The organism is Streptomyces sp. NPDC005393 (genome assembly GCF_040606675.1).
Lineage (GTDB): Bacteria > Actinomycetota > Actinomycetes > Streptomycetales > Streptomycetaceae > Streptomyces.
Genome location: NZ_JBEXFG010000005.1, coordinates 57,672 through 113,972 on the forward strand (window position 1 = coordinate 57,672; position 56,301 = coordinate 113,972).

The following is a 56,301-nucleotide window of genomic DNA, read 5'->3' on the forward strand; positions in this document are numbered from 1 at the left end:
TCGGCCCGGCGCCGCACCGAGGCCAGCGCCTGCGGGGTCATGGTGCGCGGCGTCTGGCCGCTGTAGTGCCGGAAGACGCCCTCGACCACCATCGTGCGGGCGTCGACCATGTGCCGGAAGTCCGCGATGGTGAACTCGTGGACCCGGAAGCCGCGGTGCTCCTCGACGTCCAGGAGCCCCTGGGAGCACAGGTCGAGCAGGGCCTCGCGGACGGGGGTCGCGGAGACGCCGTACTGCTCGGCCATCTCCTTGACGGTGAACTGCCGCCCAGCGGGGAGTCGGCCGGCGAGCACCTCGTCGCAGAGCGCGTCGGCGATCTGCTGCCGCAGGGTGTTCCGCTTGACCGGGCTGGTGCCGGGCACGGGCATCGGGGACCGTCTCCTTCCGCGGCCGTCGTGATCATACGGAAGCGGACGGCCCTCGCATCACGATATGCGAGGGCCGTTGCGCACAGTGCGCAGAGTACGGCGGTGGTCCACACCGGAATGAACGGGGGGTTACCCGGCGTATGCGTCGGCGGCGCCGAGCGCCTCGTCGAGGATCGCCAGACCCTCCTTGGCCTCGGCCTCGGTGACCGTGCACGGCGGTACGACATGAGTGCGGTTCATGTTCACGAAGGGCCACAGACCACCGCGCTTGCAGGCGGCGGCGAAGTCGGCCATCGCCTGGTTGGCCGGGCCGCTCGCGTTGTACGGGACGAGCGGTTCGCGCGTCTCCTTGTCCTTGACGAGATCGAGCGCCCAGAAGACGCCCAGACCGCGCACCTCGCCGACCGAGGGATGGCGCTCGGCGATCTCCCGCAGACCCGGCCCGATCACGTTCTCCCCGATCGCGGCGGCGTTCTCCACGATCCCCTCCTCAGCCATCGCGTTGATCGTCGCGACGGCGGAGGCGCAGGCCAGCGGGTGGCCGGAGTAGGTGAGTCCGCCGGGGTAGGGCCGCTGGTCGAAGGTCGCGGCGATCTCGGCGGAGATCGCGACGCCGCCCAGCGGCACATAGCCGGAGTTGACGCCCTTGGCGAAGGTCAGCAGGTCGGGGGTGACGCCGAAGTGGTCGGCCGCGAACCAGTGGCCGGTGCGCCCGAAGCCCGCCATCACCTCGTCGAGGATGAAGACGATGCCGTAGCGGTCGCAGATCTCGCGGACCCCGGCCGGATAGCCGGGCGGCGGGACCATGATCCCGGCGGTGCCGGGGATGGTCTCCAGGATGATCGCGGCGATGGTCTGCGGGCCCTCGAAGGCGATGGTGTCCTCAAGGTGGCGCAGTGCGCGCTCGCACTCCTCGGCCTCGTTCTCCGCGTGGAAGGGCGAGCGGTAGAGGAACGGCGCCCAGAAGTGCACCACGCCGGCCGAGGCGGTGTCGGAGGGCCAACGGCGCGGATCGCCGGTCAGATTGATCGCGGCGGCGGTGGCGCCGTGGTACGAGCGGTAGGCGGAGAGCACCTTGGGACGGCCGGTGTGCAGCCGGGCCATGCGGACCGCGTTCTCGACCGCCTCGGCGCCGCCGTTGGTGAAGAAGATCTTGTCGAGGTCGCCGGGGGTGCGCTCGGCGACCAGCCGTGCCGCCTCGGACCGTACGTCCACGGCGAAGCCCGGCGCGATGGTGCACAGCTTCGCGGCCTGCTCCTGGACGGCGGCGACGACCTTGGGGTGCTGATGGCCGATGTTGGTGTTCACCAGCTGGCAGGAGAAGTCGAGGTAGCGGTTGCCGTCGTAGTCCCAGAAGTACGAGCCTTCGGCGCCCGCGACGGCGAGGGGGTCGATCAGGCCCTGCGCGGACCAGGAGTGGAAGACATGCGCGCGGTCGGCGGCCTTGACGGCGGCGCCGACCGCGGGATCGGGGCTGGGGTGCGCGGGCTGCACGGACACGTTCGCTACCTCTGATCGCTCGCGGGTCGGGGGTCGTGCCCAGCGTACGGACCGGATTCCCGGGTCGGGCACCGACAGGCTGTCTGGCATTCGGCGCGCCCGTGGACACTCTGCCGGGCCGCCGTCGCCACCGGCTACCGGGGCGGCCACCGCTACCGAGAGGCGGATGCCGTCACTGACCCGGCGAGCGGGCTGATCACGGCCGGCCCGACCGCGCCGGTCGCCTTCGCCCGGGAGATCCTGGCCCGGCTGGACGTGTGCGAACCCGAGGTGCTGGACGCCTGGTTCCGGCTCTTCTCGTCATCGGACGCAGCCGCGTACGGCGGCGGCCGGCCGATGACGGACCGCGCCGTCCAGGGGGCCGGGGGACCGCCCGAGGGCCCCGACGACCCCAACCCCGCGCTGCTCAGCGGGACGGCGCTGGCCGTCTTCCGGCTCAACGGCCAGTTCCTGGCCGTTTCGAGCGAAACCGCTGCCGGTCGCCGGGATCGCCCGCGCGATGGGCATCACCCGGCAGAGCGTGCAGCGCGTCGCCGATGTTCTCGTCGAAGCGGGACTCGCCGAATACCGCCCCAACCCCGCCCACCGCCGCGCCAAACTCCTCGCTCCGACCGAGGACGGCCTCGCCGCCGTACGCGGCATCGTGCCGGGCCACCGGAAGTTTCCTCGGCCCTTGACGCCCTGGAGACCTGACGCAGGCGGGGTGCCGTGGGCCGATGTGAAACCGCCCTAACCCCGGCGCGGTCCGGACTGGTCGGCCGACGGGGGCCGACGATGGGCCTGGAGGTGCGTCGGCGGCTGGTGGCGCCGTCCCATCTCCCGGACCGCCGAGGAGCGCTCGGCGCGCAGCGAGTGCACTTCGGCGGGGTTGACCACGGAACGGAGTCTCGCGGTCGCCCCCAGGGGCATACGGGGCGAGCGGGCCACATCGCCCTGCAACTGCGAACGCAGGGCCCCGACACGTGCGAGGTGACTGCTCAGCTCACCTGGGGTCATGTCGTGCACCGGCGCCTGGGCTGCGGCGCGCACCGCGTGCGGGTTCACCGGAATCGGGGCGGCGCCGGTCCGACCGCGGGCGGGATCGACACCGACGGACCGGAGAGCCGCCGCTTCGGCATGCCGTTGCGCCGCTACGGAACGCGTTGGCGCGTATGGGCTCTGGACGGCCGCCCTCGCGGCGGCTGAACGGCGTTCCATCGGTGTCATCCGAACGCGCCAACTCACCGTCCCGGTAGATTCATTGACATACACCTCGGCCCGGGTCCGCGGTGAACGCCGACGCGCGGCGCGAGCCCGATCCCGATCGCGCCGTGCGACCTCACTGCCACGGACGATGTTCCGATTCTGTTGCAGTCGTTGGTTCTCACGACCGAACGTGTCGGCTTGGCGTCCTCCGCGTTCCATTCCAAAACCTCCGTGGAGCACTGACCTCCGTGGGGCGGCCAGACGGTCATGAGCAGACCCCAAGGGTCACCCGGCCCCATGCACGGTCGCCCCTGGGGTCTCCGGGCCCGGACCCTGATGCGACGGACCCGCCCCCTGCTCACTCGCACGCTGGGCGAGGCGCACCATTCTCCGCTTCGCTGCGTCGAGCCTGCCGATGTCCGCGGCGGCCTGCCCGCCTTCCCGGGCCAGCGCCGACCACACGGCCACCAGTGCCCGCCCGCACTCAAGCCCCTCCCGCGGATCACCGATAGCGGGCCAGACCGCAGCCGCCCGCATCAGGGTCGCGTAGGCACTGGGATCACCCAGGCGCTGCCGGGAGCGCGCTACTTCCAGGGCCATTGTCATGGACCGGCTCGCATCCCCCGCGACATAAGCGATGTGCGCGCACAATTCCTGAAGTTCCAGCACGTGGGGATGGTCGGAGCCGAATTCCTGCGCGGCCGACGTGAGGCTGTGCTGTCCCGTCATCGCGGCGAACTCGATGTGCCCCCGCTGAAGCGCCTGATTGATGCGGGTGACGGCATCGGCGATAGCGGGTGGAACATCTCCCGGCGCGGGCTCACCGACGGACCCGGGATGCTCGCACCGCTGCTCCTGTGGCCCCTCGCCTCCCTCCGGACGAGACGGCTCCAGACCCTCGCTCACAAAAGCGACCCTCGTATGCGGCAGCGGAGGAGGAAGGTCCACCGAGTCCTGCTGACCCTGGTCGTTCCCCATCCCCGGCTTGCCCTTCGACAGCCAATCCCCCTGCGCCGCCGGGCCCGTGGAGTGCACCTCGGGACGAGGCAGAGGCTCACGCGGCGGATCCCCGGCCATCGGGCGCGAGGGTGCCGACGCGGCAGAGAACGCTTCGCGCTGAGGCATGCGCTCAGGCTCCCCGGCGAACTGGCTGGAGCCATCCGTCCGAACCTCAATGGGCGTGACGAAGCCGCTGCGGGCGTCGTGGACGGTGGCCCTGACGGGGTGACCGGTCGCCATGGCGAGCCGGTGCAGATAGTTCAGCACGGAGTCATGGAGCGCCTCGTTTTGACTCGGCGCCACCGGCAGGCCGCCGATCGTGCAGTCTCCGCTTTCGGTGATCTGCACTTCAAAGGGCGTCAAGGCAGGCTGATGCTCCTCGGCAGGGGAATTCCGCTTGCGGCGAAGTGGCTTGGGCATCAGAGACTCACTAGGGTCGCTCCGGACGAGATCAGACGCTTGGGGGGTACCTCACAGCGTAATGCGCAGTGAAGCGTAGCGATTGACCGTAGGAACCGCGGTAGAGGTGAGGCTGTTGGGAAGACGCGCTCTGAGGTCATCGGCGTTCCGCCCAGTGAGGCCAGACTGTCGAGACACCGATATGCCGCAATCGCCCATTTTGCCCCTCCTCCTCCCGAAGGCGTCGCCACTGAACGTTTCCCACAGCGCGGGTACTTCCCGCTCAGTTTCGAACACATGGGATGACGACTGACGGGAACGCTAGGCTTGCCGAGCCCACTTCACGCGAGACCTTCGGCATGCGCTACTGCCAAGAGAGGATCACTCGAACATGCACGCAATGGGCCGCAAGTTGACCTTGGGATGTGCAGCTCTCCTGTGCGCCGCCTCCACGACGGCGTGCGGCGGAGACAGTGGCGGCAACGACTCTGCCGGGAAAGCCTCTCCGGTCAAGTCCTCTTCCGCTGCCAAGCCCCGGCCGCCCAAGCCCCATGGACCGATCTTGCGGGTGGACAGCTCAGCCTCGAACTACACGGCACAGACAGTCTCGGCCAAACTCAGCTACGAGAGTCCGGATGGAAACGCAGCCAGCTCGGATTCAATTTATCTTGAGGTTGTGATGGTGGTGAAGTCCGCATTGGACCACCGACCTACCACCGCACCCGGCTCAATTCAGTTTGAAGTGAAGAAGCCGGAATGGGGCGACGACACCCCGACCTTGGAGCCGGCGACAGACTACTACACGGCCGACCAAGTGAACGCCAAGGGGGAAGGGCAGGGCGCGGGTGTACGGGCGACTCTCGGCACGCTAGCGGCCGATACACCGTACTACGTCACGTTTGTGGCCGACACCAATGCGGACAGGGACTTCAACGGGAGCAAGCTATGCGGCTACCCGGATCCGTCCCCCAAGTGCATTCCGCTGGAAAAGCCGCAGCCGGCCGCATCCTGATACCGAGCAACGAGGGGGTACATCTTGGATGCACCCCCTCGGAGTGAACGTGATGTGCGATGTCAGTCAGGGCTTTCCGACGGCGGTGCGCTCGGCACCGCGGCCTCCGAAATCGCGTTCACTTCACTGATGCGCCATGGCTCGCCTTCTCCGCTTCGGACAAGCTTGACGAATGCCTGCAGCCTCGGCCCCTTGCTCTTCCAGCCGTCGCGGCCGTGTGCAATGCCGACGATGGTCAGTTGACGGTGAGCCTCTTTCGGCTTGTCCGGCGGTGAGTCACCGTCCACTTCGAGTGTCGCCTTGGCCTTCGTCCATGCATTGTGTTTGGCCCATGTGTTCCACTGCTCACCGCTGCCGGCGGCAGGGTGGTACTCACGCTCTTGCGCGGCTTTGTTCTTTGTGTAGTACGGAGCAGCCCGCAGCACGGCGTCGTGCGGGCTCGAGTCGTACTTGGTGTCGTAGCCGTAAGCCACCACCGCCCATGCCTGGGCCACCTCGCTGGGGTTGTTCCAGTCAACCTTCGGCCGGTCCGGTACACGGGCATCGGGGCCGAGCGGCTTCGCCGAGGGAACCGGAGCCTTCTCCACGAACGACGGCGACGGCGAAGACGTCTTGGGCGCCGAGTCACTATCCAGACCGGGCAGACCACAGCCCGCAAGGGTGACGATCGCTGCGGCGACGCCGATGACTGAGGCGATCGCCTGCTTGGTGCTGACAGATGCGCTCACAACTGCCCCTTACTACTTGAGTCCGAGCCACGGGGCCGGGTTGACGTACTTGCCGTTTACCTGGACTTCGAAGTGGCAGTGAGCACCCGTTGAATAGCCGGTGGACCCTACCGCTCCGACCTGGGTGCCGGTCCTCACTTCCTGGCCCACATGGACGCTGATCGCCGACATGTGGTTGTAGGTCGTCGAGACCTGCTTTCCATCCATGGTGCCGTGCGAGATCACGACGCGATTGCCGTAACCCGTCGACCATCCCGCGAAGGTGACCTTGCCGTTGAGTGCCGCGAGCATAGGGGCGTTCATTTTCGCGCCGAAGTCGATGCCTGTGTGAAGTTTGTACACCTTCGTCACCGGGTGTACCCGCATGCCGTAAGGCGAGGTGACCGGCGGGTTTCCTGAAACCGGCATTGCCATCTTCTGGCCCGCCGGGACCTTGCCGTCGCTACCCGCAGCCTGCTCGTACTTGGCGATGAGGGACTTGATCCGCGCGACATAGGCCGTGGTCTCGTCGTACGGGGGAACGCCGCCGTACTTCTGCACCGCTCCCGGCCCGGCGTTGTAGGCCGCGAGGGCCAGATCAACAATGTTGCCCCCATCGACATAGCGCCTGACCTGCCTGCTCAGGGCACAGTCGTAGCGACCCTGCGCCATGATGGCATCGCCCGGGTCATACGGGGATATACGGCCGTTGTTGTCGTCGTCGCGACCCCAGGTCTTCCACGTGCCGGGCATGAATTGGGACAGGCCCTCGGCACCGACCGGGGACTTGGCATTTGGGTTCCAGCCGGATTCGGCCTCGATCTGAGCGGCGATCACGGCCGGGCCGATCTCTTTACACTGTTTGCCGGACTTGAGCACCCATGGGGCGTACTGGGCCGGTACCTGCTTGGTGTTGAGAGCACCGCCGCCACCGGGCGCTTCAGGCTCCGGCTTGCCTTCCGCCGCGATGCCCACGAAAAGGAAAACTGGCACAAACGCCGCGGCCGCGGCAGCACCGACTATCCACGCTGCTGCGCTCTTTGACATCCATCCCCCGAGTTGGTCACGTGTCTGCAGCAGATACGTCACGCCGCTTGGGTACCCTCTGCAGCTCTGACAACATGAGGGTATGGCACATCCTATAAAGTGCCGCGACAGGAGCATGGCCCCAAGCAGCAAGTGGGGGCTGCTCGCAAAGCGTTGGGGGACAAGCATCCGTGCGGGGGGAGTACGACGGTGCCAGGCTATGGCCCGGAGATCTGGGTGCGCGGGCCCGTCATCATCGGCAGCGCGTCCGATGCAGAGAGACACTCAGCTGAGGCAGCGGAGCCTGCCTTCCAAGAGCAATACGCGTGGATGAGCGTCCACGGTGGCGCTGGAGCATCCACTCTGGCGAGGCTGCTGGGCGGCGTGGACGTCGGTCACCGGTGGCCCGACCTCACTCAAGGTGAGCCGCATACGGTTCTGTTGGTGGCACGTACCCACTCGGCAGGCCTGCAAGCCGTGTCACAGACGCTCGATATCCTCCGCCGAGGAGACCAGCCCCCGGGCGTGCAGGTCGCGGCCGTAGTCCTGGTGGCCGACGCACCAGGTCGGCTACCGAGGCAACTGAACCAGCGTATCAAGATCATTGGGTCCGCCGTAGCCGTTCATCGAGTGCCATGGGTTTCCGCTTGGCGCACAGGCGAGCTGAAGGGCCCGATACCGCGCGAGGTCACCGCTCTCGCGCGTCTCGTTGCGCCCCCCACGCAGTAAGCACGGAGAGTTATTGATGGAAACGTTCCTGCTGTTGGCTGGACCTCCCGCCAAGGTCACACAACCACTCGACCAAATCCTGGGATACATGGCCTGGCTGGCCTCTGCCGCGGGCGTGATGGGTCTCCTGATCGTCGGCATGCGGATGGCGGTTTCCTTGCGTCAGGGAGAGGGGCAAGAACACTTGGTCCAGTTTGCAACGGTGATGGGCGCTTGCGTCATCGCCGCGACGGCCGGACCCGTCGTCAATTTTCTACTCTTCTAATCGGCCACTCAATGCTTCGGCACTACGCACGTAACAAGCCCCAAATAGGTCACAACGTGCGCCGCAAGTTTGGCGACTGCATGTGAACCAGCAAGGAGATGAAGATGATGAAGGCCCACCTCTACAGGTACCTGGCGGATGGCGATGTTCCCCAGCCCAAGTCCAATGCCCCTAGTGAGCTGACGGGAAAGGTGGACACCGTCCTCGGCATCGTCGCGTGGGCGGGAACCGCGGCCGGTGTCGCCGGCGTGCTGATCACGGGCGCCATGATGGCGATGTCGATGCGGCGCGGTGAAGGTTCCGAGCACATGGGTCGGTTGGGAATGGTGCTGGGCGGCTGCGTCCTGGTATCCACGGCGGGGCCGCTCGTCAACTTCATCTTCTGACCGCTGCGAATAGGGGGACGACGCGATGGCTCTCCGGCGCGACAAGGACGACAGTGGAGAGTGGGAGAAGCCGTTCTTCCACCAGCGGGGCTGGCTCATCTCCGCCGGCTTTCTCCTCGCGATGCTGGGCCTCGCCGGTGTGGCGGCACTGTCCGACGTAGGGGACTCCGGCAAGAGTTCGGACACTCAGCACTCCGCATCGCCCAGCGCCATACCGTCGAAGTCGAGCGAGTCGCGTTCCGGGAGCAAGCGTCCCGCAGGCTGCCGAACCGACGACAGTGATCAGGACAAGCCGACGAAGCCGCCGGCGGACATGCGCTGGAAGAACATCGGCAGCGAGACTGTCCCTACATCTCCTACTGCCGGGCCACTCAAGTACAACGAGCCCATATGGTCTTGCTTCGCGCACACCTCCATGGGCGCCGTCATGGCCGTCCACTCCATCATCCAGCACATCCCCTACGCCGGGTGGCGTGAGCTCGCGGAGGAGCAGATGGCAGCGGGGGAAGGCAGGGACGCCTTCCTGCGGAAGCGGGCAAAGGAAGAGGACAGGCCCCTGTCGGCTCCATCGCAGGGGAGCCAATACGCGGGTTTCTCCGTCCTGGCCTATTCGAAGAAGCAGGCCTCCATCGTGATCCTCATGAAATTCTCCGAGGTCTACTTCACCCTACCCGTAGATGCAAAATGGCAGGATGGAGACTGGCAGCTGGTGTTGCGAAAGGATGGCTCCTACAGCCCGGACCCGACCATGGTGAACGGCACCAATGGCTTCGTGATGTGGGGGAACTGAAATGGGTTGCGGAGTCACTGACCCCGGGGCCTGCCTCAGGGCCATCCCTAATGCGGTCAAGGACGCAGTGTCATCGGCCGCGGATACGGTGATTGGAAATGTTGTGGAAGCATTTGCCGAAGCCCTGGGGAGCGCCGCCAACTCGTTCATGAAGTGGCTGAATGGACTCTGGCTCGGCATCGATGCTGACGGCAGCGGCGGATCTATCAATAAGATCCAAGACGAGGTGAACTGGCTGGTTGGCTACGTGGCGGTAGCCTCACTGCTCTTCGCAGCCGTACGCATGGCTCTGGACCGAAAGGGACAGACTATGCAGCAGGCATTCCAAGGGATGTGGCGCGTCATTCTGGTGAGCGCCATGGCCACAGGGGTGATGATGGCGCTCGCCAGGGCATCGGATGCCTATGCCGAGTACATATACAACAAGCCGTCACAGAGTAAAGCGGGAAATCGAGTCGTTGGTGATGCACTGATGGCCCTGGTGCCAACCAGCCCTGGGCTAGTCATCATTTTCGGGCTACTGGCCATCCTTGCGGCCTTTGTCCAAGCCATTCTCATGATCCTTCGGATCGGTGTCCTGGTCATGCTGGTGGGCACGCTGCCGCTGGCCGCTGCTTCGTCCATGACGGGTTGGGGGAGCGGATGGTGGAAAAAGCACATTGGATGGCTTGTGGCGTGGCTTCTCTTCAAGCCGGCCGCCGCGCTGGTCTTCTTCTCCGGACAGATCATGATGCAGGAAGGCGGCGACGGCAAAGACGGGAAGAACATCACTCAGGTCGTCGCCGGTCTTGGGACGCTGATTCTGGCGACCTTCGCCCTCCCCGCGCTGCTGAAGCTGGTGGCTCCCGCCACCGCAGCGCTCGGTGACACTTCCGGTGGCGGTGTCGCGATGGGCGCGGCGAACACCATCGCCAGTGGCGCTGTCAGCATCGCCGGTGGTTCCGCAGGAGGCGGCGGCGGGTCCATCAGCGGTGGTGGCGGGTCCAAGGAAGGCCCCAAGGGTTCGCCCTCCAGCGGTGCCGGCGCGCCCGCGGGCGGTGGAGCCACCCCCGGTGGTGCTGCCGGTGGCGGCGGCGCGGGTGGCGGTGCGGGTGGCGGCGCCGCCGCGGGCGGTGGAGCCGCGGCCGGCGCCGCGACGGGAGGTGCCGCGGCCGCGGCCCAAGCCGCGGCCGTCACGGCACAGGCCGCGACCGGTGCCGCCACCGAAGTAGTCAATTCCTTCGGGGACAACGACGGAAACAAGGGCCACAACGAGTAAGCGTCCGCCGCGTCGGCACCTGCGTCACTTCGGTACCGACGCGGCGATGCGTCCGCTCATCTCTCCCCCGAGGGCCAGGGCTTCACCGAAAGGAACACCATGGCATCCGAAGCCGCACGTCCGACATACGGAAACTGGCGGCGGCCCAGACGACCCGGCCTGGGACCGCTGGGGCTACTCGGCACCGTCGTCACCTTCGGCGGTCTGGTGGTGGTGCTGCTCGCTTCACTGATATCGCTGCTCATGGCGATCGCCGTGTTGATACCGCTCTTCTTCTTCGTTGCTCCCATTGCCGTCCGCACCGTGGACGGCCGAAACGTCTATCAGATGGTCGCTGTGCGTATCGGCTGGATGAACCGAAAGTCCAAGGGCTCGCACGTCTATGTGTCCGGCCCGCTGTCCAAGCGTCCCGGCGGTCGTTTCTCGCCGCCTGGCCTTCTCGCCCGGGTGAAGATGCACGAGGGAAGGGACGCCTACGACCGTCCCTTCGGCGTACTGCACCACCCGGGCCGCAACCTCTACACGGTGGTCCTCGTCTGCGAGCCCGACGGCGGTTCCCTCATCGACGCCGAGCAGGTCGACATCTGGGTGGCGTCTTGGGGCGACTGGCTTGCCCGACTCTCGCACGAGCCCGGTCTGCGCGGCGCCTCCGTCGTCGTGGAGACCGCGCCGGACACCGGCACCCGGCTGGCGGCGGAGGTGCTGCCCCGGCTCTCCCCCGACGCGCCGCCCGCCGCCCGCGCCGTGATGGAAGAGGTCGTGGAGAAGTACCCCTCCGCCTCCTCGGAGATGCACACGTACATCACCCTGACCTACGGCACCGTTGGCACGCGCCGTAAGCCGGACGAGGTGATCACCGATCTCGCCATGCGGCTTCCGGGCCTGTTGTCCGGTCTCGTCGTGGCGGGCGGAGGCTCAGCCCAGCCGCTTTCCGCCGAGCAGATCGCCGAAACCGTGCGTGTGGCCTACGACCCAGCCGTCGGACCCGATGTGCTGAGGGCCCGCGCCGAGCACACCTCGACGGGGCTGGAATGGGAGGACGCGGGCCCCGCCAGCGCCATCGAGGCTGTCGGAAGCTACCGGCACGACTCCGGCGTTTCCCGGAGCTGGCTGCTCACCCTGGCCCCGCGCGGCACGGTCCGCTCCAATGTGCTCCGCGGACTGCTCGAGCCCGCCCCCGGAACCCGTCGCAAGCGGGTCTGCCTGGTGTACCGCCCGATCGACCCCGCGACCTCCGCCCGGATCGTCGAAGCCGACCGTCGGAACGCGCACTTCACGGCCTCGTCAGGGCGCGGCCTCGTCCAGGCTCGCGCCTCCACGGAGATGCGGGCCGCCGAGCAGACCGCGGCAGAAGAGGCCTCAGGCGCCGGACTCGTGGAGTTCTCGCTGATGCTGACGATCACGGTCGACAGTGAGGCGCAGCTGGCCGACGCCGCGACCACGGTCAGGAATCTCCAGGCATCCTCGCGTGTGCAGATGCGCTCCGCCGACCGCATGCAGGCCTCCGCGTTCACCTGCACGCTGCCGGTCGGGATTCTTCCATGGGAGCACACCCTTATGCCGCGCGAGATCCGGGAGGCCCTGTGAGCAGCAAGAAGCCGCCCAAGCGCACCAAGCAGCTCCGGGAGCCGATGCCGACTTCCCGCGGCTGGCTGGGGCCAGGCGGTGGCCAGGTGGCGCATATGGACCCGCCGTCCATGTGGCGCGCGACCACCGTGCAGGCCTGCGGGCTGTGGCCGTTCGCCGCCGGGTCCGGGGCGCCAATGACGGGCGTACCGCTGGGTCAGCACCTGCACACCGGTGCGACGGTGTGCGGCGACCCGATCTCGTGGTTCACCCGCGCTCGCTACATCTCCAATCCTTCCCTGTTCATGCTGGGCATGCCGGGTCTGGGCAAGTCGACGCTCGTCAACCGCATGCTCATCGGGCTCTCGGCGACGGGCGTGGTGCCCCTGGTGCTGGGCGACCTGAAACCCGACTACGCCGACACGGTGCGGGCGTTGGGCGGGCAGGTGATCCGCATCGGCCGCGGGGTCGGTGGCATCAACGTGCTCGACCCCGGCGCGATGGGTCAGGCGGCCGTGCGGCTCGGCGGGGAGGCGGGCCGTACACTCATGGCCGAGGCCCATGGGCGGGTACTCAACATGGTGGCCGCCCTGATCACCATCGTGCGCGGACATCCGATGCACGACCACGAACTGTCAGTACTCTCCGCCTGCCTGCACCACCTCAACGAACGGCCCCGGGGCGGTCGCGCCCCGCTGCTGCCGGACCTGCTGCGCGTGCTCGACGAAGGTCCGGACCGGGTGCGTTCCGTCACGCTGGACCGCGGCGACATGACCCGCTACCGGGAGGCCGTGGACCCGCTGCACCGGTCACTGCTCGGGGTGCTGGACGGGCCGCTCGGGGACACCTTCGCATCCGAGACCTCGACCCGTATCAACCCCAACGCGCCGGCCGTGTGCATCGACATCTCGCGCATCGGCGAGGCCGACACTCAGCTGACGGCGGCGGCGATGCTCGCCGCGTGGTCGGACGGGCTGGGCACGGTGGCCGCCGCGCACGCGCTCTCGGACGCGGGCCTCGCCCCACAGCGGTGGTTCTTCACCGTTCTCGACGAGCTGTGGCGGCCGCTGCGCGCCGCCCCCGGCATCGTCGAGCGCATCGACGCGCTCACTCGGCTCAACCGCTCGCTGGGCATGGGCGATGCGAAGATCACCCACACCCTGAAGGATGCTGAGTCGCTGGGCAGCGAGGCGGACAAGGCCAAGGCACGCGGCTTCGTCGAGCGGGCCGGCATGGTGGTCTGCGCTGGTCTACCGCGGGCCGAGATGCAGGATCTCAGCAATGTCGTCGGGCTTTCGGAACGCGAGATCGACCTGGTCTCCTCCTGGTCTTCGCCTCCTGGCTGGGCCGGTACGGGCGGGAACGAGGAGCCGCCCGGACGAGGCCGTTTCCTGATCAAGGTCGGTGGCCGACCCGGCATCCCGATCCGGGTCGCGATCACGGACACCGAGCGCGATCTGCACAACACCAATACGCGCTGGGCCGATGCCGGAAAGCCCGCGGCGGGGATTACGGGGGCACCACGATGAGCACACCACGTGCGGGAGGACGGAGGGGCGGAGGCGGCGCTGACGAATTCCTGCCATGGATCATCGTCGGCGTCTTCGCCTTTTGCTTCGTCGCGTTCTTCGGAGCCTGGTTGGGCGGCACGGCGGGCGCGGCCGTCGCCGGAGAGGGCTGGAACCCTCCGGAGTTCTCTCTCCAGTCGATGGGTGACCTGGCACAGAAAGGACCGTCGGCCCTATGGCCCGACGCTCCCGTTGGCACGGTCGTCACCGGCATCGTGCTGTTCTTCGTGCTGGGTGCCGCGCTCATCACCTGGGTGATCGTGACCATCCGGAAGCGGGTTTCCAAGCCCAAGGGACTGGCGGGCCGCCGTGAGCTGGGTCCGCTGCTTCCAAAGGCCGCCGCGGCCAAGGCGCGCTCGCTGCGCCCTTCCCTCGCCAAGCTGCGTAAGCTCGAACCGGACGACACCGGCAACCTGCTGGGCAACCTGGAACCCAACGGGCCGGAACTGCGCTCCTCGTACGAGGATGTGGAGTTGCATCTGATGGCACCGCGCTCCGGCAAGTCCACCGGGATCGCCGCCCCTCGGGCCCTACGCGCGCGGGGGCCCGTACTGCTCACCTCCAACAAGGCGGACGTCTACACCGTTACCAAGGCCGAGCGGGAGCGGGTCGGCACGGTGTGGACCTTCGACCCGCAGGGTATCGCCCACACACCGCGCGCCATGTGGTGGGACATGCTCGCCGAAGCGTCCACCATCGAAGGCGCCATGCGGCTGGCCGGTCATTTCGTGGGCGCCGTCAACGACGACGCCTCGAAGAAGGACTTCTGGACCTCCGCCGCGCAGAACACTCTTACCGCGCTGTTCCACGCCGCCAACCGGGGGCAGCGCCAGGTCACCGACCTGCTGGGCTGGCTGGCCGACCCGGCCGACCGTACGCCCATCGATCTGCTCAACGACGCCGGGATGGAGGCGCTCGCCGCGCAGCTGCGAGGCACCATCCAGGGCGCCGTCGAAACGCGGGACGGCATCTTCGAAACCGCCCGGCAGTGCGTCGCCTGTCTGCTGGACCCGAAAATCGCGGCATGGGTGACATCGGATCCGAAGGTGGCTCAGTTCTCCCCCCAGCGGCATGCGCTCAGCCGGGACACCCTCTACCTGCTCTCCAAGGACGGGGGTGGGTCGGCCGCGGGCGTCATCGCGGCCATGACCGACTCGGTCATGCGGGCGGGTGCCGTCGCAGCGGAGCGGCAGGGCGGACGGCTGGATCCTCCGATGACGGCCGTGCTGGATGAGGCGGCGAACGTCTGCCGTATCTCGGACCTCCCCGACCTCTACTCCCACTTCGGCTCCCGCGGCATCAATGTCGTCACCCTGCTCCAGAGCTACCGGCAGGGCAGCCGGGTCTGGGGCGAGGCCGGGATGGACGCCCTGTGGAGCGCGGCCACGATCAAGCTGCTGGGCGCGGGGCTGGACGACGCTGACTTCGTGGAGAAGGTTTCCAAGCTGGTGGGCGAGCACGACGTGAGTACGGTCAGCATCTCGCGCAGCAGGGACGGCCGCTCTCGCTCCACCTCCTACCGGCAGGAGCGGGTCATGCCGGTCGATCGGATCAGGGCCCTCCCCAAGGGCACGGCCCTGCTGCTGGCCACAGGAATCCGGCCGGCCCTGATACGGCTGCGTCCCTGGTTCCTGGAGCCGGGAGCGGAGCGCATCCAGGCGGCGGCCAAGGCGGAAACGGACGCCATGACGGCGCGCGCAGCGCGGGGAGCGATGGGAATACGGTGACCGAACAGGCATTCGGCGGCATGGACGGCGGCGAGCCGCAGGCTCCTCCTTTCATCCTCTACTTGGAGGGTGAGGAGTACGCCGAGGAGATGCGGGGCCTGTCGATGTGGGTGAACGGGCTACTCATCCCAGTCTACGGCCGCGAAACCCGCTCCCAGGCCCCCTGGTGCCCGAGGTGGTGGGAGCACCTTGAGGCGGTGGCCCGTCTGCACGCCCTGTGGCTGACCTGGCAAGAGCTGACAGACCCGGCGGCCGGTGCGAGCGGCCCCGCCGTGTGGCATCGCGATCATCTGGGTCCGGCGATGGTGGAATTGCGTGACCCGGCGGGTCCCTTCAGCGGCTGCAAGGCCGGGTCCCACCGGGCCAAGGAAGCGCCGGTGGTGGACGAGTACGACGGGTAAATGCCGGGTAATACCCGTCCAGCGAAAGCGAATATGAGCATGGCATACGAATACTTCCTGGAGCCCTTTGAGGTACGCGAAGGAAATCGCACAGGAGAAACCTTCTGGAGACGACGGCCGGGCACAGAGGCATGGCAGTTCCTGTCGTTCTGGGACTGGGAGTGGCACGACCTGGCGGCGACCGCGCCTCAGCATGGTTCGCCGCATGCGGAGTCGCTTCGACCGGTGAGTCCTGAACATGCCGCCGAGTTGGAGAACGACCGATCGCGTTGGTCCCTGTACTGGGCTGTCTACCGAGGCGAACCGAAGCCAGGAGACCAGCCTGTGAACGTGGTGCGCCGGAAGGTGAGTCCGGACAAGAGTCAGGATCAGATCTTCGGCCGGGACAATCAGGGTCAGGACGACGGATATCTTCGACTTCTACTCCCCTGGCCGACCGACCCACCGCACCTTGAACCAGTGGATGCCCATGAGTCAGAACGGATCATCAAGGAACGGCGCAGCATCTCGGGAGCCACGTCTTGGTGAGCGGGGACCACGGATGGCGGGGCCGGGCCGAAGACAATGAAGACCAGCTGACCCTGAGTTCCGCCGAGGACGCGGTCGTGCGCGGAGCCTGGGAGCGAGCTTCCGCCATGCGCCACGGCTACGTCGTAGGCGACGCAAGGCCCGAGCGCGGGTAAGCCGACTGGCCAACAGACCCGACATCAAAGCCAGACGAATAGCCAGAACGGAGGCCGCAACCGGTAGCGCCCTGGTCTTCGCACAGTCGCCGAGCAGCAGGCTCACACAATGGGAGAGACGGATGTCTACTACACCCAGAAATACGGGCCCCTGGTGCCCGAGGTGGTGGGAGCACCTCACGGCGGTGGCCCGTCTGCACGCCCTGTGACCCTGGCAAGAGCTGACAGACCCGGCGGCCGGTGCAAGCGGGCCCGCCGTGTGGCACCGAGACCACTTGAGCCCCGCGATGATGGAATCGCGGGACCCGGCGGGGCCTTTCAGCGGCTGCAAGGCGGGAGCGCACCGGGCCAAGGAGCACCAGCGGTGGCACAATGGTGACGGGTTTCTGTTGGCTGTCACGAAAGGAGCGTGATGAGCGTCGAATATGAGTACTTCATGAACCGGTTTCATGTCCAGGCGGGGGACCGATTCGCAGAGAACTTGTGGCGTCTGCATGCTGGTACGGGGAATTGGCAGTTCCTGTCATTCTGGGACTGGGAGTGGCACGAACCGACGGAGTCCATGCGCGAGCATGGAGCACCGCACACAGAGTCCTTTCACCCTGTCAGCGCGGACCGCGCGGCAGAGTTGGAAAAGGACCGGTCACGCTGGTTCCTGTACTGGGCCGTGTACCGGGAGGAACCGAAGCCGGGCGACAAACCGGTGAACGTCGCACGCAAGCGGCCAAGCCCGGAGAGCGGTCGGGATGAAATCTTCGGGAGGGGAGACGAATGGGTGAAGACAACCAAAATCTTCGACTTCTACTCCCCGTGGCCGACCGATCCGCCGCACCTTGAACCGGTGGATGCCGCCGATGCTGAACGGATCCTGCAGGAACGGCGCGGAGTCACGGGGACTACGTCCTGGTGACCGCGGAATATGCGTGGCGAGGGCGGGCCGAGGACGGCGAAGACCATCTGACGCTCACTGCTGCCGAGGACGCGATTGTGCGAGGAGCCTGGGAACGGGCTGCTGCCAAGCGCGCGGACTTCGACGACATGATGCGTGACATCCAGGGGAAGACCGCAGAACACGGTGGCCAGCTACCCGGCGACCGGATGGAATCCGAGGGGGTGCATGAGATTGACTACTCCCTCACGCACAGTCGCCGAGCAGCGGGATCACACAAACGGGAGGGACAGATGTCTACTACACCCCAAAATATTACCTACACCGAAGACGGTGCCCCTCGATTTACGGGCATTGTCCATTGGCGGCATGCTGCCGGCCCCGCACACTGTCTGGTGCGTGCTGCCTACATCCCGGAGACCCATCAGGCAACCGTTCTGGTTTCCGAGATTGCCAGCAATCCCGACAATCGCGGCATTACCGCGGACTTCGGAAAGGTGGCTGATGCGATCCTGCCGCTGTTGCAGGAGGCATTCCGGAGTCAGCTTCAACGGGCGGTCTGGATCGCGCATTTCGGCGAGTTCAGTTATCACGATCCGGCAGGTCCCGACACCTTCACTCAGGTTCCGCTGGTGTGGCAGGGCGACACATTCGTGGACGATCGCAAGGGCGACGTCAGGATCAGCCGGGCTGATACGGAGCGGTTTCTGGGGGGTTGGCAGCTGCGGCCGGTTCCGGAGGTACTGTCCGAGCTCGGCCATGAGGGGTGACGCTCACCATGGCAAGCCAGGAGGTATCCGGACGTGCTCTGTTGCGGCAGGCCAGGGAGCTGTACGCGGGTTACCACGAACAGGTTGAGCCCACCGGCAAGCGTGTAGCCATCATTCGATTCGAGCCCGCGCCTGACGATCCCCCGGAGTGGGCCGCGAGGCTGGAGGCGTCGAAGGTCTCGGCGGAGCAGAAGGTCAAGAGCTTCGAACATCTCGGCTTCATCGCGGACCACGTCGTCATGCCGCATGATGCGACGCGTCAAGACTTCGCCGAAGCTCTGAACCGCTTCAACACTGATGCGAAGACCGCAGCAATCATCGTCCAGTTTCCGCCCCCGGCTCATATGCGGCCGGTAGTCGACGACATGGATCCCGCGAAGGACATCGACGGTCTCCTGAAAGAGTGTTCTCCATACCGGGCCTGCGCCACGGCCGAAGGCATTTATCGCGTAGTCGAACCCTATGCGCAGGACAACCCGTCTATCGCCGTCGTCGGGAGCCGAGGCTTCGTCGGTCAGGGCGTGGTGACGATGTTGAAGGAGAACGGCATCCAGCCCATCGAACTGGATGCGGGGGACGACCTGACGCGAGTCCGCGACGCCGACATCGTCGTCTCGGTCACGGGTAACCCCGGGATCATAGGCAGGGAGCACCTTCAAGAACACCACCGGCTAGTGGTCGATTCCGGCTTTGTTCCCCAACCTGATGGCTCCGTCATGGGAGATATTCGACGTGATGCGTATGACATACCGCAGAACATCACGCCGGTCCCCGGAGGAATCGGGCCGGTGGAAATGGCAACGCTGATGGAGCGAGTGACCCGTCAGGAGGTCGATCCGCACGTGACGCCGTGGCGGGCTCAGGCACAGCACTACCAGACGAGGGAGCAGCTGGGACAAGCGCAGACTGCCTCCGCCGTACCGGAACAAGCACGAGGACATGGGCCCCAGGGTCAATACCGAGGCGAGGGGCAGGGAGCAGCAGCCCAGCAGGGTGTCTCTCCGCAGAACCAGCCCATCAAGGCGGCGGCGAGCATGAAGTCCGCGAAGGGAAACGCCGCAGGGCAGGGGTCCGCGCAGCAGGCGAACACGGCGGGCCAGCGCTCGGCCGGCACAGCACAGCGCGTCACGCCGCCTCGCCCGCCTCAGCAGCCGGGCGGCGGCCCTTCCCGATAGCAGGCGCGGGCACGTACGCACGGAGAGCTGATCCGGAGGAGCGGCCCGTATGAAGGACACCGCGCAGATCGAGGAAGCCGTCGACCGGTTGGTAGGCGGTGCGGTGGAGCGGCGGGTGGACGAGGGGCCGTCGGCCGAAGGAGGCCCGGCTGGTGGAGGAGTACGACGGTGAGTCCGGGGTGCGAAATCACGGCCAGCGAAACGCACAAGACGAGGAGTGAGACATATGACGACCGGGTCGTCTGACGCGCTGGATCGGTTTGAGCGGGTGTACTCGGCCGCGTCGCGCATGTTGTGGGCACAGGGAGCGCCGGCCTGGCGCGTGCATCCCCAGTGGCCCCAGGAGCGGAAGGCCGCTCTCACGGAGTTGGAGGACGTGCTGCTGAGCGTGGGCCGGAGCGTCCCGCGCCCTGGTGAACCCTCCGATCCGGCGCGCCATCTGATCTCGCGCAGGGCCGCTGCTGGTGACGAGGACAAGCCCCTCACCTTCGGCCAGGCGGCGGAGGAATGGGACCAGCGCTGGAAGGCCGACCCCGGGCATTTGGTGGAGCGCTGGGAGCCCTTCCACGAGTTCTACATGGAGCCCGGCTCCTGTGTTCTCGTCACCTCGGGATGGCGCCTGCTGATGTCCGGACTCATGCGGGAGATGAATACGCGTCTGTCCCCGGGGCGGTGGGCGATGACCATGGGGCAGGATGGTGCCGAGCTGAGCCAGGTGGCGCACCGGGCCGCCGACGCGCTCCGGGCGCCGCTGGGCATCCAGACACCCACCTCGCAGCCGGGGCGGGCCCCCTGGATCGCCACCACCGCCCGCTGGACAGCCGAACTGCCCGATCTGGAAGGGCAGCTGGAACACCTGGGCCACGTGGCATGGCGGGCCTCAGAAAGCATCCCCCTGCCCGAAGAGATCAAGGCAAAAAGAGACTTCTCGGTTGACATGAGTACGGCCAAAGCCGCCATCGTCCTCCGTGAGGTGCTCATCGGCAGCGACACTCCGGCCTGGCGTGAACAGGGCGAGGGAATCGATCCGACGGCACACAGCACGCTAGGTCCGGGCACGCAGGGCCCGCGTCCTTTGGCACAAGTAGCGGCCAGTTGGCAGGACATTTTCGCGAAGGACCGAGAGCCATGGACACCGATCACCTACCAACTCCCCCCGGAGTCCGAGCTGGGCGATACACACACGGTGCTGTCCTCTGCTGTCGCCCTGATCCTCGCAGAAATCCTGGATGAGTTCTCGGCGCGACTGCACCCGGACCAGCATTCCGAGTTGCTTCACTTCGACGCGTTCGAACTGGGGCAATTTTGCGTCAAAAAATTTGAATCCGCGCTCTGACGGCACATCGAATTGCCTACGAACCTAGGGATGGGAAGTGACAGAACGACGGCAGCGCATTCTCGCCGTGTGTACGCGGAGCGGCCTGGGCAAGGGAGGACTTCCGGTCTTCAATTGGCAACTGTGTGAAGCACTCGCCAATAATCACAGCGTTACCCTTCTCACCACTCAGCCGGACACTCCCCCGCACGAAGGCGTGACGGTGCTCCACACACCCGCGCCTCCCCCGATGGCCGGTGAAGGGAGTGAGCCTTGGGAGGAGCGCGTCTGGCTTGAGTGGTGCGCGCAACACGATCCGCGCGGCTTCGGACTACCTGGCTCCCATGAACGCCCCTTCGACCTCATCATCGGCCACAGCCGCTTCTCGGGACCAGCGGCGGCTCAGCTTCGCGAGAGATGGTATCCGGATGCCAAATTGGCGCACTTCCTGCACACCAGCCCCGAAAAACTTCCTTACGCTAAATACCCTGACGCCCCACAGCACGCCGCTTTCAAGGCTCAACGTGATCTGAGCCTTGAATTGGAGTTCATGGGCCGGTCTGACATCGTCATCGGGGTTGGGCCACTGCTGACCAACGAGGCGGACAGGGTTACCTCATCCGTCCAGCTGAAACCCTCTGTACACGAACTCATACCCGGTACACAGATTGATCAACCAGTCACTCACGGCGCGTCACAAGGACGCCTCAATCTCCTGGTCATGGGCCGCGTAGATGATCCACTCAAGGGCGTCAAGGATGCTGCCATCGCCGTGAACAAGCTCAATGAGGCGGGAGTCAGCACCCATCTCACTATCCTGGGAGCCGACGCGCAGACGCTCGCCCAGGCAAAAGAAGAGTTTGCCGCACTGGCCGGCGCGGAGAACGTGGAAGTAAAAGCATTCATAAGGGATCCCAACGAGCTGCGCGCGGAAGTACGCCGAGCCGACGCTGTCATGATGCCCTCCAAGCATGAGGGGTTCGGATTGGTGGCCACAGAGGCACTGGGCCACGGTATTCCTGTTCTGGTGAACCAGGAGAGCGGAGCCGCCCAGTTCCTCGGGGACCAGAACCGTATCCCCGCAAGCCTCGGATCACCCTGCATCGTTCAGGAACCTCCACCAGGCGTCGAACGGGCGGAGATGTGGGTTTCGGCCATTGCCGACCTCAAGGAAGATCTTCCGCAGCGTCGTGAGGCGGCACTGCAACTGCGCCAGGAGCTGCAGCAGTACTCCTGGGAAAACGCAAGTGAATCATTCATCCAAGTGACCCGTGAAGCGGTTCATATCCAGGAACGCAGGACGTCACAAACGCGTCAGACGTCCCTGACGACCGTTCAAGGTCCTGCTGGGACGGTGCTCCCCTCCGACGCCCCGAAGGCTCAGACAGCCGACCGGCAGTCTTCCACCCAGGCGCCGGTTCAGGAAACGGCCCACAACAAGGGGCCTCAGGCCCGGACACAGAGCCAACAATCGCCCCAGCCTGCTGGTCCCATGACCGTCGAACAGATCGCGGCCCTCCGTTCGGCCAAAATGCCGAACCCCGCGAAGCGGACAGCGCAGCAGGGCACACACGGTACGCAAGGCACCACGGTCCCCCGGCAGTCCCCCATGCCGCACACCAGACAAGGTCCGGGCCCCACGCCGGGTGCCGGTGGCGCCCCTGGGCGCTGACACCGCCGCCAGGAAAGGAAGAGACGAGGTGACCGAGTCGCCGACGGCACGGCAGATCGCCACGCACTGAGTCGCCGCGGAAATTCTGCATAACGCACCTGGACCGCACTCTTCCTCTCCGGTCCCAGTTCCCTGGCATTGCGCGCATGGGGCACGTGTCGGCGTCGCCGTGCAGGTTCCTTGGGGGCAGACGGTGCCGACCCAGGCCGGCACACAGATCCAGGGCGCTCCTCAGCAAGGAGCCGCCGCCCAGCAGGCCACCTCCCCTAAGAACCAGGCCATCACGGCGGCGGCCGCATGACGTCCGGTAAGGGGAGCGCCGGAGGGCAGCAGCCGACGGTTCAGGAAAACGCGGCGGGGCAGGGACAGCCGAGTGCGGCACTGCGCGTCACGCCGCATCGCCCGCCGAACCAGTCGGGCCGCCCGTCGCGCTGAGCCGAGCGGACGGGACGAGAAGAACGGGAAGCTGACTCGGGAGTGGACACCACATGAGGGACACCGCGCAGATCGAGGAAGCCGTCGACCGAGTGGTGGGCGGCGCGGTGCAGCGGGAGCTCGCCGAAGGGGCTTCGGGGGAGGTGACCGTCGAACTCCGGCGCGGCGCACGCCGGGTTGAGGTTCGGGAGGCGGGTGGCGGATGGCTGGTTACGTGGCACGGCTGTACCCCAGAGCCGAGCGCGGCGGACGGGAAGCTGGTGTCCGGCCTCGACGAAGCCCTCCGCCTCGCCGCCCGGTTGCTCGATCCGGAACGGGAGCCGGAGGAGGGGAGGAAACGTGAGAAGCCGACGCCCGGGCAGGAACACACGGCGGCGCACGGGGTCTGCCTCCGGACCGCGGCACTCAGTTCCTCGGCCGCGGCGCGCCCCGATCCGTCCAGCGCCAAGCGGTCGGCTGCTCCCCCTCCCCGGCGGCATTCGCCGCCGGGACCGGAGCATGGCCTCGGCGGCAGGTCACTGTAATCGGAAAGCTACCGATTCTGTGTCCGACACAACGCCCCGATCGGCTGAAGCGATGAGACGATAACTCAGACCTTCACCCGCCTCGACTGATCGGCCGATCGGCAGACGGACCATCGGCACACGGACAGGAGCCACACCGCGATGGAAGACCTCGGGGCCCAGGACCCGCGGTGGATAGGCGAGTACCGGCTGCTCGGCAAGCTGGGCGAGGGCGGAATGGGCCGGGTCTACCTCGCCCGCTCGGCCCGCGGCCGCACCGTCGCCGTCAAGCTCGTACAGGCCGAACTCGCCCGCCAGTCCGACTTCCGTGACCGCTTCAAGCGTGAGGTGGAGGCGGCGAGACGGGTCGGCGGCCAGTGGACCGCGCCCGTGCTCGACGCCGACACCGAAGCGGCCGTGCCCTGGGTGGCCACGGGCTATATCGGCGGTCCGACCCTGCACAGCGTGGTCGCCGAGGACTTCGGGGCGCTGCCCGAGCACTCGCTGCGGGTGCTGGCGCACGGTCTGGCGCTCGCGCTCCGCGACATCCACGGCGCCGGTCTGGTCCATCGGGACTTCAAGCCGTCGAACATCCTGATCACGATCGACGGGCCGCGCGTCATCGACTTCGGCATCGCGCGGGCGCTGGACGCCGTCGGCTCCACCTCGGGCGGCAATCTGACGGTGACCGGCGCGGTCGTGGGCTCGCCCGGCTTCATGTCGCCCGAGCAGGTGCGCGGCGAGCCGGTCACCGCCGCGAGCGATGTCTTCTGTCTCGGCTCGGTGCTCGCCTTCGCGGCCACCGGCCGCCAGCCGTTCGGCAGTGTGGACAGCGGCGTCCATGCCCTGATGTACCGAATAGCCCAGGAGGAGCCCGATCTGACGGGGCTCCCCGACGGCGCGCTGGCGCTCGTCAGCGCCTGCCTGAACAAGGACCCGGCCCTGCGGCCCTCGGTGGCCGACCTGATCACGGCCACCCAGCCGGTCGCCGAGGAGACCGAGCCCTGGCTGCCGGGCGGGCTGCTCGCCCGGCTGGGGCGCGACGCGCTCCAGCTGCTGGAGGTGGAGGCCGAGAACGCGCAGCCGGTCGCCGGGCCGCCGCAAGCGCCGCCCTCGGCGTACGCCACCCCGCCCGCCCCGTCGCCCGCCCCGCCCTCGGCGTACGCCTCGCCGTCCGCGTACACCTCACCCGCCCCGCATGCCGCGGCGCCCGCGTACCCGATGAACGGTGGCATGGGGCCCGTACCGCATCAGCCGGCCCAGCACTGGCAGCAGGCCGGGGGCTATCAGGTCCCGGTCCGCTTCCCCGCCCAGGGCGCCACGGTGAAGTCGGTGCGCGGGCTGGGCACCGCCCTGCTGGCCCTGTTCGGCCTCTGGGTCTCGCTGACCGTCATCGATCTGTACCTGAACATGTCGCTGTTCGGCGCGTACCGCGACTTCTTCGACGGCGAGGGCACCATCGCGGCGGTCGGCCGCCGCAAGGACGCGGTCGACTCCATGGACATCGGCACCGGGGTGAGCGGCCTGGTGGTCCTGGTGCTGTGGCTGATCTGGTTCCGGCGCACCTATGTCAACGCCACGGTACTGGCCCCCGGCCGTCAGCGGTTCGGCAGCGGCTATGCGGTCGGTGCCTGGTTCATCCCGGTCGCCCAGCTGTGGATTCCCAAGCAGATCGCCAACGACATCTGGAGCTCCAGCGCCGCCCCGGGCCCCGGGCGGGTTCCCCGGGCGGCGCTGCACTGGTGGTGGACGCTGTTCCTCACGATGTCGTGCGTCGCCCCCCTCGCCGGCCTGGTCGAGCTCGGGTCCGAGGACGACTGGGACAAGCGGGTCTCCGTTGTCTTCAACATCACCGACGACATCGTCTCGCTGCTGGCGGCCGTGCTGGCCATGGTCGTGGTGGCACGGCTGACCGGGATGCAGGAGCGGGGGGCCGCGCAGGCGGCCGGGCCGCCGCAGCCCGGCGGGATGTTCGGCCCGCCCGCGGCGCGCTGACGCCTGCGCGCGGGCCGCGCTCCCGGCCGGTCCCCTCGGGTTCCGGCCGGGCGCCTTCAGTCCTCGGATTCGGTCCTCAGAGGAACGAGTTGATCTGGATCGTCTCGTCCCGGCCCGGTCCGACGCCGATCGCCGAGATCGGGGCGCCCGACATCTCCTCCAGCGCCTGCACATACCGCTGGGCGTTCTTCGGCAGCTCGTCGAAGGACTTCGCCTTGCTGATGTCCTCCGACCAGCCCGGCAGCATCTCGTATATGGGCTTGGCGTGGTGGAAGTCGGACTGGTTGTACGGCAGCTCCTCGACCCGCTTGCCGTCGATCTCGTACGCGACACACACCGGGATCCGCTCCCAGCCGGTGACCACGTCGAGCTTGGTCAGGAAGAAGTCGGTGAGGCCGTTGACCCGGGTCGCGTAGCGCGCGATGACCGCGTCGAACCAGCCGCAGCGCCGGTCACGCCCGGTGGTCACACCGCGCTCGCCGCCGATCGTGCGCAGCTTCTCGCCGTCCTCGTCGAGCAGCTCCGTCGGGAAGGGGCCGGCGCCGACGCGCGTGGTGTACGCCTTCAGGATGCCGATCACCCGGCTGATCTTCGTCGGGCCGACACCGGTGCCCGTGCAGGCACCGCCCGCGGTCGGGTTGGAGGAGGTGACGAAGGGGTACGTGCCGTGGTCGACGTCGAGCAGCGTGCCCTGACCGCCCTCGAAGAGGACGACCTGGCCCTGGTCGATGGCGTTGTTCAGCACCAGGGTGGTGTCGCTGACAAAGCCGCCGAGCTGATCCGCGTAGCCCAGCAGCTCCTCGACCACCTGGCCGGCGTCGATGGCGCGACGGTTGTAGAGCTTGGCGAGCACCTGGTTCTTGAAGTCGAGGGCCGCCTCGACCTTCTGCCGCAGGATCGACTCGTCGAAGAGGTCCTGCACCCGGATGCCCACGCGGTTGATCTTGTCCGCGTAGGCCGGGCCGATACCGCGGCCGGTGGTGCCGATCTTCCGCTTTCCGAGGAAGCGTTCCGACACCTTGTCGAGAGTCGTGTGATACGGCGTGATCAGGTGGGCGTTACCGCTGATCAGCAGCTTGGACGTGTCGACGCCGCGCTCGTTCAGCCCGCTCAGCTCGGAGAGCAGGACCGCCGGGTCGACGACGACGCCATTACCGATGACCGGGGTACACCCCGGCGAGAGGATGCCGGACGGGAGGAGGTGCAGCGCGTACTTCTGGTCGCCGACGACCACCGTGTGGCCCGCGTTGTTGCCACCTTGGTAACGCACCACATAATCAACCGAGCCGCCGAGCAGATCGGTGGCCTTCCCCTTGCCCTCGTCACCCCACTGAGCACCGAGCAGCACAAGTGCGGGCACAGGCGTACACCCCTTCCGGGCGGGGCATGTCCAACGTGCGTGGTGGCGTGCGTCACCACAAGAGCCGTCGAACCGGTGCCCCGGATAGACGAAGCCCCTGGCGCAACAGCGACAGGGGCTCTTGCACCGAGAGATTACCTGAGGAAGGACCGAGGTGTCGGCTCCAGATCCCTGGCACGCTCCGCCGGACACCGTCCGGGGGCGCCCCCTGCTCGTGATCATCGACCCCACCGCCCGGCGAACGGACGGGGAGTCGGTGCGTATCGCGAAGGATGTCCTGTGTGCGGGCGCGCAGACGAAAATCTGCCTGCCGGACGGGCCGGAGGAGGTCGAGCGGGCGCTGGCCCGGCGCGGTGCCCGCCGGCCGGTGGTGGTGGGCGACGACCGCGCCCTGCTGCGGACCGTGGAGCTGCTGCACCGCCGGCGCGAGCTGGCGGACGCGGCGCTCTCGATGGTCCCGGTCGGCAGCTCCGCCGCGGTCGCCCTGGCCCATGCGCTCGGGGTGCCGACGGACGCGGTCGCGGCGGCGCGCACGGTCCTCGACGGGGCGGCGCGCCCGCGCGATCTGCTGGTGGACGAGAGCGGCGGGGTGGTCCTCGGGGGCTTGCGGATCCCCTCCGGATCGCATCCGGAGCGGCCACGGCTCGCCCCGGGCGGTGCGTACGAGACATCCGGCGCGCCGGGCGCGGAGCCAGGGGCGCCGGCCGGGGCCCCGTACGGTGCCGGGGCGGACGGCCATGGCTGCCTCTGCGGGCCCTGCGACCCCTGTGAACGCGACCACGACCACGACCACGGCCAGGACCACGACGGCGCGGCCGACCGCCACGGCACGAGCCCGCCCGGCTCCGGACCCCCGGGCGGCCACCATCCGTGGTGGACCCCGGCGGCCCGGACCGCGCGCACGGCCCTGACGCTGCTCTCCCTCCCGGTCATCGGCCTCACCGGCGGCTCCCGCCGCCGGGTGCATCCGCCGCCGCAGCGGCTGCGGATCGAGGCGGACGGGGTGCTGCTGACCGATCTGGACCGGCCGGTCGAGCGGGTCTCGGTGTCCACGGGCGCGCCGGGCGGCGGGCTGGCCGAGATCGTCGTCCATCCCCACGCCGCCGACGGTCCGCTGCGCGCACGGGCGCGCGCCGTCACCGTCTCCGGCCAGGACTTCCGCTACTACGCGGACGCGCTGATCCGGGGCCCGGTCCGCAGCCGCACCTGGACCGTCCTGGCAGAGGCGTGGAGCTTGATGCTCCCGCCTCGGGCTTGAGCGGCGCTCGCGCCTCGCTAGGTGTTCTGTGCGGCGCGCCGCGAGGCGGCCCGCTACTCGCCGGCCGCCTCGCGGCGCTCGGCCTGCTGGACGCGCCAGCGCTCCAGCATCTTGGGCAGCTCCTGCTTCATGAAGTCGAAGAAGTCGGCGGTCTCGGCGACCCGCCGCCCGGCCGGGGTGTCGGGGCCGAGCACCTTCGCGCCGTCCCGCATGGTGCTCTCCCAGCGGGCGATGATCTGATCGCGGCGGGTCAGGGTCTCGTACCAGACCTCGTTGTAGAGCCGGTAGCGGTCGCGCCGGGAGCCCGGTTCGCGCTCGCGTACGACCATGTCCACCTGGGAGAGGTAGCGGATCGCGCCCGAGACCGCGGCCGGGCTGATCTGCAGCCGCTCGGCGAGCTCGGCGGAGGTGAGGGCGCCGGAGTCGGAGACGAGAAGCGCCGCGAAGACCCGGGCGCCCATCCGCTGCATCCCGGCCTCGGCCAGGTCGGCCGCGAACCGCTCGACAAACCGGGACACCGCCTCTTCATCCCGCGCCCCATCGGGCCCGTCGTCCGGTCGCATCGTCTCCCTCACCGCTTCATCATCTCCTCTCTTCAACACATCATCATAAGTTTATATGATTCCTTAACTTCACAAATTTGTGAAACTAGCGTAGCTTCGGAATCATGAAGACGGCAATCTCCGCGTCCGGCCTGCACAAGTCGTTCGGCCGGACCCACGCGTTGGACGCCCTCGACCTCGAAGTCGAGGCAGGTGAGGTCCATGGCTTCCTCGGACCCAACGGCGCCGGGAAGTCCACCACCATCCGGGTCCTCCTCGGTCTGCTCCGCGCCGACGCCGGTGCGGTGCAGCTGCTGGGCAAGGACCCCTGGCACGACGCGGTCGACCTCCATCGCCATATCGCGTACGTCCCCGGAGACGTCACCCTGTGGCGCAACCTGAGCGGTGGCGAGGTCATCGACCTGTACGGGCGGCTGCGCGGCGGGCTGGACACGGCCCGGCGGGCCGAGCTCCTGGAGCGGTTCGAGCTCGACCCCACCAAGAAGGGCCGTACCTACTCCAAGGGCAACCGTCAGAAGGTCGCCCTGGTCGCCGCGTTCGCATCCGAGGTCGAGCTGCTGATCCTCGACGAGCCGACCTCCGGACTCGACCCGCTCATGGAGGAGGTCTTCCGCGACTGTGTCGCCGAGGAGCGCGACCGCGGCCGCACGGTGCTGCTCTCCAGCCATATCCTCAGCGAGGTCGAGGCACTCTGCGACAGGGTCAGCATCATCCGCAAGGGCAGGCGGGTGGAGTCCGGCTCGCTCACCGAGCTCCGCCATCTGACCCGTACGTCGGTGACCGCCGAGCTGGCCGGCCAGCCGGGCGGCCTGGCCGCCCTCCCCGGGGTGCACAACCTGGACCTCCAGGACCGGCGGGTCAAGCTCCAGGTCGACACGGACAAGCTGGACGCCGTGCTGCGGCAGCTCACCGAGGCCGGGGTGCGCAGCCTCATCTCCACCCCGCCCACCCTGGAAGAGCTGTTCCTCCGTCACTACCAGGACGATGTCACGGGCACGGAAGCCGAGGCGATCGCCCGATGACCGCCGTAGCCGACACTCGGGTCGCCCCCCATGCCCGCGGATCGGCCAAGGACCTGGCCGGCACGGGCACTCTGCTGCGGCTCGCGCTGCGCCGCGACCGGATCATGATGCCGGTGTGGGTGCTGTGCCTGGGGCTGACCGGCAGCAGCACCGTCGGCCGCCTCAAGAGCGCGTACGACACCCCCGGCAAGCGCGCCAGTCTCGCCCACGACATGAACGGCAACGGCTCGGCCCGCGCGCTGTTCGGCACCGCCTTCGACGATTCGCTCGGCGCGCTCACCGTCTGGCGGGTGGGCGGCTTCCTCACCGTATTCGCCGCCATCATGAGCGTGCTGATCGTGATCCGGCACACCCGCGAGGAGGAAGAGACCGGCCGTCAGGAGGCGCTGTCCGCCTGCATGGTCGGCCGTCGCGCGGGCCTCACCTCGGCCCTGCTCGCCGTGACCATCGCCAACGGCGCCGTCACCGTCCTCATCGCGGCCAGCCTCGCGGGCCAGGGCGGCGCCGGGGCGCTCGCCCTCGGCCTCGCCGTCGGCCTGACCGGTATGGCCTTCGGCGGGCTGGCCGCCGTCGCCGCCCAGGTCACCGAGAACGCACGGCTGGCCCGGGGCCTGAGCTGCGCCGTCGTCGGTATCGCCTTCGTCCTGCGGATGGCGGGCGACGCCGCCGAGGACGGCTCCAAGGGCTCCGGCCACCTCCTGGTCTGGCTCTCGCCCCTCGGCTGGGCGGAGTACGCCCGGCCGTACGCGGACGAGCGATGGTGGCCGCTGCTGCTGATCACCGTTCTCTCCGCCGCCTCGATCGCCCTCGCCTACTCGCTCGCGGGCCGCCGGGACGTCGGCGCCAGCTTCTACGCCGGCCGCCCCGGCCCCCCGGCCGCCGGCCCGCTGCTGAAGGGCGTCTACGGCCTGGGCTGGCGGCTTCAGCGCGGTGCGCTGCTCGGCTGGGCGGCGGGCTTCGTCTTCGCGGGCGCCATCTTCGGCGGCATCTCCAACGGCGCCGACGACTTCCTCGGCGACAGCGACCAGACCCGCGAGATCATTCAGCGCATGGGCGGCGCACAGGGGCTCAACGACGCCTTCCTGGCCTCCATGGTCGGCGTCCTCGGCACCGTCCTCACCGTCTACACCGCCAGTGCCGTCCTACGGCTGCGCGGCGAGGAGACCGACCAGCGCGCGGAACCCCTGCTGTCCAACGCCGTCAGCCGGCTGCGCTGGGCCGGCAGCCATCTCGTCGTCGCCTTCCTCGGCCCGGTCGTCGTGCTCGCGGTCGGCGGCTTCGCCCTGGCCCTCGGCTACGGCCTGGCCGCGGACGACCTGGTCGACCAGTTCCCGCGCATCCTGGGCGCCACGCTCGCCCAGATCCCCGCGCTCTGGGTGCTCACCAGCCTGACGCTGTTCCTCGTCGGGGTGGTGCCCAAGTACTCGGCCGCGGCCTGGGGTTTCGTCGGCTGGGTGGTCGCCCTCGGCTGGATGGGCCCGGCGCTCAAGGTCTCCGAGCCGATCATGAACACCTCACCCTTCAGCCATCTGCCGAAGCTGCCCGGCGAGCATGTCACGGCCGCGCCCTTCGTCTGGCTGCTGCTTCTGTCGGCCGTTCTGGCCGCCGGAGGTCTGGTGGGTCTGCGCCGCCGCGACATCGGCGGCTGACCCCCCGTTCCATCGCGGATCCGTTGTCCACAGCCTGTGGACAACGGATCCGTGCGCCGCGTCCGCGCCCCGTACCCCCGCCGCTCAGACCTCGACCAGCAGCTCCGTCAGCCCTCGGATCACATAGCCCGGCCGCCACTCCGGCTCCCTGACCAGCCGCAGGTCCGGGGCCTTGCGGAGCAGGGCGCCGAAGGAGGCGATGAGTTCACGGCGGGCCATCGGCGCGCCGAGGCAGTAGTGGATACCGGCACCGAAGCTGAGATGGGGGTTGTCGGTGCGGGAGAGATCGAGCGTGTCGGGGTGGTCGAAGCGGGCCGGGTCGCGGTTGGCCGAGCCGAAGAGCAGGGCGAGCTCGCTGCCGCGCGGGATCACGGTGTCGCCGACCTCGATGTCGTCGAGGACCCAGCGCTCGAAGAGCTGCAACGGGGTGTCGTAGCGCAGCAGTTCATCCACGGCGGTGGGCAGGAGCGCGTCGGGGGTGGCGCGCAGGAGGGCGAGCTGATCGGGGTTGCGGAAGAGCGTCCACCAGCCGTTGCCCGTGGTGTTGACCGTGGCCTCGTGGCCCGCGTTGAGCAGCAGCACACAGGTGGAGATCATCTCCTGCTCGGAGAGCCGGTCGCCCTCGTCGTGCGCGGCGATCAGCGCGCTGATCAGATCCTCGCCCGGGGCCTTGCGGCGGGCGGCGATCAGCTCGCGCAGATAGGCGGAGAACTCGAGCGAGGCACGGACGGCCCGGCGGGCGGTCTCCTCGCCCGGGTTCAGCTCGTACATCCCGCAGATGTCCGCAGACCAGGGGCGCAGGGGCGCGCGGTCGGCGGGCGGGATGCCGAGCATCTCGGCGATGACGGCGACAGGCAGCGGTTCGGCGACGGCCGCGATGAGGTCGCCGCCGCCGGAGGCGAGGAAGGCGTCGACGAGTTTGGCCGCGATCCGCTCGATGGTGGGGACCAGCGCCTCGACCGTGCGCGGTGTGAAGGCCTTGGAGACCAGCCGGCGCAGCCGGGTGTGGTCGGGCGCCTCCAGATCGAGCATGCCGTTGTCATTGAGGGTGTGGAACGGCTCGTGCTCGGGCGGCGGGGCGGTGCGGCCGAACTCCTCATGGGTGAAGCGGTGCAGATAGGTGCGCCCGAGACGACGGTCGGTCAGCAGGGCACGGACGTCCTCGTGGTGCGGGATCAGCCACTGCCGGGACGGCGCGAAATAGTGCGCCCGGCCCCGCTCGCGCAGCGCGGCGTACGCCGGATACGGATCAGCGACGAACGACGGCTGCCACGGGTCGAAGGCGGGGGCAGGGGGTGCGCTGCTCATCCTCGGACGGTACCGCCCGGCCCGCTCAGCCTCCAGGGGTGACGAGACGGGTTTCGTAGGCGAAGACCGCCGCCTGGGTCCGGTCGCGCAGACCGAGTCTGACCAGAATCACGGCCTGGGTGGGCGGGCCGTCGACGACGCGCAGGCCGATGCCGCCGAGGACGTATTCGATCTCGACCCGGGTGGTGCAACCGGGCGCGTGGCGCAGCGTGTTGGACAGCGCCTCCTGCACGATCCGGTAGGGCGGACAGCTCCACACCGGAGGGGAGCGGACGCACGGCGCCGGTCGTGAGGTGCTCGACGGTCAGCCCCGCCGCCCGGACGTTGACGAAGAGCGTGTCGAGGGCCGCGAGGGTCGGTTGCGGCGCCTCGGCGGCTGCCGTTTCCATCGGCTACGCCACCCCCGACAGCACATCCGCCAGCACCCGCGCCGCCCGCTCCACCTCCGCGAAGCCCGTGTACAGCGGGGTGAAGCCGAAGCGCAGCACATCGGGGCGGCGGAAGTCGCCGACCACACCGCGCCGTACGAGCTCCGCCATCACCTCGCCCGCGTCCGCGCACCGCAGCGCGACCTGGCTGCCGCGCTCCGCGTGCGCGGCGGGGGTGAGGGAGTGGACGCGTCCCTGCGGGACGTATGTCTCGACGCAGCGCAGGAAGAAGTCGCTCAGGGCCAGGCTCTTGGCCCGTACGGCCTCGATCGGGACGTCGTCCCACACCTCCAGCGCGGCCTCCAGCGCCAGCATCGAGAGGATGTCCGGCGTGCCGGCACGGCCGCGGGCGGCACCGTCGGCCGGGGCGTAGGCGGGGGCCATGCCGAAGGGGTCGGCGTGGGAGTTCCAGCCGGGGAGCGGGGAGTCGAAGCGGGGCTGGTGCTCGTGCGCGACGTACAGGTAGGCGGGCGCGCCGGGGCCGCCGTTGAGGTACTTGTACGTACAGCCGACCGCGAGGTCCACCCCGTGCGCGTCGAGCCCGACCGGCAGCGCGCCCGCGCTGTGGCACAGGTCCCAGACGGCGAGCGCACCGGCGGCCTGGACGGCGGCCGTCGTCCCGGGCAGGTCATGGAGGCGGCCGGTCCGGTAGTCGACGTGGTTGACGAGCGCGACGGCGGTGCGCGGGCCGACGGCCGTGGGCATCGCGCCCGCCGCCACCGGCCGGAGCGTGCAGCCGGTCATGCGGGCGGCGGACTCGGCGATATAGCCGTCGGTGGGGAAGGTGGCCTCGTCCACGAGGATCTGGTCGCGGTGGACCCCGCGCTCCTGGGCGATCCGTACGGCGGCGACGACCGCCTTGAAGACGTTCACGCTCGTCGAGTCGCCCACCACCACCTGGCCGGGCGCGGCCCCGACGAGCCGGCCGACGCGGTCGCCGATCCGCTCGGGCGCGGTCCACCAGCCACTCTCCTCCCACGAGCGGATGCGTAGGCGCCCCCACTCGCGGGAGACGACATCGGCCAGCCGGGCGGGGACGGCACGGGGCAGCGCGCCGAGCGAGTTGCCGTCGAGGTAGACGGCGTCGTCGAGGGTGAAGGCGGCGCGCTTGGCACGCAGTTCATCGGCCGCGTCGAGCGTCGCGGCCTCCTCCGTCAGCGTGTCCGGGATCGTCGCGTCAGACATGGCTGCGCGCCGTCCACAGCTCGGGGAAGACGTTCTTGGCGGCGCGCTTCTCCAGCCATGCGACCCCCGCGGAGCCGCCCGTCCCGGTCTTGGCGCCCATCGCCCGCCGGGTCGCCACCAGGTGGTCGTTGCGCCAGCGCCACACCAGCTCGGCGACCTCGGTGAGCGCCTCGCCGAGGCGGATCAGCTCGTCCTCGCGCGGGCCGGAACCGGAGTAGATCTCCTGCCAGACCCGCTCCACCCCCGGATCCGGCTCGTACCGCAGCGACGGGTCGCGGTCCAGCGCGGCGGCGGGGACGGCGAGACCGCGGCGGGCGAGATGGCGCAGCACCTCGTCGTAGAGGCTGGGCTCGGTCAGCGCCTTCTCCAGCTCCGCGTGGACGCGCGGCGCGCCCCGGTGCGGGGCGAGCATGGACGCGGACTTCTCGCCGAGCAGGAATTCCAGCCGCCGGTACATCGCGGACTGGAAGCCGGAGCCGTCGCCGAGCGCGGAGCGGTACGCGTTGAACTGGCCGGGGGTGAGATGCGCGAGCGGCTTCCAGGACGCGTTCAGCGACTCCAGCTCGTAGGTGGAGCGCCGGAGGGCGGCCATCGCGGTGGGCAGATCGTCCTCGCGCAGCGCCTGTGCGGCGATGTGCCACTCATGGACGATGACGGTGAACCACAGCTCCATCACCTGGGTGGTGACCAGGAAGACCATCTCGCCGGGGTCGTCGGAGAGGGGGTGCTGGAGGTGGGTGAGCACGGATGCCCGGACGTAGTCCTCGTACGGGGTCGTGCCCTGGAAGTCGAGATGAGGGGCGTCGGGTTCGGCTTCTTCGTGCGGGGCGGCAGGCTGCTGCGACATCGCTGTCTCCTGAGTACTGCGTGCTACCGGGTAGCGGTCCGCCCCTTCCTCTCGGTCTCGGAGCCCCGGTCCCCTCAGAGCCCACAGCCGGTGGGCCCTGCACGCATCATCGGGGTCACGCGCGGGTGCCGCAAGTACGGAAAGGGGCCTGTGGGAGTGTGACGACACCCCCACAGGCCCCTCAGCCGCCAAGGCCCGCTATGGCCCGCTACGGCCGCTACCGCCGCTACGGCTCAGGAGAGCGTGTCCGCCGCCGTCGGCGAGCTGTCGCGCAGGAAGGTCGAGCAGCGCTCGTACTCCTCCTGCTCACCGATCGACTGCGCGGCGCGCGCCAGCGCGTGCAGGGCGCGCAGGAAGCCGCGGTTCGGCTCGTGCTCGAAGGGCACCGGGCCGTGGCCCTTCCAGCCGCTGCGACGCAGGGCGTCGAGTCCGCGGTGGTAGCCGGTGCGGGCGTACGCGTACGACTCGACCACCCGGCGGGCCTCGAACGCCTCGTCGGCGAGCTGTGCCCAGGCGAGCGAGGAGACCGGGTACTTCGCGGCGACCTCGGAGGGAGCCGCACCGGAGGCGAGCAGCTCCCGGGGCTCCGGGTCGTCGGGCAGATAGGTCGGGGGCGGTCCCCCGAGCAGGTTCTCGTGAATGGCCATGGTCTCCAGTCTGCCTGGTCCGGCCGCCTGCCCGACACGCCCCGGGCACGACGGGCCGGTCGATCCGGGGCGCGGTGGCGAGCACCGGATCGTGCCCTCTGGGCGCGCGCCCGCCCGGCCGCGGGCGCGTCAGCCGCGTTTCGGGCGCTCGCCCGGGTCCAGGGGTGGTGCGGATACGCCGCAGTGGTAGGCGCACTCGGGGCGGCAGGGGCGCTCCTTGGGCCGTTCCGCCGCTCCCTCCTCGGCCTCCGGAGCCTCCGCCCCCGTCTGCTTCAGCACATCGGACCGCACCGTGCGCCAGGCGATGAGCGCGCCCACCACCAGCACCCCCGCACAGATCGGCATCGCCCGCCGGAAGGATTCCGAGAAGCGGTCCGCGGACCGGTACGCCTCCGCTCCCATCCCCGCCAGCAGCGGCAGCGCCGCCACCGCGACCAGGCCGGCCGCCCGTGCCGCCGCGTTGTTGATGCCGCTGGCCAGGCCCGCGCGGCCGACGTCCACCGAGGCCAGTACGGTCGCGGTGAGCGGCGCGACCAGCACCACCATGCCCAGGCCCATCACCAGCAGCCCGGGCAGGATGTCCCGCCAGTAGACCGCCCCCGCCCCCGCCCGCGTCATCAGCAGCATCCCGGCCGCGCACAGCAGCGGCCCGACGGTCAGCGGGAGGCGCGGCCCGATCCGCTTGCCCAGCTCCCCCGAGCGGGCCGACAGCAGCAGCATCAGCACGGTGGTCGGCAGCAGCGCGGTGCCGGCGGCGAGCGCGGAGTAGCCCACGACCACCTGGAGGTCCAGCACGGTCAGGAAGAAGAAGCCGCCGAAGGCCGCGTAGACGCACAGGGTCACCGCGTTGACGGCGCTGAACTGCCGCGAGGAGAAGATGGTGAGCGGCAGCATCGGTTCGGGGCGCCTGCGCTCCGCGGAGACGAAGGCCACGCCCAGCAGCAGCCCGAGGACGGCCGGTACCACCACGGCGGGCGAGGCGCCCCGCTGCTCCGCGGCGATCAGCGCATACGTCACCAGACCGAGCGCCAGCGCGCCCAGCGCGGCGCCCAGGACGTCGAACCGGCCGCGCGCCCGCGGATCGCGGGTCTCCGGTACATGGCGCAAAGCGACCGGCACGCACACCGCCGCGATCGGCACATTGAGGAAGAACACCCAGCGCCAGCCGGGTCCGTCCACCAGCCAGCCGCCCAGGAACGGCCCGATCGCCGCCCCCACCCCGCCGAACCCGGACCACAGCCCGACCGCCCGCGCCCGGTCGTCGGGGTGGATGACCGACTGGATCAGCGCGAGCGAGCCGGGGGTGAGCAGCGCCCCGCCGATGCCCTGGAGCGCACGGGCACCGATGAGCACCGCGGCGTTCGGCGCCATCCCGCACAGCAGCGAGGCGAGGGCGAACCACACCACCCCCACGATGAACACCCGCCGCCGCCCGAACCGGTCCCCGAGCGCCCCGCCGAGCAGGATCAGCCCGGCCAGGGTGAGCATGTAGGCGTTGACGGTCCACTGCAGTACGGCCAGATCGGCGCCCAGGTCGAGTCCGATGCGCGGCAGCGCGACATTGACGACGGTGCTGTCGAGCAGCGCCATGGCCGACCCCAGCACGGTGGTGAGCACGACCCAGCGCCCGGCGGGTGCGGACAGGCGCACCGCCGTGCCGTCGCCGGGAGCGCGCCCCGCTCCCGGCGTGGAGTCGCCCATACCTGGATCATCCCCGCGCCGCCCGCGCGGGTCCAGCCAGACCGACCGGGTTCCGGGCGGAGCCCGGCGGGTGCGGAAACGGGCCGGGCCCGGCGACCCGCCGAGAGGGCGAGCCACCGGGCCCGGGAAGCGCGCCGTATTACTTCAGCTTGGTGCCGGTGGAGCGCAGGTCCGCACACGCCTTGGTGACGCGCTCGGCCATGCCCTTCTCGGCCAGCTTGCCCCAGCTGCGCGGGTCGTAGTGCTTCTTGTTGCCGACGTCGCCGTCGACCTTCAGCACCCCGTCGTAGTTGCGGAACATGTGGTCCGCGATCGGGCGGGTGAAGGCGTACTGGGTGTCGGTGTCGAGGTTCATCTTCACGACGCCGTTCTCCAGCGCGACGCGGATCTCCTCCTCCGTGGAGCCGGAGCCGCCGTGGAAGACGAAGTCGAGCGGCTCGGGCTTGCCGTACTTCGCGGCGATGCCGTCCTGGATCTCACGCAGCAGGTCCGGGCGGAGCACGACGTTGCCCGGCTTGTAGACGCCGTGGACGTTGCCGAAGGACGCGGCCAGCAGGTAGCGGCCCCTTTCGCCCAGGCCGAGGGCCTCGACGGTGCGCTCGACGTCCGCGACGGTCGTGTACAGCTCGTCGTTGATCTCGTGCGAGATGCCGTCCTCCTCGCCGCCGGTCGGGGTGATCTCGACCTCAAGGATGATCTTCGCCTTGACTGCCTCGGCGAGCAGCTCCTGCGCGATGCGGAGGTTTTCGTCGAGCTTCTCGGCGGAGCCGTCCCACATGTGGGACTGGAACAGCGGGTTCTGCCCGGCCGCCACCCGCTCCTGGGAGATCTTCAGCAGCGGACGGACATAGCCGTCCAGCTTGTCCTTGGGGCAGTGGTCGGTGTGCAGCGCGATGTTGACCGGGTACTTCTTGGCGACCACGTGCGCGAACTCGGCGAGCGCGACCGCGCCGGTCACCATGTCCTTCTTGTACTGGCCACCCAGGAACTCGGCACCACCGGTGGAGATCTGGACGATGCCGTCGCTCTCCGCCTCGGCGAAGCCACGCATGGCGGCGTGCAGAGTCTGCGTCGAGGTTACGTTGATCGCGGGGTAGGCGAACTTGCCTGCCTTCGCCCGGTCGAGCATCTCGTTGTAGATCTCAGGGGATGCGATGGGCATCTGTCCGCTCCTTGTGATGTGCGGGTGAGGTTCTTGGCCCTGACCTAGGGGGGCGACATCATCGTCCGGGCCATCTTCCCAGACTCGGCCGATTGCTCCACCCGGCGCACGCCGGGACCACACGGACGGGGGTGGGTGGTTTCACGTGAAACCGCCCACCCCCATCCTCGCAGGTCAGCTCAGGCCGAGATCGGCGAGCGAGTACGCCGGTACGTAACGGAGCCCGGCCTCCGCGATCGCCGGGGCGGCTCCGCGCTCGACGATGGTCGCGACCGCGACCACCTCCGCACCCGCCTCACGCGCCGCCTCGACGGCGGTCAGCGGTGAGCCGCCCGTGGTGGAGGTGTCCTCGACCACCAGCACCCGCCGCCCCGTGATGTCCGGGCCCTCGATCCGGCGCTGCATACCGTGCGTCTTCTGGGCCTTGCGCACGACGAACGCGTCGAGCCGGCGCCCGCGCGCGGCGGCCGCGTGCAGCATGGACGTGGCCACCGGGTCGGCGCCCAGCGTCAGCCCGCCCACCGCGTCGTACTCCAGGTCGGCCGTGGCGTCGAGCATGACCTGCCCGACCAGCGGCGCGGCCTCGGCGTCCAGGGTGATCCGGCGCAGGTCGATGTAGTAGTCGGCCTCGCGTCCGGAGGAGAGGGTCACCTTGCCGTGGACCACGGCCTTGTCCTTGATCTGCTGCAGCAGGGCGTCACGCGCATCGCTCATGCGAACGAGCTTAGGCGGTGTCCGGACCGCTCCTACGCCAGTCCGCGCCAGCTCCAGGTCATGGAGATCTCCAGCGGGTCAATGGGGGTGACCAGGCGCGGCGTGCTGTTGAGGCCGTTGGGCGGGCCGGACTGCGGTTCGACGCACACCGCCTCCGCCTGCTCGTCGTAGATGACCACCCATTCACTCCGGCTGGTGACCTTCAGCTCCAGCCGCCCCGGCCAGGTGAGGGTGACATCCACCCCGTCCGGCATGCCGAAGCAGTCGTCCCAGGGGCCGGGCCGCGGCGGGATCCGATGGCCGGTGGGGAGGTGGTTCTCGCCGCGCTCCTCCTGCCACTCGGCCGTGAAGCCGATCTCGACATCGGCGCCGCCGTCGCCCAGGTTCCGCAGAAACCACGGATGCCAGCCCGCCTGCGCCGGGAAGGAGTCGACCTCCGTCTCCACGCTCATGGTGACGGTGAGGCTGTCCGGGGACAGCTCGAAGCTCTGGGTGACCCGGCCCTCGTACGGCCAGGGGTCGGCGAGGTCGTAGGTGAAGGAGGCGGCGGACGGCCCGGTGCTGACCGGGCGCCAGGCGGCCTCCCGGCCGGTCCCGTGGATCGCGTGCGGCGGGGAGGTGACGGGCAGTTGATGGGTCCGGCCGCCGTTGCGGAACCGCCCGAGCTCGACCCGGCCGCACCACGGCACCATCGGGAACGACCCGAACCGCGGGCCCTGCCGCAGCAGCTCCGTACCGCCGATGCGCAGCGAGCCGATGCGGCAGCCGTTCTCGGGCGAGACGATCAGCTCGGCGTCACCGGCCGTCAGCCGCACACCCTTGGTCTCCGTTGCCTCTTCGGTGGTCACACCCACGACCCTATGCGCACAGGGTCATCACCACACGCCCGATCGGCCACGGCGAAGGACGCGACGGCTCATCGGCGACGGCGCAGTACGCGACGGCCGACCACGACGGCGGAGGCGAGCACCACGGCCGCGGCGGGCGCGGCCCAGCGCAGCGCGACGCTGGTGGAGATGGTCTCGGGCGCCGGTACGGGGGCGTAGCGGCCGCGCGGCGGGGCGTGGTCGACCTCTTCGGTGGAGCGGCCGATCATCGTGCGGCGGGCGTGCGCGGCCTCGGCCGGGGGCTCGTCGTCGAGATCGCCGAGGTCGCCGAAGCCGCCGGTCTCGTCGACGGCCTCCAGGTCCTCCACCGCCTCCACGGCGTCCACGTCATCGAGGTCGCCGATGTCGTCGACGTCCACGTCCTCGGCCTCGGCCTCGGTCGGCAGCGGGGCCTCGCCCTCCGTGAGCGCCACGATCGGGGACGCCTCCAGACCGGCCGCGAGTGCCGCCGCGAAGCGGTCCAGCATCCGGCGGGCCACAGTGAGAGCGGCCTGCTCGTCGAACTCGGCCAGCCGCCCCTCGCTGCGTACGGTCCCGGAGCAGACCAGCTCCGTACCGCCGGTCACGGCCTTCGGCACCAGGGTCAGCGCGAGCTTCACCGAGCCGCTGCCGCGCGCCTCGGTCCCCTCGCCCTCGACCTCGAAGGCGCCGGCGCGCTCGACGATGCGCAGCGCACCGCGGTACGTGATGGTGGACCCGCCGATGCGCAGCCGCAGCCGCCCGGCGAGCGGACCCGCCGTCTCCTCCGCATCCTGCTGGAGCCCGGGGACACAGCGGGCGATGCGGTCGGGCTCCGCGAGTGCCAGCCGTACGGTGCCGACGGGAAACGGAACGAACACCTCATGCTCCATAGCTCAAGACACTACCCACCACGCCTTGCCTGAGACCCGTTCCCGCGCAACTTTCGCCCCGCGCGGCGCGTCCCTCGCCCATCGGCCCGTACTCGTCACTCCCCGTATCGCGGACGCATCAGCGTGGACGCGGGCAGCCCCGTCTCCCGCCGCCGCTCGGCGGCCCGCCGCGCCGCCCGCAGCCCGTCGGCCGTCAGCGAGCGCGGGTGTGGACCGTGCTCGGCCAGCCGCAGCCGGACCGGGGTGCGGGACGCCAGCAGAAAGCCCCAGTCGCGCGGTGCGGCGCCCGCCCCCGGCGGGGACGGCCCGGGGCGCCGTGTGCCGATCACATACGGCACGGTCCACAGCCCGACGGAGCGCATCGTCGCGTCCACCGTCCAGTACTCCCGGGGCCGGGGGCTCAGCGGCCCCGCGTGCACCACGAGCCGTCCGCCGGGCGCCAGCACCCGCTCGGCCAGGCCGTAGAACTCCTGGGAGTAGAACTTGGTGCTCGGGGTGAGCCAGGGGTCGGGCAGATCGCAGACCACCACGTCGTACGCCGCGCGCCGGCGCAGCCAGTCAAAGGCGTCGGCCGTCACCCCCCGCACCCGCGGATCGCGGTAGGCGCCCCCGTTGAGCGCGGACAGATCCGGGTCCCGGCGGGCCAGCCGCACCACCTCCGGATCGCGCTCGACGACGGTCACCGAACGGACCCCCGCGTACCGCAGGATCTCGCGGACCGCGAGCCCGTCGCCCCCGCCCAGCACCAGGACGCGGCCGTGCGGTCCGGCGGCCATCGCCGGATGGATCAGCGCCTCGTGGTAGCGGGCCTCGTCGCGCCCGCTGACGCTCAGCCGTCCGTCGAGGTAGAGGGCGAGCGGCCGGCCGCTCGCCCGGCCGCCCGCCAGCACCACCTCCTGGACGCCGGTCCGCAGCGCGACCCGCACCCCCGGTCCGTAGACGGCCTGCCGGGCGGCCCGCTCGAAGGAGGGGGTCAGCACGGCGCCCGCGGCCAGCAGGGCCAGCACCAGCGCATTGGCGACGATCAGCATCCACCGCGCCCGCGCGCTCAGATCGCGGCGGAACAGCCACAGCACCAGCGCCCCGCCGGCGACCGCGTTGACCGCGCCCGTGACCAGCGCGCCGGTCAGCTGCCCGAAGGCGGGCAGCAGCAGAAACGGAAAGGCGAGCCCGCCCACCAGCGCGCCCACATAGTCCGCCGCGAAGAGATCGGCGACCGCGCCGCCCGCGTCCTGCCGCCGCACCCGCTGGATGAGGGTCATCAGCAGCGGCACCTCGGCCCCGATGAGCACGCCGATCGCGAGCGAGAAGCCGACGAGCGCGGAGCGCGACTGACCGCACCACGCGAAATACGCGTACAGCGCCATCGCCGAGCAGCCGCCGACGAGCGCGAGCACCGCCTCGACCGCGGCGAAGCCGACGGCGGCGCGGCAGCGCAGCCGCTTGGCCAGCAGCGAGCCGACGCCCATGGCGAAGACCATCACCGACAGCACGACGGATGCCTGGGTGACCGAGTCGCCCGCCAAGTAGGAGGCGAGGGCGACGAGTTCGAGCTCGTAGACGAGCCCGCAGGCGGCGCAGACGAAGACGGTGCCGAGGACGGCGAAGCGGCCGAGCCCGGCCCGCACGGGCAGCCGCGCCGCAGGTTCGGACTCCGGCGACGGTGGCGCACCCGAGACAGCGGACGTGGGCGAATCGATCACAAAGGGAACGTTACGTCACCTATCGCTTACGTCCGGTCACCCACACGAGTGCATTGCCCGCCGTTCATCCGTACAGCGAATCATCCGCTCATAGGGGCAGATAGCCCCTAGGCGCACGGGATGTGAGGGGGCATCAGCCCGTCCGGCGCCAGCCCCTCCGGCGCCAAGCCACCCGACGTCAGCCCGCCCGCGCCCGGCGGACGGAGCGCCGCCGGCACCCGGGCCCCCACACAGGTGCGGGTGGTGACCAATCGCCCCTCCTGGGGATAGGCATGCCAGGTCCGCCAGCCCACCGTGCCCTCGTGCCACTGCGCGAGCAGCGCCGTGAACGCGTGCGGACTGCCCGGGAACGTGCCCGCCAGACCGTGCGGATGGTCGGCGACCAGGGCGAGCAGCTCCTGGGCCCGCCCGGCGAACGACCCTTCGGACAACTCCTCGACGCGCGCCGCGAATTCGTACTCACGACCCTCGACGAGCGTGGAAACCCCCAGCGGAAGCGGGGTGCTGTTGCCGGACATACAGGCCACGGTCTCCGAACAACGGCCGTCCTCCCCTTCGAGAAGGACCTGATGCGAGGCCCCGAGAAGCCTCAACTGCACAGCGGATCCATGGAGTCGCAGGTCGAGTACGGCCAGGGCCGGGAGCGGCTCCCGCCCCAGGCACCAGGCGAGATCGGCGGCGCGGGTGTCGGTGTAAGCAGTCTTGAGGGTCGTGAGCATGGGTCGGCTCCGCAAGCACGCAGTGGAAAGGTGGGCCGGCTCGCCCCGCGGTGGACCAGGGGTGTACAGATACGCCGGCTCGTGCCCACGTGGGGTCCGTAGGGTCGGTGGTGGTATACAGAATCATGAACTGCTCGGCGCCACATCGTTTTTACCCACCTTCGCCGGGTTTCCACCCCCTAGAGCGCTCCCCAGTTCAAGTGTTCAACAACCCCGCGCCCGGCGCACGTTGGCGCGCCGGGCGCGGGGTTGTGTGGTAAAGGTCAGGCGCGGCCGCACGGTTGGGACGCACCGCGTACGGTCAGCCGCCGCCTCCGCAGCCGCCACCACCGCCGCCACCACCGCCGCAGCCACCGCCGCCCCCGCAGGACGAGCCGCCGCCGCAGCCACCGCCGCCGTGGTGTCCACCGCCGTGGTGTCCACCGCCTCCACCGTCGCCGCCGCCCGCCCACCAGCTACCGCCGGCGGCCCCGCTGGACCCCGCGCCCCACGACCTCGCGCGCCGCCCGCCGCGCCCCTTGGCCCGCCCCGCGCCCAGCGCCGCGAGCGCCGCGGCCGTGAACGCCACCACAACGAAGACAATGACAAAACCCATGGGTCCTCACTCTCCTTCCAGCCCCCGTAGCGAGGTACCGCGTCGTATCTCCCGGGACCCATGCCCGCCCGCGCCACGGCCAAAAGCGGAGTTGAGGAAGTTCAGAGGGTTCTCCCAAGGAAAAGGCCCCTAACCTGCACAGGTGGGCAGATCAGGGGCCGTCCGAAGCTCATTGGGCCGTCTCTGGGCCGTGGTCTTCCTCAGGGACGCGCTGAAACACGGCGTCGATGGCACGCCGGGCACGCTCGCGGCTTTCGGGCATCAGATGGGCGTACACCCGCAGCGTCAGCGCCGGATCGGAATGCCCCATGTACTCGCTGACGGCTTTGATGTTCTCGCCGGCATCCAGCAACGCGGAGGCGTAGAAGTGCCGGAGGGCGTGCATGCCGTGCTCGCGTGCCGACTCGTACTTGTCGTCATCGTCCGCTTCCGGGATGAGGCCCGCGACCGCGAGAGCGGGCTTCCACTCCTTGCCGTTGAAGTTGCTTCGCCACACCATGCCCCCTTGCTCGGCCGTGAAGATCAGCCGAGCGGACACCTTCGGCCCCTCTGGCACGTCCCACGGCAACGTGATCTCCACGGACTTGCAGGCGTCCATGTGTGCTCGGAGGGCTTCCGCCACGGAGCCAGGCAACGGCACGTCCCGCTTCTTGCCGCCCTTGGGGAGAGCGAAAACCGGGCGCCCTTCCACGTGCTTGATCTGCCGGACAACGTGGAGAGTGCGCCCATCGACGTCGATGGCATCCTCAGCCAGTCCGAACACCTCTCCCTGACGCAGACCGCATCCGGCGCCGACATCGACCATCGCTTTGTACCGCTCCAGAAGGGCCGCCCGAACGGCGAACACCTGGGCAGGAACCCACGGGACCACGGCATGCGCCGCAGGCTTGGGCCTCCGGACACTCCGTGCACTGCACGGGTTGCGCGACAGCAGCGAGTCGTCGACAGCGGCAGACAGGACCGACTGAACGTCCGCGAAGATGTTCCGAGTGTAGGAAGGGCCCACACCGGGCTTCGCTTCCAGGGCAACGAGGAACTCCCTGATGTGCTCCGGCCGGAAGGTCCCGACCGGCCGAGAGCCAAGCAGCGGGTAGACGTGCAGCCGCAGGCGCCGGCCAAGCTCCTTCCTGGCGATCGGACTGGATGTCTTGCTGTCCAACCACTTCTCCGCGTACTGCCGAAACGTGATCTGCATGGACTTGGGATCGGTGTACTGACCCCGCGTCATGTCCGTCTCGATGGCACTAAGCCACTTCTCAGCAATGCGCTTCTTGCCGTCGGGAAAGCTCTTGGACTTCTCACTGCCATCAGGCCCGACGTAGCGAGCGCGGTAGCGCATGCCCGTGCCGTAGCGCTCGGACTTAACCTTGACTGACTTGCCGTCCGGCCCGGTCGTGGTCTTGTACCAGCGGTCTTGGATGTGCCCAGCCATCAGGCGGCCCCTTCCATCAGGGACCCGACCCAGACCCGTACGTCCTCGGGATCGAAGCGGATGTATCGGCCGACCCGGAAGCCTCGGGGTCCGATGCCCTTGCGGCGCCACTGATAGACGGTCTCGACGCTGGGCAGGCGCAGAAGCGTCACGAGGTCTTCCGGGGTCAGGAAGTGGTCAGGCAACGGGGAACTCATGCGCACACCTCCCGGTCATCCGGGTCGGGCAGGTCGGCTAGCGCCTCGCGTGCGGTTTCGCGGTTGAGCTGGATGTCCCGCCGGATGTTGGCGGCGAGCCAGGATTCGCCAGGGGTGTAGCCGTGGCCGGCGTAAGTCCAGTGGGAGAGCACGAGGGTGGTTGCCTCCGGGTTGTCGTCGAGGTCGGGCAGGCCGAGGGCGGCGCGTTGTTGGGCGGCGCGGTAGTCGGCTCTCACCTGTCGGAGGGCGCCGAGGGTGGTCGAGTAGCGGCGGGACTTGGTGGAGAAGTGGCCGCGGAAGCCGAGCATGTGAGCCCAGTCGCGCAGCTTGCGGTCCGGGTACAACGGATGCAGGTCAAGGCACGCTTCGATGAGCCGGCGGGGGTGGTCGGGCACGTCGAGCAGCACGAGCGCCTCTTTGTTGCCGATCCGACGGTCGACCGTGCCCGTGGTCTCGGCCGCTTTGGTCGCGTACTTGGCGACGTAGGAGGCGACAGCCTGTTCAGTGATCTCCTCTCCGTGGCCGAAGGAGCCGATCGGCTGGACGTCGAGCTGCGTGCCCCAGCGCAGTGTGCGGGCCGGCTCGTCTCCGATTGGGTCGACGTCGACCTGGACGCGGGCTGCGGCGGCACGGATAGCGTCGTCGAGCAGGGCGAGGGTCGCCCAGGCCGGCGGCGGGTCGTCGGGCCCGTCTGGTCCGTCGAAGCGGATCACCGCATGGAAGTGCACGGCACCGCGCTTCTGGTACTCAGCGACCTTGCCGAAGGAGACGCGGGACTGTTCGCGCGCGTCCTTTTGCGTGAGGCCGGCCCGCTTTGCGATCTCCCGGCGGAGGTAGATCGAGAAGTACCGCCACAGGTCGGATGCGTGGTTGTTCCACAGCACGGCGCCCGCGTAGTCGTAGGTGTCCGGGTCGAGTGGGGTGCCGAGTTCGGGCGCGTCCTCCGTGTGGCGGGTGCCGCAGCGGCAGGGCCGGTTTTCGGGGCGGTTGTGGACGGGACCGAACGACGGCGCGGTGAGGGTGGCGAAGACGCGGGGGTGATCCCGGATGGTGTGCGGGGTGCCCTTGTCGGGGTCTCCGACGAGGCCGGCACGGATGAGGTGGTAGGTGTCGCCGGCGTAGGTCCAGGCGCAGGCCGGGCAGCGGGAGGCGCGGCGGTTGCCGCAGGCGATCCGGAGCATGCCGCCGGGCTCGTGCTCGGTGCTGTAGGCGTACAGGACGGTCTTGGTGGTCGGGTCGATGGTCTTCGTTGCGCCGGCGAGCCGGATCGGGTCGGAGCAGCCTCCGGTGCGGCGGATCTGGTCTTGCCAGCGGTCGAAGTGGGCCGAGTTGACCACCCTCAGCACGTCTCTGAGGGTGGCCGGGTCGAGCCCCGCCGCGGTGGCGGTGTCGGTCACGCGCTCACCGTTCCTTCCAGTGGGCGGGGCCGTGGTTGTCGGTGTAGTCGTCGACCAGGGCCTTGACGTCTGTGTCGCCGTTGGCGTGGTCCTCAGCGCCGCATCCGCCGCACTGGTAGTCGCCCTGCGAGCTGCTGTACCGGGTGCTGCCCTTGACGTGCAGGCCGGGGCGTTCCTCGGTCGGGGTGAGGTCAGCGGGGAGCTTGCGGAACATGGCGGTCACCTCCCGGCGCGTCGGTGGTCATGGCGTCCAGGGCGCCGGCGGCTTCAATCGCTGCGGCGGCGAGGTTGCGCAGGGCCTGGGAGGTACCGGAGGCGGCGATCAGCGCGATCTCGACGAACTCGCCCTCGATGCGGAGGCTGACGAAGGGGTTGGCGCGGTCCGCAAACGGCGTGACGCGGAAGCGGGTGTCCGGCTCGATGTGGGCCGAGGTGGTGAGGCTCTTCACGTGGTCACCTCCCGGCACGGACGAGGGCGGCGGGGGCGGTGTGACCAGTGCCCTTGCAGGCCGTGCAGGTGACGCGGAGGGTGGCGCGGGTGCCGTCGCGGTGGCGGGTACCGGTGGTGATGGCGGCGGTGGCGAAGCCGTCGCAGTCCGGGCAGACGGGCGTGTTCGGGACGTGCTGAGGCATGATGAGCGAGCCCTTTCGGGTCGAAAGATCGGGAAGAGTTCAGGCCGTCCGGGGCGGCGGATACTTGGCGGTTGAGGCCGCCCCGGAGGGCGTTACTTGTGTCGGCGGCTGATCGTGTAGCTGATCCCGCCGCTTGCGGAGATGACTGCGACGGCAGCGGCGGCGATGACCTGGACGACGTAGGCGAGCACGAGCAGGACCGTCACGGCGCCGGCAGCGATGACCAGGGTGAGCACGATCGGGCCCTTGTAGGAGCGGGGCGCTTCCTGCACGATCACGACCTTGCGCACGTCGGTGCCGGGCGGGATCTGCCGGTAGACGTCGGCGGGGATGTGACCGGCGCGGAGCTGGTCTTCGGGCATCTGCACGGTTCGGCCCTCCCTGTCAGTCGCAGCGGTGGGTACGGGCGGCGAGTTCGGCAGCCGAGCGGTTGCCGTGTTCGGTGGAGAAGCCACAGTTCGGGGCGGTGCAGGCGGCGGTGTGGCGGGTCTGGCCACGGCCGTTGTTGAACGTGCCGACCTTGACCGGTCCGATACGGATCACGTCGTAGAAGCGATTCGGGCGCATGGGATGAACCTCGCTTTCCGTCAGAGGAGTTGGAGTTCAGCGGCGATGGCATCGGCCGTCGGACCGGGCAGTCCGAGCCGGGAGCGGAGACCGTCCGCGTCCAGCGGAGTCCCGGTCGTGGCGCGGTGAGAGTCGGCGATCTTCCGGGCGTGGTCCAGCAGGGCGACCGGAACAGTCACCGCGGGCACGGCGGGAGCCTCCGGCAGTGCTGCCGGCAGCTCGGGAGCCTGGACCGGAGCAGGCGCGGGTGCGTCATCGCGACGGACAGCGACCTCAGACCCGGTGGGATCGTCCACAGGATCTGTGGACGGCTTGGCCGGGGCGGTGTCCTTGTCCGGTGCGTGGACGAGGAGTGTGCCGCCCAGGAAGGCGAGCGCGGGCCAGCCGGCGACGAGGATGCGCAGCCAGTTGGGGACGTGTTCGAGGTCGAGGAGTCCAGCCGTGGCGATGTTGGCGCCGAGTGAGGCCACCAGGGCGATCACGAACCAGACCCAGGCCGAACGGTCCCGGCGGGCGGTGCGCAGCCGACGCCATGCGGCGACCATCAGCAGGTCGACGCTGATCGGGTAGACCCATCCCTTCCATCCGCTCTGTCCGGCAGCTTCCGCCAGGTCGTGCAGATGGGCGAAGGACAGAGCACCGGCAATCACAGCCTGAACAAGGACGGCATCGGGTCGCATGGAGCGGGGCATGTCTTCACCTCCTTCGCGGAGTTGAGTCAGGGACGGGGCGGGGAGCGCATCCAGCCGCCCAGTCCCGGCAGGTCAGTCGATGGCTTCACCGGTGCCGAAGCAGGCCAGGCACAGTGCGGCCTGCTGGTCGGCGGTGGCGCGGCCCTTGCGTGCGCCGACACGTACGGTTTCGGCGATCTCGCCAGTGCCCTTGCAGTCCGGGCACTTCTTCCCCCGGGGCTTGGCGGCCGACTTACGTGCGGCCATGAGGGGATCTCCTTCCGACTTGCGGCATGGCGGGGGTAGGGACCTGGCGTGAGGCGGTCACGCCGACCGAGGCGAGCGGGGAGCGCTATTCGGTGACCGGCCGGGGCTTCACGAGCGGCGGCGCGGCGGGCATCGGCGGAATGATCTGGCTGACCGGGCGGAACGGGGCCAGGAACGACAGCTCCGGGGTCAGGTGGGCGAACTCCCGGCAGACGGCCGCCGCTTCATCAGGGGTCATCTCGGGGGTGCGGATGCGGGACCAGCCGCCGGAGGTGTCGCCGGCCACCGCGACGCCGGGCCGGTTCGCCGGAATCGCCGTCGCGGCCAAGACAGCCTCGGGGGCGATGTCGGACAGGCCCATGTCCGCGCTGGCCTTGTCGTTGACGCGGTGCACGACACGGCCGGTGAGCTGGGCACGCAGGGCGGTTGCGCCCTTGCCCTGGTCGGAGCCGAAGCGCTGCCCGCACACCTCCAGGTAGATGCCGATTGCACGGGCCATCTGCCCCAGCCGCACGAGTTGCATGACCACGCGGTCGCGCTCCGGCTCATCCTTCTTGGAGATCACGAAGAACAGTTCCGCCACCTCGTCGATCAGCACGACCAGCGGCACCGGGCGGACGTGGTCGGGCAGCTCCCACAGGTCTGAGACGCCGTAGAGGGACAGCAGGTCGAAGCGCTCTTCCATCTCCGTGACCATTGCGTCGATCAGACGGCCGGCCGAGGGCAGGTCGGTGGCCAGCGCCGAGAGGCGAGGCGCGTACCTGCCGTGCTCGACACCGCGCTTGCAGTCGATGCCGATCAAACCCACCGGCAACTGTGCGAGCCCCTTGATCAGGTTGCGCTGATACATGGACTTGCCCGACAACGTGGCGCCCAGGGTGAGCGCCATCGGCACCTCGCGGTAGTTCCGCTCGAACACCGTGCCGTCCTCGCGCATCGCCACCGGAACGACCAGGTCACGCGGCTTGGCCTTGCGCGGCATCCGGACCCGGCTCAGCACGTCGTAGCCGGTCATCCGCAGTTCCACGTATCCGGGCTTGGTCTCCCCCACCATCACCGAACGGACTCCCCAGGCGTGGCGGAGGCGTTCGGATGCCGCGGTGATGTCGGCGGGCTCCAGGCCGGCCGGGAGGCGGAGGGTGACCCGCAGGCCGGTCGAGGTTCCCCGGACCCGGCGGACCTTCGGCGCCACCGGCCGCACCTCGCGGCGGGCGACGTTGCGGGTCATGAACGCGCGGAGGCCGGACGGCCGAACCGTCAGCCCGCACACGTCCATCGTGGAGCGGTAGGTCCAGGTGAACCGGCCCCAGGTGACCGGCAGACCGACCAGCGACCAGTACAGGCGCGGGGCCCGGTACTTCGCGTAGCCGAGCCCACCGGCGCCGGCCGCAGTGCCGCCCAGCTCAAACCAGGTAGCGACGTCGGTCATGGTCAGGCCGCCGCCGTGATCGCGACCGCGCGGAACGAGATCCCGTGCCGCTTCTGACCGTTGAACTCGTTCTCCCAGTCACGGGCCTTGAGCCCGATCACCCGCACCGGCACACCCGGCGCCAGCCCCTCCGGGATACCCGTCTCGGGAACGGCGACCTGGTACAGGTTGCCCTCACCCTCGTCGGAGACCAGCAGGCCGACCGTGTACAGCGTCGCCTCGGTCTCCCTGTCGATCGCGACTTCCCCGGTCTTCTTGTTGACCAGCTTCGGCGCCGGCGCGGTCGCCACGAACACCACAGCGGTCGAAACATCGATCTTGAACGACGGCATGAGCACATCCCTCAGCTCTTGAGAAGTCGCTCGATACGACCTCTCTAGACATCTTCATTGGAGCGCACATCTCTAGAGACGTCAAGTGGGATGGCTAGAGAGGTTGGAAGGCGTAGATCGCGGCTACACGGACTACCTAGCGCACTGTCCAGTGCGCATCCCCTACGCTGTCTAGAGAGGAGAGGAGGGCTCGGAATGCCCAGCACCGACAACGACCGTCGGCCGAAGTACCAGAGGATCGCGGACTCTCTACGTGAGGCGATCCAGTCAGGCGAGTACGGCTCCGGTGATCGGCTTCCGGGAGAGAACGAGTTGATGGCCACCCATGGCGTCGCTCGCATGACAGCCCGCCAGGCCTTGGGCGTACTCAGAGACGAAGGCATCGCCGAGTCCCGCAAGGGCGCTGGCGTGTTCGTACGGGACTTCCGCCCGCTGAGGCGTCGGGGCATCCAACGGCTTTCGCAAGAACACTGGGGCAGCGGCAAGTCCATCTGGTCGGCCGACACCGAAAACCGCACCCTTGAGGTAGATCAGGTGACGGTGTCGGAGGAGACCGCGCCCGAACGCATCGAGCTGGTACTGGGCTTGGCCGACGAGGACAGCGTGTGCGTGAGGCGTCGCCGGTTCGTGCTGGACGGGAAGCCCGTCCTGCTCGCGACGAGCTACCTCCCCACCTCAGTGGTGTCGGGCTCGGCGATCATGCAGGAGAACACTGGGCCAGGCGGAACATACGCCCGGCTTGCCGAGCTCGGCTACAAGCCAGTGCACTTCCGCGAAGAGATCCGCTCACGGATGCCGACGCGAGAAGAAGCGGCACAGCTGAGCATTTCCGCGGGCACGCCGGTCATCCTCGTATGCCGGACCGCGTTCGCGGACGACGGCCGCCCCGTCGAGATCAACGAAATGACGCTTGACGCTGCCTCGTACATCCTGGAGTACGACTTCGACGCGTAAGCCAGCGGAGCTGTTACAGATTTCTCTACCTCATCAAGGCACCCGGCTGCGCTCCGCTTCGCCGGGCGCGCTTCCCGGCTCCGGCTGCGCTTTCGCTCCTGCCTCCGGCCCGCTCCGCGCGCCTACGCCGACGCGCGCCCACAGGGTAGGCACAGGGGCATGAGACGAGACCCGATCCGGCTGGGGCGGCGGCGCTCCGAGACTTTAGGCAGCCACCATGGGGCGAGCCTCTAAGATCATGGCCCCACATCGGGCTATTGCGGGCAGGCTAGGTGCTGCCCGAGTCGCCATCAGCTTACGGGGCCATGATCTCTCGCCCCATGGCAGCTCCAGCCCAAAGTCTCTCCACGCCGCCGCGTGGGCGCGTGCCCGTTCCGTGCCCTACAGGGCGGTAAACCACGGGAAGCCACGGCGATTGACGGGCAATCACACAGCAGGCCGCCCCCCTGCCTGTATGCCCAGGTCAGGGGGCGGTTACCTGCGGAGGCTGAGGGATTTGAACCCTCGGCGACATCGCTGCCACGACGCTTTTCAAGACCGCGCGCGGCTTGACTCATCCATTGAGACCCCGCCTGCCTAGGCCGCTCTGCTACCGGTGCCCGCTAGCCCCGTTCGAAAGTAAGAATCACTTCCTCCTTCATCCTCCCGTCGAGTGCCCCCTTCGAGTCCCTTGGAGGTGGCAAGTACCGTCGGCTTTCAGGGAGACTCCGCGACACCCGAGATCGGTGGACCAGTCCGTTACGTTGCCCCAGGCGGAGAAGGATGTTCTCTATTGAGACTTGGACCCCGTTCATTCGTGCGTCCGCCATTACAAAGGAAACCAGCCCACCCGGTTTTACCACTCGGGCCAGCTCTTCCATCACCTGATCCATATCGCGTACGTATCGGCCGATGATGCGCACGCTTCGATCCGGCAGCGAACCACTGTAGGAGGTTTCTACAACCTCTTGGAGAGGCACTTCAACCATGAGACCGGCTTCGGATCCAATATTCCCCGACCTGAGTGATCTCAGATAAGAGATGGAATAGCCCATCCATACCAAACTCATGCGATGCCCACGAAGGTAGTCGATTGCGATTAGATACGGCGGGCTCGTCATAACCGCATCAACACTCGCCTGCTCGAATGGCAGATTGCGCGCATCAGCACGCAAAATAACTGGAGACGGGGTTGGGCTGCCACTACGGCAGTTCAACTCCCGTGAATTCGAAACCCGAGCGGCAACCGCCTTGGCAGAAGCGATGAACTTCTCCACTGGATCAAAGGATGCATTGTCTCTTACTCGATGCGGGCGGGAATGTGAGACATCTCTGGCTCTCGACGCTCCTACATCCTTCGAAATAATTAGCCGCGAATACGCGCACCATAGGGGCGCCATCAACTGCGGGGGAGCCTGCATGATGGCAGACGCCAGCGCAGAGAGGCGGGCTCGCGCCGTTGGATCGAACCAAAAGTCAATGAATTTTGACGTCTCAGGGTCCACCTGAACATCAACATCCTGCATCGCCATGGCCTTTTCATGAACGACACTGGCCTGTTGCAGGAAGTCACTCAACTGATAATCGGAAGCCAGAGTGTCCGCAATCACAATGGCCAGGGGGTCCGTATCACAACCGAAGGCACGATGGCCTGACCTTGCGGCCATAATGGGGAACGTCCCGGATCCCATCATCGGATCGAGAACAACCGCATCACTGGTGAGACTCGATACTTTGGCCGCCGCCAGCTCAGGGGCCATACGTGCGGGAAACGGATGCACAGCAGCTCGGGTAGCAATCATTCGTGTTCTCCTCCGCGCTGCTTCGGCACCGGGATAGCACCCTTGTACGCGTCGGCCAATCGACTCGGGTACTCACCCAAGGTCTGACCGAGTTCTCCCAGCAAGCCTTGAGGGGTTGCATTCAAAGCGACGACTTGCCCATCAAAATACATGGTAGCCGGCGCCAAAGCAGCGAGCCCTCGCACGATGGCGGAAGTCTCTTCACGGTCTAAATCGATTCCTCGGCGTTCATAAACGGCAGTCATGATCGTGTCGACCGTTACAGGAGTTCGACGCTCGGAATATTGTACGAGGAGCTCAATTACTTCACTGACTGGCGGCGCTGCCGGTGGAGCTTGCTCTTGGATAGCGTCGACAAAGGCCCGGGCACCGTCGGGAGTGTGGATGTCAAAGAGTTCTCGCAGCTTGAACGGAGTCAATCTCCGTAGAGGAAAGAGCTCAACGAGACGTGCCAGATCCTCGACAGTGATGGGAGTGATCCCATCATTGCGACAGATATCGCCAATCAGCGCCTTGTCGTCCCCGTCCCCCTGGAAGCCAGGCGCTACAATCAGTGTGTACCGAGGGGCAACCGCAAGTTTGAATTGCTCAGCCGCTCGCTCTCGATGAACTCTGAGCACAGAGGTGCGAGCCGTGCCGGCTTGGATCCGCGGCGGTTTCGTAGCAGCTTTTTGCTTCTCAGGGTCAAGCATTTTACGCGCATCTGACCCACTTGATTTTGCGTCGTAGGTCAAGGCATAGCTTTCACTGCTTTCCGAACCGCGCCTCCCTAGGCGAACCGTCGCGACTCCATCGGGAGTGCCCTTGCCTCCGATACGTTGCACGTGATACCCCATTATCCCGAGGGCATCTGCAACCGCGTCCTCCAACGCCTTCTCATCATTGCTCGCATCTCGCAAAATTTTGGCGATGACCGGAGCGGAACGCGGATAATAATTGGCCAAGTCCCGCAGAAATGAATCACGACGTTTCATGATGCGGTTCACGGTCGCAGCATCAATATTCTCATCCAGCATATAGGCCTGCGTCAGAAGCTCAGTGAGTCCCAGTAGCTGGAGGGCTTCCTGTGTGCCTTCATTGTCAATGTAATTACTGATGAAGGGGTGACTCTGGTTTAGAACTGCAGCTCGCCTCTGGGGATCATAAGAGATAAGCCGGTTCTCTTCGGCCGCGGGTTCAACGATGACCCGCTCAAGGATGTCCTCCTCGTCGTTGACTAGATTTCCGGAGATGAGGGAGTCATCCGGCTTAATTCCAAGCGACTCTCGTACCTGTTGGTCTCCGTGGGAAGCTCTCCGCAGCATCCTCCTAAGAGGGCCCTGCGTCAGGCCGGGGGGTGGGTTCGAGATACGCCCTTGCTGCGTCAGCAACGGCATTCTATCTTTTTCGTCGAGCGATGCCAAAGCTGAACGTGCTTTGTTGAAGACAGAGTGCATATACGCCTTCAACTCTCTGACACCGGGGGAATCCTGAAGACTCTCACGCGGGCTCGCCACAAGCGCGTCCAAGTCATCAGCATTGATGATCATATTGAAGCGCGTTAGCGTTCCATGGCTCAGTTCAACGCCCACGTTGAACTCGGGGTCATCCAGGTTAATCAGCCGGCTTCGCACCCTGACGAAGAAACCATGGCTCCGCCCGAGCCTCTCACTATTGCCCCGCTGAAGCGGGTCTTTGAAAAGTTGAGCCTGTCCCCAAACCGTACCGGCGAGAGGCAAAATGTAGGCCGGGACCTCTTTGCCATCCATTTCAACGCGCTTAGACTTGCCAATCCGGCGGTCCGGAGGAAGCGAGTCTTCCGACTCCCCAATCGTAAATCGCCATATCTCTTCACCTTGAGCCTTCGACGCCTCAATGGCGTCGCCGTTGTAAAAGAGATTGAATGATGGGTTAAGAGGAATGGCTGTAGATAGAACCCATCGCAGACGCCCCTGCTGAATGCCTTGGGCCGGCTTCTTGAGGCGTGTCATTACGGCGGCAGTCCAATGGGACGTCCCTTCCCCTGCGTCAGGGAAAAGAAAGTCCATGACCGGCTTCATTCGCACGCCATAGTCACGGAGGTTCGAGAGCAACGCCTCACGAGCTTCGTCACGAGTGAGCTCAGCTACTTCCAAGTTCAAGGTGTGAGGATCGCTCATCTCTCCTTGAACCATTTGATAGTCCATCGTTACCGCACGATAGGTGCCATCCTTGAGAACGATATATGTGAGCTCTTCGGCCAGCACATAGGTCGCCAGTTTGCCGATACCGAACTTGCCGATTGGTTCGCGCTTTCCTCGCGTACCCTCATCGCGTTTCTTAGACTTACCGATACGCCACAGGTCCTGGAGCCCTTGGACATCCATGGACTCACCGTCATCGACAACTAAAATCGACGCGTTAGGGGCAGACAGGTCGCCCGGCATGTAGACCCATACGTTTTCCGCCCCGGCGTCGTATGAATTTGAGACGAGCTCTTCGAAGGTTTTGTTAGGGGAGCTATAGAGGCCCTCGGAAAAGCGCTCGATGATTGCCAGCGATATCCGCACCGGGACGAGATCCGTTGTTCCCGCAGAAGCGACTACGAAGGGCGCAGGACTGACGCTCACTTCCTCACCGAACGTCAGCTGCTCGGACGCGCCATCCGTCGGCTCAATCATCGCCCCTCCACCTTCCCCTGCTCCACCAAGGCCAGTGCTACTGGCTAGCGCACCGACGGTCACTGATTGTCTACGCTCAA

55 protein-coding genes and 4 pseudogenes (1 of these 59 cut by a window edge) are annotated in these 56,301 nt (G+C 68.3%); 25 read left to right on the forward strand and 34 right to left on the reverse strand.

Features of this window, described 5'->3' with window-relative positions; all coding sequences use genetic code 11:
- Positions 1-368, reverse strand: partial view of a GntR family transcriptional regulator gene (locus ABZS71_RS07495; RefSeq protein WP_356208218.1) — the 5' portion only. Its footprint begins 346 nt before the window's first position; the window shows 368 of its 714 coding nt (coding positions 1-368); its start codon is at positions 366-368; the stop codon falls past the left edge of the window.
- A 129-nt stretch (positions 369-497) separates the two neighbouring features.
- Positions 498-1,868 carry an aspartate aminotransferase family protein gene (locus tag ABZS71_RS07500; protein WP_356208219.1) on the reverse strand — a complete coding sequence of 457 codons (1,371 nt, stop codon included), beginning with the start codon at positions 1,866-1,868 and terminating at the stop codon, positions 498-500.
- A 126-nt stretch (positions 1,869-1,994) separates the two neighbouring features.
- Here ABZS71_RS07500 and ABZS71_RS07505 point away from each other — a divergent pair.
- Positions 1,995-2,189: pseudogene (locus tag ABZS71_RS07505) on the forward strand (glutamine amidotransferase); the annotation flags it as partial.
- A gap of 15 nt (positions 2,190-2,204) precedes the next feature.
- A pseudogene (locus tag ABZS71_RS07510) lies at positions 2,205-2,523 on the forward strand (MarR family transcriptional regulator); the annotation flags it as partial.
- 815 nt (positions 2,524-3,338) lie between these two features.
- Here the strand turns inward: ABZS71_RS07510 and ABZS71_RS07515 are convergent.
- Complete coding sequence (locus tag ABZS71_RS07515) at positions 3,339-4,472, reverse strand: hypothetical protein (RefSeq protein WP_356208220.1); 1,134 nt, start codon at positions 4,470-4,472, stop codon at positions 3,339-3,341.
- A 547-nt stretch (positions 4,473-5,019) separates the two neighbouring features.
- Between ABZS71_RS07515 and ABZS71_RS07520 the strand changes: the two genes are divergently transcribed.
- The gene (locus ABZS71_RS07520; protein ID WP_356208222.1) at positions 5,020-5,463 is read left to right on the forward strand and encodes a hypothetical protein; all 444 of its coding nucleotides are present in this window, start codon (positions 5,020-5,022) and stop codon (positions 5,461-5,463) included.
- 62 nt (positions 5,464-5,525) lie between these two features.
- Here ABZS71_RS07520 and ABZS71_RS07525 read toward each other — a convergent pair whose 3' ends face one another.
- A complete protein-coding gene (locus ABZS71_RS07525) occupies positions 5,526-6,191 on the reverse strand; it encodes a hypothetical protein (protein ID WP_356208223.1) in 666 nt (221 codons plus the stop codon).
- Between the two features lie 12 nt (positions 6,192-6,203).
- Positions 6,204-7,259, reverse strand: a complete 1,056-nt coding sequence (locus ABZS71_RS07530; protein ID WP_356208224.1) for a peptidoglycan DD-metalloendopeptidase family protein — start codon at positions 7,257-7,259, stop codon at positions 6,204-6,206.
- A gap of 682 nt (positions 7,260-7,941) precedes the next feature.
- Between ABZS71_RS07530 and ABZS71_RS07535 the strand changes: the two genes are divergently transcribed.
- The 18 genes and pseudogenes from ABZS71_RS07535 to ABZS71_RS07620 all read left to right on the forward strand — a co-directional run bounded on the left by ABZS71_RS07535 (position 7,942) and on the right by ABZS71_RS07620 (position 25,323).
- Positions 7,942-8,190, forward strand: coding sequence for a hypothetical protein (locus ABZS71_RS07535; RefSeq protein WP_356208226.1), 249 nt, complete (start codon positions 7,942-7,944; stop codon positions 8,188-8,190).
- A gap of 98 nt (positions 8,191-8,288) precedes the next feature.
- Positions 8,289-8,576 (forward strand): hypothetical protein, encoded by a 288-nt coding sequence (locus ABZS71_RS07540; RefSeq protein WP_355849934.1) that lies wholly within the window; start codon positions 8,289-8,291, stop codon positions 8,574-8,576.
- A gap of 25 nt (positions 8,577-8,601) precedes the next feature.
- Positions 8,602-9,366: a hypothetical protein gene (locus ABZS71_RS07545; protein WP_356208227.1), complete on the forward strand. Its 765-nt coding sequence runs from the start codon at positions 8,602-8,604 to the stop codon at positions 9,364-9,366.
- A 67-nt stretch (positions 9,367-9,433) separates the two neighbouring features.
- Positions 9,434-10,624, forward strand: coding sequence for a hypothetical protein (locus tag ABZS71_RS07550; protein WP_355849940.1), 1,191 nt, complete (start codon positions 9,434-9,436; stop codon positions 10,622-10,624).
- 99 nt (positions 10,625-10,723) lie between these two features.
- Positions 10,724-12,211: an SCO6880 family protein gene (locus ABZS71_RS07555; protein ID WP_356208229.1), complete on the forward strand. Its 1,488-nt coding sequence runs from the start codon at positions 10,724-10,726 to the stop codon at positions 12,209-12,211.
- A gap of 110 nt (positions 12,212-12,321) precedes the next feature.
- Positions 12,322-13,719 (forward strand): ATP/GTP-binding protein, encoded by a 1,398-nt coding sequence (locus ABZS71_RS07560; RefSeq protein WP_355850104.1) that lies wholly within the window; start codon positions 12,322-12,324, stop codon positions 13,717-13,719.
- The gene (locus tag ABZS71_RS07565; protein WP_356208230.1) at positions 13,716-15,485 is read left to right on the forward strand and encodes a TraM recognition domain-containing protein; all 1,770 of its coding nucleotides are present in this window, start codon (positions 13,716-13,718) and stop codon (positions 15,483-15,485) included. The genes ABZS71_RS07560 and ABZS71_RS07565 overlap by 4 nt, the downstream gene beginning before the upstream one ends.
- A gap of 20 nt (positions 15,486-15,505) precedes the next feature.
- A complete protein-coding gene (locus tag ABZS71_RS07570) occupies positions 15,506-15,886 on the forward strand; it encodes a DUF4913 domain-containing protein (RefSeq protein WP_356208379.1) in 381 nt (126 codons plus the stop codon).
- 39 nt (positions 15,887-15,925) lie between these two features.
- On the forward strand, positions 15,926-16,414 hold the full coding sequence (locus ABZS71_RS07575; RefSeq protein ID WP_356208231.1) for a hypothetical protein: 489 nt from the start codon (positions 15,926-15,928) through the stop codon (positions 16,412-16,414).
- Positions 16,415-16,640: 226 nt separating this feature from the next.
- Positions 16,641-16,982: pseudogene (locus ABZS71_RS07580) on the forward strand (DUF4913 domain-containing protein).
- Positions 16,982-17,479, forward strand: coding sequence for a hypothetical protein (locus tag ABZS71_RS07585; protein WP_356208232.1), 498 nt, complete (start codon positions 16,982-16,984; stop codon positions 17,477-17,479). The pseudogene ABZS71_RS07580 and the gene ABZS71_RS07585 overlap by 1 nt, the downstream one beginning before the upstream one ends.
- Positions 17,476-18,228: a hypothetical protein gene (locus ABZS71_RS07590; RefSeq protein WP_356208233.1), complete on the forward strand. Its 753-nt coding sequence runs from the start codon at positions 17,476-17,478 to the stop codon at positions 18,226-18,228. The genes ABZS71_RS07585 and ABZS71_RS07590 overlap by 4 nt, the downstream gene beginning before the upstream one ends.
- 8 nt (positions 18,229-18,236) lie before the next feature.
- Positions 18,237-19,403 carry a tetrahydrofolate dehydrogenase/cyclohydrolase catalytic domain-containing protein gene (locus ABZS71_RS07595; RefSeq protein WP_356208235.1) on the forward strand — a complete coding sequence of 389 codons (1,167 nt, stop codon included), beginning with the start codon at positions 18,237-18,239 and terminating at the stop codon, positions 19,401-19,403.
- A 49-nt stretch (positions 19,404-19,452) separates the two neighbouring features.
- Complete coding sequence (locus tag ABZS71_RS07600; RefSeq protein ID WP_356208236.1) at positions 19,453-19,575, forward strand: hypothetical protein; 123 nt, start codon at positions 19,453-19,455, stop codon at positions 19,573-19,575.
- A gap of 54 nt (positions 19,576-19,629) precedes the next feature.
- The gene (locus ABZS71_RS07605; RefSeq protein WP_356208237.1) at positions 19,630-20,739 is read left to right on the forward strand and encodes a hypothetical protein; all 1,110 of its coding nucleotides are present in this window, start codon (positions 19,630-19,632) and stop codon (positions 20,737-20,739) included.
- 37 nt (positions 20,740-20,776) lie between these two features.
- On the forward strand, positions 20,777-22,390 hold the full coding sequence (locus ABZS71_RS07610; protein ID WP_356208238.1) for a glycosyltransferase: 1,614 nt from the start codon (positions 20,777-20,779) through the stop codon (positions 22,388-22,390).
- A gap of 488 nt (positions 22,391-22,878) precedes the next feature.
- The gene (locus tag ABZS71_RS07615) at positions 22,879-23,349 is read left to right on the forward strand and encodes a hypothetical protein (RefSeq protein WP_356208240.1); all 471 of its coding nucleotides are present in this window, start codon (positions 22,879-22,881) and stop codon (positions 23,347-23,349) included.
- A gap of 141 nt (positions 23,350-23,490) precedes the next feature.
- Positions 23,491-25,323, forward strand: a complete 1,833-nt coding sequence (locus ABZS71_RS07620) for a DUF4328 domain-containing protein (protein ID WP_356208241.1) — start codon at positions 23,491-23,493, stop codon at positions 25,321-25,323.
- Between the two features lie 76 nt (positions 25,324-25,399).
- On the opposite strand, the gene ABZS71_RS07625 is transcribed toward ABZS71_RS07620, so the two are convergent.
- Positions 25,400-26,683 (reverse strand): adenylosuccinate synthase, encoded by a 1,284-nt coding sequence (locus tag ABZS71_RS07625; RefSeq protein ID WP_356208242.1) that lies wholly within the window; start codon positions 26,681-26,683, stop codon positions 25,400-25,402.
- Between the two features lie 214 nt (positions 26,684-26,897).
- Between ABZS71_RS07625 and ABZS71_RS07630 the strand changes: the two genes are divergently transcribed.
- Entirely contained in the window at positions 26,898-27,941 is a 1,044-nt protein-coding gene (locus tag ABZS71_RS07630) for a hypothetical protein (protein WP_356208381.1), read from the forward strand.
- 53 nt (positions 27,942-27,994) lie between these two features.
- Here the strand turns inward: ABZS71_RS07630 and ABZS71_RS07635 are convergent, their stop codons facing one another.
- Complete coding sequence (locus ABZS71_RS07635) at positions 27,995-28,504, reverse strand: MarR family transcriptional regulator (protein WP_356208382.1); 510 nt, start codon at positions 28,502-28,504, stop codon at positions 27,995-27,997.
- A gap of 104 nt (positions 28,505-28,608) precedes the next feature.
- On the opposite strand from ABZS71_RS07635, the gene ABZS71_RS07640 reads away from it, so the two are divergent.
- Both ABZS71_RS07640 and ABZS71_RS07645 read left to right on the forward strand, forming a co-directional pair.
- A complete protein-coding gene (locus tag ABZS71_RS07640; RefSeq protein ID WP_356208243.1) occupies positions 28,609-29,526 on the forward strand; it encodes an ABC transporter ATP-binding protein in 918 nt (305 codons plus the stop codon).
- Complete coding sequence (locus ABZS71_RS07645) at positions 29,523-31,175, forward strand: ABC transporter permease (RefSeq protein ID WP_356208244.1); 1,653 nt, start codon at positions 29,523-29,525, stop codon at positions 31,173-31,175. The genes ABZS71_RS07640 and ABZS71_RS07645 overlap by 4 nt, the downstream gene beginning before the upstream one ends.
- Positions 31,176-31,259: 84 nt before the next feature.
- Here ABZS71_RS07645 and ABZS71_RS07650 read toward each other — a convergent pair whose 3' ends face one another.
- The 25 genes and pseudogenes from ABZS71_RS07650 to ABZS71_RS07770 all read right to left on the reverse strand — a co-directional run bounded on the left by ABZS71_RS07650 (position 31,260) and on the right by ABZS71_RS07770 (position 50,847).
- Positions 31,260-32,483, reverse strand: coding sequence for a cytochrome P450 (locus tag ABZS71_RS07650; RefSeq protein ID WP_356208246.1), 1,224 nt, complete (start codon positions 32,481-32,483; stop codon positions 31,260-31,262).
- A gap of 118 nt (positions 32,484-32,601) precedes the next feature.
- Positions 32,602-32,860 (reverse strand): annotated as a pseudogene (locus ABZS71_RS07655) (two-component sensor histidine kinase); the annotation flags it as partial.
- A gap of 15 nt (positions 32,861-32,875) precedes the next feature.
- Positions 32,876-34,096 carry a kynureninase gene (gene kynU / locus ABZS71_RS07660; RefSeq protein ID WP_356208248.1) on the reverse strand — a complete coding sequence of 407 codons (1,221 nt, stop codon included), beginning with the start codon at positions 34,094-34,096 and terminating at the stop codon, positions 32,876-32,878.
- The gene (locus ABZS71_RS07665) at positions 34,089-34,943 is read right to left on the reverse strand and encodes a tryptophan 2,3-dioxygenase family protein (protein ID WP_356208250.1); all 855 of its coding nucleotides are present in this window, start codon (positions 34,941-34,943) and stop codon (positions 34,089-34,091) included. Before ABZS71_RS07665 ends, kynU begins: the two co-directional genes overlap by 8 nt.
- 233 nt (positions 34,944-35,176) lie before the next feature.
- Positions 35,177-35,590, reverse strand: a complete 414-nt coding sequence (locus ABZS71_RS07670) for a DUF3151 domain-containing protein (RefSeq protein WP_356208251.1) — start codon at positions 35,588-35,590, stop codon at positions 35,177-35,179.
- Between the two features lie 129 nt (positions 35,591-35,719).
- Entirely contained in the window at positions 35,720-37,291 is a 1,572-nt protein-coding gene (locus ABZS71_RS07675) for an MFS transporter (RefSeq protein WP_356208253.1), read from the reverse strand.
- Between the two features lie 139 nt (positions 37,292-37,430).
- A complete protein-coding gene (gene fbaA, locus ABZS71_RS07680) occupies positions 37,431-38,453 on the reverse strand; it encodes a class II fructose-bisphosphate aldolase (RefSeq protein WP_356208254.1) in 1,023 nt (340 codons plus the stop codon).
- 174 nt (positions 38,454-38,627) lie between these two features.
- The gene (pyrE, locus tag ABZS71_RS07685) at positions 38,628-39,167 is read right to left on the reverse strand and encodes an orotate phosphoribosyltransferase (protein ID WP_355849989.1); all 540 of its coding nucleotides are present in this window, start codon (positions 39,165-39,167) and stop codon (positions 38,628-38,630) included.
- Positions 39,168-39,199: 32 nt separating this feature from the next.
- Entirely contained in the window at positions 39,200-40,015 is an 816-nt protein-coding gene (locus ABZS71_RS07690; protein WP_356208255.1) for an aldose 1-epimerase, read from the reverse strand.
- A 68-nt stretch (positions 40,016-40,083) separates the two neighbouring features.
- Positions 40,084-40,905, reverse strand: coding sequence for an SRPBCC domain-containing protein (locus tag ABZS71_RS07695; RefSeq protein WP_356208256.1), 822 nt, complete (start codon positions 40,903-40,905; stop codon positions 40,084-40,086).
- A 95-nt stretch (positions 40,906-41,000) separates the two neighbouring features.
- Positions 41,001-42,605, reverse strand: a complete 1,605-nt coding sequence (locus tag ABZS71_RS07700) for a polyamine aminopropyltransferase (RefSeq protein ID WP_356208383.1) — start codon at positions 42,603-42,605, stop codon at positions 41,001-41,003.
- Between the two features lie 110 nt (positions 42,606-42,715).
- Entirely contained in the window at positions 42,716-43,327 is a 612-nt protein-coding gene (locus ABZS71_RS07705) for a DUF2617 family protein (protein WP_356208257.1), read from the reverse strand.
- Positions 43,328-43,628: 301 nt separating this feature from the next.
- Positions 43,629-43,922, reverse strand: a complete 294-nt coding sequence (locus ABZS71_RS07710) for a hypothetical protein (protein ID WP_356208258.1) — start codon at positions 43,920-43,922, stop codon at positions 43,629-43,631.
- 169 nt (positions 43,923-44,091) lie between these two features.
- Positions 44,092-45,354, reverse strand: coding sequence for a site-specific integrase (locus ABZS71_RS07715; protein WP_356208259.1), 1,263 nt, complete (start codon positions 45,352-45,354; stop codon positions 44,092-44,094).
- Positions 45,354-45,551 carry a helix-turn-helix domain-containing protein gene (locus ABZS71_RS07720; protein WP_356208261.1) on the reverse strand — a complete coding sequence of 66 codons (198 nt, stop codon included), beginning with the start codon at positions 45,549-45,551 and terminating at the stop codon, positions 45,354-45,356. Before ABZS71_RS07720 ends, ABZS71_RS07715 begins: the two co-directional genes overlap by 1 nt.
- A complete protein-coding gene (gene repSA / locus ABZS71_RS07725; protein ID WP_356208263.1) occupies positions 45,548-46,948 on the reverse strand; it encodes a replication initiator protein RepSA in 1,401 nt (466 codons plus the stop codon). The genes ABZS71_RS07720 and repSA overlap by 4 nt, the downstream gene beginning before the upstream one ends.
- A 4-nt stretch (positions 46,949-46,952) precedes the next feature.
- Positions 46,953-47,162 (reverse strand): hypothetical protein, encoded by a 210-nt coding sequence (locus tag ABZS71_RS07730; protein WP_356208264.1) that lies wholly within the window; start codon positions 47,160-47,162, stop codon positions 46,953-46,955.
- On the reverse strand, positions 47,140-47,397 hold the full coding sequence (locus ABZS71_RS07735; protein ID WP_356208266.1) for a hypothetical protein: 258 nt from the start codon (positions 47,395-47,397) through the stop codon (positions 47,140-47,142). The genes ABZS71_RS07730 and ABZS71_RS07735 overlap by 23 nt, the downstream gene beginning before the upstream one ends.
- Before the next feature lie 4 nt (positions 47,398-47,401).
- Positions 47,402-47,581 carry a hypothetical protein gene (locus ABZS71_RS07740; RefSeq protein ID WP_356208267.1) on the reverse strand — a complete coding sequence of 60 codons (180 nt, stop codon included), beginning with the start codon at positions 47,579-47,581 and terminating at the stop codon, positions 47,402-47,404.
- A 92-nt stretch (positions 47,582-47,673) separates the two neighbouring features.
- Positions 47,674-47,949: a hypothetical protein gene (locus ABZS71_RS07745; protein ID WP_356208269.1), complete on the reverse strand. Its 276-nt coding sequence runs from the start codon at positions 47,947-47,949 to the stop codon at positions 47,674-47,676.
- A gap of 16 nt (positions 47,950-47,965) precedes the next feature.
- Positions 47,966-48,148 (reverse strand): mobile element transfer protein, encoded by a 183-nt coding sequence (locus ABZS71_RS07750; RefSeq protein WP_267050793.1) that lies wholly within the window; start codon positions 48,146-48,148, stop codon positions 47,966-47,968.
- Positions 48,149-48,168: 20 nt separating this feature from the next.
- Positions 48,169-48,840 carry a DUF2637 domain-containing protein gene (locus ABZS71_RS07755; RefSeq protein ID WP_356208271.1) on the reverse strand — a complete coding sequence of 224 codons (672 nt, stop codon included), beginning with the start codon at positions 48,838-48,840 and terminating at the stop codon, positions 48,169-48,171.
- 72 nt (positions 48,841-48,912) lie between these two features.
- A complete protein-coding gene (locus ABZS71_RS07760) occupies positions 48,913-49,086 on the reverse strand; it encodes a hypothetical protein (protein WP_356208273.1) in 174 nt (57 codons plus the stop codon).
- 85 nt (positions 49,087-49,171) lie between these two features.
- Positions 49,172-50,515, reverse strand: a complete 1,344-nt coding sequence (locus tag ABZS71_RS07765) for an FtsK/SpoIIIE domain-containing protein (RefSeq protein WP_356208275.1) — start codon at positions 50,513-50,515, stop codon at positions 49,172-49,174.
- Between the two features lie 2 nt (positions 50,516-50,517).
- Positions 50,518-50,847: a hypothetical protein gene (locus ABZS71_RS07770; protein WP_356208277.1), complete on the reverse strand. Its 330-nt coding sequence runs from the start codon at positions 50,845-50,847 to the stop codon at positions 50,518-50,520.
- Between the two features lie 195 nt (positions 50,848-51,042).
- Between ABZS71_RS07770 and ABZS71_RS07775 the strand changes: the two genes are divergently transcribed.
- A complete protein-coding gene (locus ABZS71_RS07775) occupies positions 51,043-51,801 on the forward strand; it encodes a GntR family transcriptional regulator (RefSeq protein WP_356208278.1) in 759 nt (252 codons plus the stop codon).
- Positions 51,802-52,403: 602 nt separating this feature from the next.
- On the opposite strand, the gene ABZS71_RS07780 is transcribed toward ABZS71_RS07775, so the two are convergent.
- A complete protein-coding gene (locus tag ABZS71_RS07780) occupies positions 52,404-53,582 on the reverse strand; it encodes a hypothetical protein (protein WP_356208279.1) in 1,179 nt (392 codons plus the stop codon).
- The gene (locus ABZS71_RS07785; protein ID WP_356208281.1) at positions 53,579-56,221 is read right to left on the reverse strand and encodes an ATP-binding protein; all 2,643 of its coding nucleotides are present in this window, start codon (positions 56,219-56,221) and stop codon (positions 53,579-53,581) included. Before ABZS71_RS07785 ends, ABZS71_RS07780 begins: the two co-directional genes overlap by 4 nt.
- Between the last annotated feature and the right edge of the window lie 80 nt (positions 56,222-56,301).

Excerpts from the sequence above, each read along its gene's own strand:
- ABZS71_RS07750 (WP_267050793.1), bottom strand. The coding sequence starts at position 48,148 with ATGCGCCCGAATCGCTTCTACGACGTGATCCGTATCGGACCGGTCAAG.
- ABZS71_RS07720 (WP_356208261.1), bottom strand. The coding sequence starts at position 45,551 with ATGAGTTCCCCGTTGCCTGACCACTTCCTGACCCCGGAAGACCTCGTG.
- ABZS71_RS07780 (WP_356208279.1), bottom strand. The coding sequence starts at position 53,582 with ATGATTGCTACCCGAGCTGCTGTGCATCCGTTTCCCGCACGTATGGCC.
- ABZS71_RS07710 (WP_356208258.1), bottom strand. The coding sequence starts at position 43,922 with ATGGGTTTTGTCATTGTCTTCGTTGTGGTGGCGTTCACGGCCGCGGCG.
- ABZS71_RS07665 (WP_356208250.1), bottom strand. The coding sequence starts at position 34,943 with ATGTCGCAGCAGCCTGCCGCCCCGCACGAAGAAGCCGAACCCGACGCC.
- ABZS71_RS07575 (WP_356208231.1), top strand. The coding sequence starts at position 15,926 with ATGGCATACGAATACTTCCTGGAGCCCTTTGAGGTACGCGAAGGAAAT.
- ABZS71_RS07770 (WP_356208277.1), bottom strand. The coding sequence starts at position 50,847 with ATGCCGTCGTTCAAGATCGATGTTTCGACCGCTGTGGTGTTCGTGGCG.
- ABZS71_RS07675 (WP_356208253.1), bottom strand. The coding sequence starts at position 37,291 with ATGGGCGACTCCACGCCGGGAGCGGGGCGCGCTCCCGGCGACGGCACG.
- ABZS71_RS07670 (WP_356208251.1), bottom strand. The coding sequence starts at position 35,590 with ATGGCCATTCACGAGAACCTGCTCGGGGGACCGCCCCCGACCTATCTG.
- ABZS71_RS07540 (WP_355849934.1), top strand. The coding sequence starts at position 8,289 with ATGAAGATGATGAAGGCCCACCTCTACAGGTACCTGGCGGATGGCGAT.
- ABZS71_RS07620 (WP_356208241.1), top strand. The coding sequence starts at position 23,491 with ATGGAAGACCTCGGGGCCCAGGACCCGCGGTGGATAGGCGAGTACCGG.
- ABZS71_RS07565 (WP_356208230.1), top strand. The coding sequence starts at position 13,716 with ATGAGCACACCACGTGCGGGAGGACGGAGGGGCGGAGGCGGCGCTGAC.
- ABZS71_RS07595 (WP_356208235.1), top strand. The coding sequence starts at position 18,237 with ATGGCAAGCCAGGAGGTATCCGGACGTGCTCTGTTGCGGCAGGCCAGG.
- ABZS71_RS07645 (WP_356208244.1), top strand. The coding sequence starts at position 29,523 with ATGACCGCCGTAGCCGACACTCGGGTCGCCCCCCATGCCCGCGGATCG.
- ABZS71_RS07650 (WP_356208246.1), bottom strand. The coding sequence starts at position 32,483 with ATGAGCAGCGCACCCCCTGCCCCCGCCTTCGACCCGTGGCAGCCGTCG.
- kynU (WP_356208248.1), bottom strand. The coding sequence starts at position 34,096 with ATGTCTGACGCGACGATCCCGGACACGCTGACGGAGGAGGCCGCGACG.
- ABZS71_RS07755 (WP_356208271.1), bottom strand. The coding sequence starts at position 48,840 with ATGCCCCGCTCCATGCGACCCGATGCCGTCCTTGTTCAGGCTGTGATT.
- ABZS71_RS07765 (WP_356208275.1), bottom strand. The coding sequence starts at position 50,515 with ATGACCGACGTCGCTACCTGGTTTGAGCTGGGCGGCACTGCGGCCGGC.
- ABZS71_RS07760 (WP_356208273.1), bottom strand. The coding sequence starts at position 49,086 with ATGGCCGCACGTAAGTCGGCCGCCAAGCCCCGGGGGAAGAAGTGCCCG.
- ABZS71_RS07535 (WP_356208226.1), top strand. The coding sequence starts at position 7,942 with ATGGAAACGTTCCTGCTGTTGGCTGGACCTCCCGCCAAGGTCACACAA.
- ABZS71_RS07545 (WP_356208227.1), top strand. The coding sequence starts at position 8,602 with ATGGCTCTCCGGCGCGACAAGGACGACAGTGGAGAGTGGGAGAAGCCG.
- ABZS71_RS07560 (WP_355850104.1), top strand. The coding sequence starts at position 12,322 with ATGTGGCGCGCGACCACCGTGCAGGCCTGCGGGCTGTGGCCGTTCGCC.
- ABZS71_RS07705 (WP_356208257.1), bottom strand. The coding sequence starts at position 43,327 with ATGCTCACGACCCTCAAGACTGCTTACACCGACACCCGCGCCGCCGAT.
- ABZS71_RS07570 (WP_356208379.1), top strand. The coding sequence starts at position 15,506 with ATGGACGGCGGCGAGCCGCAGGCTCCTCCTTTCATCCTCTACTTGGAG.
- ABZS71_RS07555 (WP_356208229.1), top strand. The coding sequence starts at position 10,724 with ATGGCATCCGAAGCCGCACGTCCGACATACGGAAACTGGCGGCGGCCC.
- ABZS71_RS07615 (WP_356208240.1), top strand. The coding sequence starts at position 22,879 with ATGAGGGACACCGCGCAGATCGAGGAAGCCGTCGACCGAGTGGTGGGC.
- ABZS71_RS07585 (WP_356208232.1), top strand. The coding sequence starts at position 16,982 with ATGAGCGTCGAATATGAGTACTTCATGAACCGGTTTCATGTCCAGGCG.
- ABZS71_RS07515 (WP_356208220.1), bottom strand. The coding sequence starts at position 4,472 with ATGCCCAAGCCACTTCGCCGCAAGCGGAATTCCCCTGCCGAGGAGCAT.
- fbaA (WP_356208254.1), bottom strand. The coding sequence starts at position 38,453 with ATGCCCATCGCATCCCCTGAGATCTACAACGAGATGCTCGACCGGGCG.
- ABZS71_RS07605 (WP_356208237.1), top strand. The coding sequence starts at position 19,630 with ATGACGACCGGGTCGTCTGACGCGCTGGATCGGTTTGAGCGGGTGTAC.
- ABZS71_RS07695 (WP_356208256.1), bottom strand. The coding sequence starts at position 40,905 with ATGGAGCATGAGGTGTTCGTTCCGTTTCCCGTCGGCACCGTACGGCTG.
- ABZS71_RS07635 (WP_356208382.1), bottom strand. The coding sequence starts at position 28,504 with ATGCGACCGGACGACGGGCCCGATGGGGCGCGGGATGAAGAGGCGGTG.
- ABZS71_RS07730 (WP_356208264.1), bottom strand. The coding sequence starts at position 47,162 with ATGTTCCGCAAGCTCCCCGCTGACCTCACCCCGACCGAGGAACGCCCC.
- ABZS71_RS07715 (WP_356208259.1), bottom strand. The coding sequence starts at position 45,354 with ATGGCTGGGCACATCCAAGACCGCTGGTACAAGACCACGACCGGGCCG.
- ABZS71_RS07640 (WP_356208243.1), top strand. The coding sequence starts at position 28,609 with ATGAAGACGGCAATCTCCGCGTCCGGCCTGCACAAGTCGTTCGGCCGG.
- ABZS71_RS07785 (WP_356208281.1), bottom strand. The coding sequence starts at position 56,221 with ATGATTGAGCCGACGGATGGCGCGTCCGAGCAGCTGACGTTCGGTGAG.
- ABZS71_RS07775 (WP_356208278.1), top strand. The coding sequence starts at position 51,043 with ATGCCCAGCACCGACAACGACCGTCGGCCGAAGTACCAGAGGATCGCG.
- ABZS71_RS07740 (WP_356208267.1), bottom strand. The coding sequence starts at position 47,581 with ATGCCTCAGCACGTCCCGAACACGCCCGTCTGCCCGGACTGCGACGGC.
- ABZS71_RS07600 (WP_356208236.1), top strand. The coding sequence starts at position 19,453 with ATGAAGGACACCGCGCAGATCGAGGAAGCCGTCGACCGGTTGGTAGGC.
- pyrE (WP_355849989.1), bottom strand. The coding sequence starts at position 39,167 with ATGAGCGATGCGCGTGACGCCCTGCTGCAGCAGATCAAGGACAAGGCC.